Annotated in this window: 51 protein-coding genes and 1 tRNA gene; 20 read left to right on the forward strand and 32 right to left on the reverse strand. The window is 67.5% G+C overall.

The window, feature by feature from the left end; genetic code table 11:
* Both Q0D93_RS07850 and moaB read left to right on the forward strand, forming a co-directional pair.
* On the forward strand, positions 1-1480 hold a 1480-nt coding region (locus tag Q0D93_RS07850), incomplete at its 5' end, for a transglycosylase SLT domain-containing protein (protein WP_294392665.1).
* Between the two features lie 3 nt (positions 1481-1483).
* The gene (gene moaB, locus Q0D93_RS07855) at positions 1484-2011 is read left to right on the forward strand and encodes a molybdenum cofactor biosynthesis protein B (protein WP_294392667.1); all 528 of its coding nucleotides are present in this window, start codon (positions 1484-1486) and stop codon (positions 2009-2011) included.
* A gap of 264 nt (positions 2012-2275) precedes the next feature.
* On the opposite strand, the gene Q0D93_RS07860 is transcribed toward moaB, so the two are convergent.
* On the reverse strand, positions 2276-2866 hold the full coding sequence (locus Q0D93_RS07860) for a hypothetical protein (RefSeq protein WP_294392669.1): 591 nt from the start codon (positions 2864-2866) through the stop codon (positions 2276-2278).
* 107 nt (positions 2867-2973) lie between these two features.
* On the opposite strand from Q0D93_RS07860, the gene Q0D93_RS07865 reads away from it, so the two are divergent.
* Positions 2974-4044, forward strand: coding sequence for a PA0069 family radical SAM protein (locus Q0D93_RS07865; protein WP_294392671.1), 1071 nt, complete (start codon positions 2974-2976; stop codon positions 4042-4044).
* Between the two features lie 43 nt (positions 4045-4087).
* Here the strand turns inward: Q0D93_RS07865 and dnaE are convergent, their stop codons facing one another.
* The 14 genes from dnaE to Q0D93_RS07935 form a co-directional block, all read right to left on the reverse strand.
* Positions 4088-7588, reverse strand: a complete 3501-nt coding sequence (gene dnaE, locus Q0D93_RS07870) for a DNA polymerase III subunit alpha (RefSeq protein ID WP_294392673.1) — start codon at positions 7586-7588, stop codon at positions 4088-4090.
* Positions 7589-7657: 69 nt separating this feature from the next.
* Positions 7658-8092, reverse strand: coding sequence for a TadE/TadG family type IV pilus assembly protein (locus Q0D93_RS07875; RefSeq protein WP_294392674.1), 435 nt, complete (start codon positions 8090-8092; stop codon positions 7658-7660).
* Positions 8089-8595, reverse strand: a complete 507-nt coding sequence (locus Q0D93_RS07880) for a TadE/TadG family type IV pilus assembly protein (protein ID WP_294392676.1) — start codon at positions 8593-8595, stop codon at positions 8089-8091. The genes Q0D93_RS07875 and Q0D93_RS07880 overlap by 4 nt, the downstream gene beginning before the upstream one ends.
* A complete protein-coding gene (locus Q0D93_RS07885) occupies positions 8595-10592 on the reverse strand; it encodes a pilus assembly protein TadG-related protein (protein WP_294392678.1) in 1998 nt (665 codons plus the stop codon). Before Q0D93_RS07885 ends, Q0D93_RS07880 begins: the two co-directional genes overlap by 1 nt.
* Positions 10593-10637: 45 nt before the next feature.
* The gene (locus tag Q0D93_RS07890) at positions 10638-11324 is read right to left on the reverse strand and encodes an ABC transporter ATP-binding protein (RefSeq protein WP_294392680.1); all 687 of its coding nucleotides are present in this window, start codon (positions 11322-11324) and stop codon (positions 10638-10640) included.
* Positions 11317-12594: a lipoprotein-releasing ABC transporter permease subunit gene (locus tag Q0D93_RS07895; protein WP_294392682.1), complete on the reverse strand. Its 1278-nt coding sequence runs from the start codon at positions 12592-12594 to the stop codon at positions 11317-11319. The genes Q0D93_RS07890 and Q0D93_RS07895 overlap by 8 nt, the downstream gene beginning before the upstream one ends.
* A gap of 4 nt (positions 12595-12598) precedes the next feature.
* Complete coding sequence (proS, locus tag Q0D93_RS07900) at positions 12599-13918, reverse strand: proline--tRNA ligase (protein ID WP_294392684.1); 1320 nt, start codon at positions 13916-13918, stop codon at positions 12599-12601.
* A 122-nt stretch (positions 13919-14040) separates the two neighbouring features.
* Entirely contained in the window at positions 14041-16644 is a 2604-nt protein-coding gene (gene topA / locus Q0D93_RS07905; protein WP_294392686.1) for a type I DNA topoisomerase, read from the reverse strand.
* Positions 16645-16736: 92 nt separating this feature from the next.
* Complete coding sequence (gene dprA, locus Q0D93_RS07910; RefSeq protein WP_294392687.1) at positions 16737-17831, reverse strand: DNA-processing protein DprA; 1095 nt, start codon at positions 17829-17831, stop codon at positions 16737-16739.
* Complete coding sequence (gene plsY, locus Q0D93_RS07915; protein ID WP_366510265.1) at positions 17828-18427, reverse strand: glycerol-3-phosphate 1-O-acyltransferase PlsY; 600 nt, start codon at positions 18425-18427, stop codon at positions 17828-17830. The genes dprA and plsY overlap by 4 nt, the downstream gene beginning before the upstream one ends.
* A 649-nt stretch (positions 18428-19076) precedes the next feature.
* Positions 19077-19502: a biopolymer transporter ExbD gene (locus tag Q0D93_RS07920; protein ID WP_294392688.1), complete on the reverse strand. Its 426-nt coding sequence runs from the start codon at positions 19500-19502 to the stop codon at positions 19077-19079.
* A 24-nt stretch (positions 19503-19526) separates the two neighbouring features.
* On the reverse strand, positions 19527-20012 hold the full coding sequence (locus tag Q0D93_RS07925; RefSeq protein ID WP_294392690.1) for a biopolymer transporter ExbD: 486 nt from the start codon (positions 20010-20012) through the stop codon (positions 19527-19529).
* Between the two features lie 95 nt (positions 20013-20107).
* Positions 20108-20875, reverse strand: coding sequence for a MotA/TolQ/ExbB proton channel family protein (locus Q0D93_RS07930; protein ID WP_294392830.1), 768 nt, complete (start codon positions 20873-20875; stop codon positions 20108-20110).
* 69 nt (positions 20876-20944) lie between these two features.
* Positions 20945-21607, reverse strand: coding sequence for an energy transducer TonB (locus Q0D93_RS07935; protein WP_294392693.1), 663 nt, complete (start codon positions 21605-21607; stop codon positions 20945-20947).
* Positions 21608-21953: 346 nt separating this feature from the next.
* Here Q0D93_RS07935 and Q0D93_RS07940 point away from each other — a divergent pair, with 346 nt between their 5' ends.
* Complete coding sequence (locus Q0D93_RS07940; RefSeq protein WP_294392695.1) at positions 21954-22667, forward strand: hypothetical protein; 714 nt, start codon at positions 21954-21956, stop codon at positions 22665-22667.
* A 10-nt stretch (positions 22668-22677) separates the two neighbouring features.
* On the opposite strand, the gene Q0D93_RS07945 is transcribed toward Q0D93_RS07940, so the two are convergent.
* Entirely contained in the window at positions 22678-23415 is a 738-nt protein-coding gene (locus Q0D93_RS07945) for an SDR family oxidoreductase (protein ID WP_294392697.1), read from the reverse strand.
* Complete coding sequence (locus Q0D93_RS07950) at positions 23415-23831, reverse strand: FolB domain-containing protein (protein ID WP_294392700.1); 417 nt, start codon at positions 23829-23831, stop codon at positions 23415-23417. Before Q0D93_RS07950 ends, Q0D93_RS07945 begins: the two co-directional genes overlap by 1 nt.
* A gap of 105 nt (positions 23832-23936) precedes the next feature.
* Here Q0D93_RS07950 and Q0D93_RS07955 point away from each other — a divergent pair, with 105 nt between their 5' ends.
* Genes Q0D93_RS07955 through Q0D93_RS07970 form a run of 4 tightly spaced genes read left to right on the forward strand, consistent with a single transcriptional unit; the run spans position 23937 to position 26801 of the window.
* Complete coding sequence (locus Q0D93_RS07955) at positions 23937-24422, forward strand: N-acetyltransferase (RefSeq protein WP_294392703.1); 486 nt, start codon at positions 23937-23939, stop codon at positions 24420-24422.
* Positions 24423-24463: 41 nt separating this feature from the next.
* Positions 24464-25021, forward strand: a complete 558-nt coding sequence (locus Q0D93_RS07960; RefSeq protein ID WP_294392832.1) for a DUF1285 domain-containing protein — start codon at positions 24464-24466, stop codon at positions 25019-25021.
* On the forward strand, positions 25018-25608 hold the full coding sequence (locus tag Q0D93_RS07965; RefSeq protein WP_294392704.1) for a CoA pyrophosphatase: 591 nt from the start codon (positions 25018-25020) through the stop codon (positions 25606-25608). Before Q0D93_RS07960 ends, Q0D93_RS07965 begins: the two co-directional genes overlap by 4 nt.
* Complete coding sequence (locus Q0D93_RS07970; protein WP_294392706.1) at positions 25605-26801, forward strand: CCA tRNA nucleotidyltransferase; 1197 nt, start codon at positions 25605-25607, stop codon at positions 26799-26801. The genes Q0D93_RS07965 and Q0D93_RS07970 overlap by 4 nt, the downstream gene beginning before the upstream one ends.
* On the opposite strand, the gene Q0D93_RS07975 is transcribed toward Q0D93_RS07970, so the two are convergent.
* The 3 genes from Q0D93_RS07975 to Q0D93_RS07985 form a co-directional block, all read right to left on the reverse strand.
* Complete coding sequence (locus Q0D93_RS07975; RefSeq protein WP_294392708.1) at positions 26786-28510, reverse strand: bifunctional diguanylate cyclase/phosphodiesterase; 1725 nt, start codon at positions 28508-28510, stop codon at positions 26786-26788. The genes Q0D93_RS07970 and Q0D93_RS07975 overlap by 16 nt on opposite strands.
* Positions 28511-28551: 41 nt before the next feature.
* Positions 28552-30810 (reverse strand): DNA topoisomerase IV subunit A, encoded by a 2259-nt coding sequence (gene parC, locus Q0D93_RS07980; RefSeq protein WP_294392834.1) that lies wholly within the window; start codon positions 30808-30810, stop codon positions 28552-28554.
* Positions 30811-30896: 86 nt separating this feature from the next.
* Positions 30897-32561 (reverse strand): M28 family metallopeptidase, encoded by a 1665-nt coding sequence (locus tag Q0D93_RS07985; RefSeq protein WP_294392710.1) that lies wholly within the window; start codon positions 32559-32561, stop codon positions 30897-30899.
* Between the two features lie 162 nt (positions 32562-32723).
* Here Q0D93_RS07985 and purC point away from each other — a divergent pair, with 162 nt between their 5' ends.
* From purC to Q0D93_RS08010, 5 genes are all read left to right on the forward strand, one after another.
* A complete protein-coding gene (gene purC, locus Q0D93_RS07990; RefSeq protein WP_294392712.1) occupies positions 32724-33500 on the forward strand; it encodes a phosphoribosylaminoimidazolesuccinocarboxamide synthase in 777 nt (258 codons plus the stop codon).
* A 21-nt stretch (positions 33501-33521) separates the two neighbouring features.
* On the forward strand, positions 33522-33884 hold the full coding sequence (locus Q0D93_RS07995) for a hypothetical protein (RefSeq protein ID WP_294392714.1): 363 nt from the start codon (positions 33522-33524) through the stop codon (positions 33882-33884).
* A gap of 66 nt (positions 33885-33950) precedes the next feature.
* A complete protein-coding gene (locus tag Q0D93_RS08000; protein WP_294392715.1) occupies positions 33951-34187 on the forward strand; it encodes a DUF6356 family protein in 237 nt (78 codons plus the stop codon).
* A gap of 161 nt (positions 34188-34348) precedes the next feature.
* Positions 34349-37150: a DNA gyrase subunit A gene (gyrA, locus tag Q0D93_RS08005; protein WP_294392717.1), complete on the forward strand. Its 2802-nt coding sequence runs from the start codon at positions 34349-34351 to the stop codon at positions 37148-37150.
* Positions 37151-37261: 111 nt separating this feature from the next.
* Positions 37262-37609, forward strand: a complete 348-nt coding sequence (locus Q0D93_RS08010; RefSeq protein WP_294392719.1) for a DUF952 domain-containing protein — start codon at positions 37262-37264, stop codon at positions 37607-37609.
* Between the two features lie 320 nt (positions 37610-37929).
* Here the strand turns inward: Q0D93_RS08010 and Q0D93_RS08015 are convergent, their stop codons facing one another.
* The 4 genes from Q0D93_RS08015 to Q0D93_RS08030 all read right to left on the reverse strand — a co-directional run bounded on the left by Q0D93_RS08015 (position 37930) and on the right by Q0D93_RS08030 (position 40715).
* Positions 37930-38400, reverse strand: coding sequence for a hypothetical protein (locus Q0D93_RS08015; RefSeq protein ID WP_294392722.1), 471 nt, complete (start codon positions 38398-38400; stop codon positions 37930-37932).
* 105 nt (positions 38401-38505) lie between these two features.
* Entirely contained in the window at positions 38506-38682 is a 177-nt protein-coding gene (locus Q0D93_RS08020; protein ID WP_294392724.1) for a hypothetical protein, read from the reverse strand.
* A 242-nt stretch (positions 38683-38924) separates the two neighbouring features.
* Positions 38925-40256 (reverse strand): MFS transporter, encoded by a 1332-nt coding sequence (locus tag Q0D93_RS08025; protein WP_294392725.1) that lies wholly within the window; start codon positions 40254-40256, stop codon positions 38925-38927.
* Between the two features lie 36 nt (positions 40257-40292).
* Positions 40293-40715 carry a response regulator gene (locus tag Q0D93_RS08030; protein WP_294392727.1) on the reverse strand — a complete coding sequence of 141 codons (423 nt, stop codon included), beginning with the start codon at positions 40713-40715 and terminating at the stop codon, positions 40293-40295.
* 90 nt (positions 40716-40805) lie between these two features.
* On the opposite strand from Q0D93_RS08030, the gene Q0D93_RS08035 reads away from it, so the two are divergent.
* The 3 genes from Q0D93_RS08035 to rsmD are packed head-to-tail and all read left to right on the forward strand — an operon-like array spanning position 40806 to position 43344.
* The gene (locus Q0D93_RS08035) at positions 40806-42068 is read left to right on the forward strand and encodes a dicarboxylate/amino acid:cation symporter (RefSeq protein ID WP_294392729.1); all 1263 of its coding nucleotides are present in this window, start codon (positions 40806-40808) and stop codon (positions 42066-42068) included.
* Positions 41990-42793 (forward strand): pseudouridine synthase, encoded by an 804-nt coding sequence (locus Q0D93_RS08040; RefSeq protein ID WP_294392835.1) that lies wholly within the window; start codon positions 41990-41992, stop codon positions 42791-42793. The genes Q0D93_RS08035 and Q0D93_RS08040 overlap by 79 nt, the downstream gene beginning before the upstream one ends.
* A complete protein-coding gene (gene rsmD, locus Q0D93_RS08045) occupies positions 42790-43344 on the forward strand; it encodes a 16S rRNA (guanine(966)-N(2))-methyltransferase RsmD (RefSeq protein WP_294392731.1) in 555 nt (184 codons plus the stop codon). Before Q0D93_RS08040 ends, rsmD begins: the two co-directional genes overlap by 4 nt.
* Here rsmD and Q0D93_RS08050 read toward each other — a convergent pair.
* Both Q0D93_RS08050 and Q0D93_RS08055 read right to left on the reverse strand, forming a co-directional pair.
* Complete coding sequence (locus Q0D93_RS08050; RefSeq protein ID WP_294392733.1) at positions 43304-44572, reverse strand: MFS transporter; 1269 nt, start codon at positions 44570-44572, stop codon at positions 43304-43306. The genes rsmD and Q0D93_RS08050 overlap by 41 nt on opposite strands.
* Positions 44573-44726: 154 nt before the next feature.
* On the reverse strand, positions 44727-45098 hold the full coding sequence (locus Q0D93_RS08055) for a hypothetical protein (protein WP_294392735.1): 372 nt from the start codon (positions 45096-45098) through the stop codon (positions 44727-44729).
* A gap of 150 nt (positions 45099-45248) precedes the next feature.
* Here Q0D93_RS08055 and Q0D93_RS08060 point away from each other — a divergent pair, with 150 nt between their 5' ends.
* On the forward strand, positions 45249-47537 hold the full coding sequence (locus Q0D93_RS08060) for a UvrD-helicase domain-containing protein (protein WP_294392737.1): 2289 nt from the start codon (positions 45249-45251) through the stop codon (positions 47535-47537).
* Positions 47538-47552: 15 nt separating this feature from the next.
* On the opposite strand, the gene Q0D93_RS08065 is transcribed toward Q0D93_RS08060, so the two are convergent.
* From Q0D93_RS08065 to Q0D93_RS08090, 6 genes are all read right to left on the reverse strand, one after another.
* Positions 47553-49598 (reverse strand): S9 family peptidase, encoded by a 2046-nt coding sequence (locus Q0D93_RS08065; RefSeq protein ID WP_294392739.1) that lies wholly within the window; start codon positions 49596-49598, stop codon positions 47553-47555.
* Between the two features lie 84 nt (positions 49599-49682).
* The gene (locus tag Q0D93_RS08070) at positions 49683-50105 is read right to left on the reverse strand and encodes a DUF2497 domain-containing protein (RefSeq protein WP_294392740.1); all 423 of its coding nucleotides are present in this window, start codon (positions 50103-50105) and stop codon (positions 49683-49685) included.
* Between the two features lie 16 nt (positions 50106-50121).
* Entirely contained in the window at positions 50122-51615 is a 1494-nt protein-coding gene (locus tag Q0D93_RS08075; protein WP_294392742.1) for a TolC family outer membrane protein, read from the reverse strand.
* An 18-nt stretch (positions 51616-51633) separates the two neighbouring features.
* On the reverse strand, positions 51634-52296 hold the full coding sequence (locus Q0D93_RS08080) for a protein-L-isoaspartate O-methyltransferase (protein ID WP_294392744.1): 663 nt from the start codon (positions 52294-52296) through the stop codon (positions 51634-51636).
* A 144-nt stretch (positions 52297-52440) separates the two neighbouring features.
* Positions 52441-52683 carry a hypothetical protein gene (locus tag Q0D93_RS08085; protein WP_294392746.1) on the reverse strand — a complete coding sequence of 81 codons (243 nt, stop codon included), beginning with the start codon at positions 52681-52683 and terminating at the stop codon, positions 52441-52443.
* Between the two features lie 143 nt (positions 52684-52826).
* Positions 52827-52900: transfer RNA gene (locus Q0D93_RS08090), tRNA-Cys, on the reverse strand.
* A gap of 233 nt (positions 52901-53133) precedes the next feature.
* Here Q0D93_RS08090 and ilvD point away from each other — a divergent pair.
* The 3 genes from ilvD to pstS all read left to right on the forward strand — a co-directional run bounded on the left by ilvD (position 53134) and on the right by pstS (position 57324).
* Entirely contained in the window at positions 53134-54978 is a 1845-nt protein-coding gene (gene ilvD, locus Q0D93_RS08095) for a dihydroxy-acid dehydratase (RefSeq protein WP_294392748.1), read from the forward strand.
* Positions 54979-55066: 88 nt separating this feature from the next.
* Positions 55067-56191, forward strand: coding sequence for a GGDEF domain-containing protein (locus tag Q0D93_RS08100; protein ID WP_294392751.1), 1125 nt, complete (start codon positions 55067-55069; stop codon positions 56189-56191).
* Positions 56192-56289: 98 nt separating this feature from the next.
* Complete coding sequence (pstS, locus tag Q0D93_RS08105; protein ID WP_294392753.1) at positions 56290-57324, forward strand: phosphate ABC transporter substrate-binding protein PstS; 1035 nt, start codon at positions 56290-56292, stop codon at positions 57322-57324.
* The last annotated feature ends 11 nt before the right edge of the window (positions 57325-57335 follow it).

Raw genomic sequence — 57335 nt, forward strand, 5'->3', positions numbered from 1 at the left:
CGCGATCGCCGCCTTGCTGGTGGCCCAGCCCGGCCTGCCCGAAGCGCCCCTGCTCGCCCGCCTCGCCAGCGCCAAGGGCATGGTCGGCCTGCCATCGCTGCCGGTCGAGCGGCGGCTGGTGCGCCTGGGCGGCCCAAGCAAGCGTCCGCCGACCCGCGCCACGCCCGCCGATGCCGGCCTCGAACGCACCGCCCGCCCGCTGCTGCGCGACGGCACCCCCGCCGCCGCCGAACCCTTGATCGAGGCCGCCGCCACCGCGCTCTCGCCCGAGGGATTGACCGAGTGGCGTCACCGTCTCGCCTGGGCTTATTACCAGGCCGGTGACGATGCCTCGGCGCGCCGGGTCGCGACCGTGGCGCAGTTCGGCGCGGGCGACTGGTCGGTCGACGCGGCGTGGGTCAACGGCCTCGCCGCCTATCGCTCCGGTGCCTATGCCGATGCGGTGACGGCCTTTACCCGGGTCGCCTCCAACGCCGGCGACAGCGAGACCGCCGCCGCCGGCCGCTTCTGGGCGGGCCGCAGCTACACCGCCTTGGGCGATGCCGCCCACGCCAGCCTCCAGCTGCAGACCGCCGCCGCACGCAGCGAGACCTTCTACGGCCTGCTCGCCTCGGCCGCCCTGGGCCGCCCGTGGGTGCTGGATGCGCCGCAGATGGATCAGATGGCGGTGGCGCTTCGCCGTCCCGGACTGCGTGCCGCCGCCGCGCTGGCGGAAATCGGCGAAAGCGACGCCGCCGATGCGCTGATCCGGCGCCAGGCACGGATCGGCGTGCCGGCCGAACATGGCGCCCTGATTGCCTTGGCCGCCGCGCTGCGCCTGCCCGACACTCAGGTGTGGCTGACCCAGAATGCGCCCGCCGGCACGCGCCTCACCCTGGCGGCGCGTTATCCCCTGCCCGACTGGAGCCCGCGCGGTGGCTGGCGGGTGGATCGGGCGCTGATGCTCGCCCACGCCTTGCAGGAATCGGAGTTCCGCACCGGCGCGATCAGCCCGGCCGGTGCGCGCGGCCTGATGCAGCTGATGCCCGCCACCGCGCAACTGGTCGCGCGCCATCGCGGCGATGCGCCCCAGACCATCCAGCAACTGGCCGATCCCGCGCTCAACTTCGAATATGGCCAATCCTATCTGGAGGAGCTGGCCGGCAGCGGCACCACCGGCGGATTGCTGCCAAAGGTGATCGCCGCCTACAATGCCGGCCCCAATGCCGTGGCCCGCTGGGGCCTGTTCCCCGCCGCCGCCAACGATCCCCTGCTGTTCATCGAGTCCATTCCTTATGCGGAAACACGCGGCTATGTCGCGATCGTGCTGCGCAATTACTGGATCTACCAGCATCGCATCGGCGTGCCGGCGACCAGCCTCGCCGCCATCGTCCAGGGCAAGTGGCCGCTTTTTCCCCGCCAATCTCAGGCAGTGGCGCAGCAGCTGGCGCAACAGGTCGCCCAGCCGGCCGTGCCGGTCGCCGCGCCAGGCCTGAACTGACCCATGGCGATCGATCACAATGCGGTGTTCCTGCCGGTCCGCATCGCCGTCCTGACCGTTTCCGACACCCGCACGCTTGCGGAGGACCGGTCCGGCGACGCACTGGTCGAGCGGCTGGCCACCGCCGGTCACATCCTCGCCGCCCGCCACATACTGCGCGACGACATTGACGGCATCGTCGCCCAGCTTCACCGCTGGATCGACGATCCACAGGTGGATTGCATCATCACCACCGGCGGCACCGGCGTGACCGGCCGCGACATCACACCCGAAGCCTTTGCCCGCGTCCGAGACAAGGAGATTGAGGGCTTCGGCGAACTGTTCCGCTGGCTCAGCTTCCAGACGATCGGCACCTCCACCATCCAGTCCCGCGCCACCGCCGCCGTGGCGCGCGGCACCTACCTGTTCGCGCTCCCCGGCTCCACCGGCGCGGTGAAGGACGGGTGGGACGGCATCCTCTCTACCCAGCTCGACAGCCGCCACCGCCCCTGCAACTTCGTCGAACTGATGCCGCGCCTCCAGGAACGCTGATCGCCCGGCACCCGCCCGAGAGCGACCTTCCTCAGCAACACGGCCCCTCGCTTGAGGGAAAACCTCTCCCTCTCCCCGCAAGGAGAGGGTCGGGGTGATGGGGGAACCCACGCCGCGACTTGCACCCACCGGCAAGCACGCCAGCCCTCAAAATCCCGCCGCCGTATTCCGCCGATCCGTCCCGGCCCCCGCTCCGCCGTATCATCACCACCAAGACGCCGCTCGGGCCACCACATTCGCCACCGCCAGCGCAGCAAACACCCCTCATGCCTCCAGCAGCGCATAGGGAATATCCACCTTGTTCCACCGCGCCCCGTGGCAGCGTTTCGCCTGATCCACGGCGGAGGCGATGAACCCGTCCCATTGCGTCGGATGGATCGTCTGGCATCCCAGGCTTGAGGTCGCATTGGCCGAACCGCGGTGGATGTTGATCCCGAACATGCCCGTATGCGGATAATCCGGGTTGCCGTCGCGCATCACCGTCAGTGGCCCGCCGCGCTGGCAGAGCGCCAGATATTTGCCGTTGTGCAGGTCGAGCCGATGCACCCGGTGCAGCCCGGGCTGCAGCCGCGCCATGCCCCGCCCCTTGACCGCGAAGCCCGTGCCCACCCGCCGTCCAGACGGGTCGGTATTGCCGTTATATGCCCCGAAGAAGCCGTGGCTGACCAGGAATATCGCGTCGTCATAGATCCCCCGGTCATTCGCCCCCGGCGCACCCATGCTGGCCTTGTAGTAACCGCGCATCCCCACCGCGAACAACGGGTCGCTGTCTGCCGACAGGCCCAGCGGCTCCAGCCGTGTCATCAGCGCCGAATAGCTCAGGCGCGGCCGCATGTTCGGCACGATCTTCGACATGGCTGTTCCCCCACCACCGTTCGCGACCCGGTCCGTTTAGCGGAGCGAAGCGGGAATGTCAAGTTTTGTTCCTTGTATGTTCCGATCGTGCTGCTACCCTGCCAGGCATGACTCGGCCTCATCACGGACGCGGCGCGACGCTCAACGCCACTTCGACGCGCTTCAACCTGCGCCCGCGCGAGGCGGACGGCGATTGGCTGGACGATCGCGATGTGGTGGATGGCGCCCCGCCGCCGCTCCGTACTGCGGTAACGGTCGAACGCCCCCGCACCATCCTCACCCGCAACGCCTCGCCCGACGTGCCGTTCGACCGCTCGGTCAATCCCTATCGCGGCTGCGAGCATGGCTGCATCTACTGCTTCGCGCGGCCGACCCACGCCTATCACGATCTCTCGCCCGGCCTGGATTTCGAGACGCGCTTGTTCGCCAAGCCCGATGCGCCCGGGCTGCTGCGCGCGGAACTCGCCGCCCGCGATTATGCGCCCAAACCGATCGCCTTCGGCACCAACACCGATCCCTATCAGCCGATCGAGGGCGAGTGGCGCATCACCCGCGCCTGCCTGGAGCTGCTGGTCGAATGCAGCCACCCCTTCACCATCACCACCAAGTCCGACCGGGTGGTGCGCGACATCGACCTGATCGCCCCGATGGCGGCGCGCGGGCTGGCCGCCGTGGTCCTGTCCGTCCCCACCATCGATCCGGCGACCGCCCGCACGCTGGAGCCGCGCTGTCCCCATCCGCGCAAGCGCCTCGCCGCCGTGCGGGTATTGAGCGACGCCGGCGTGGCGGTGTTCGTCAGCATCGCGCCGGTCGTGCCGCAGATCACCGACCATGAGCTGGAACATATCCTGGAGGCGGCGCGCGATGCCGGTGCGCGCGGTGCCTTTTTCCTTCCCGTCCGCCTGCCGCACGAGGTCGCGCCCCTGTTCCGCGCCTGGCTGGACACGCACCATCCCGATCGCGCGGCCAAGGTGATGGCGACGATCCGGTCCATTCGCGGCGGAAAGGACAATGATCCGGATTTCTTCTCGCGGATGAAGGGGCAAGGGCCCTGGGCCGACCTGCTCCGCACCCGCTTCGCCGTCGCCTGCCGCAAGCTCGGCCTCAACCGCGAGCGCCTGACCCTGCGTACCGACCTGTTCCAGCCGCCGCAGGGCGACCAGCTGCGGCTATTCTGATGCTGATGCGGTCCGTATCGTCAGGCAAGCGCCCGCCGCGGGCTCACCCCACCAGCGCAAGGCGCGGCGGGTCGAGCGGCTCCAGCGCCACCGCCGCCACGCCCGGCACGCGCTCGATCGCCTCCACCATCTCGCCGTCGAGCCGGAAGTCCCGCCCGACCCGCAACGTCGCGGTCGCCAGGCCCGCCGGCACGATCAGGCGCACCTCGCCCCGGCCCGCGCCGCGCGCGCCCTCCAGCGTCGCGGCCAGCGCCGCCAACGCCGCCTCGTCCGCCAGCGTGATCTCCATCCTGAGGCGGGTATTCACCGTCATCCCGTCGAGCGGCTTGGCCGCGCGCACGGTGATGCGCGGCGTTTCCTCGCCCGGGCGCTTGTCCACCTCGACCGACAGCAGCATGCAGTCGCCGGTGCGGGCGGCCTGCTCCATCGCTTCCGACGCTTCGTCGTCGAAGCTCGACGCCATGAACTGCCCCGACGCATCCGAACAGGTGGCGAGCAGGTAGCGATTGCCCCGCGCCGACGTGCGCCAGCGCGCCTCCTCCACCAGAGCCGCCATCCGCATCGTCGCGCGCGGCAGCGGGCGACCGCGTTCGTCCCGCTCGGGTTCGCCGGACGGCGCCGCCATCTGGCTCAGTTGTTCCAACGTGCGCACGCCCTCCCCCTGTGCGAGGTGGCGATAGCGGTCGGTGGGATGCGCCGAGAAGTAGAAGCCGAACGCCTCCTTCTCCTGCGTCATCCGCTCCGCCACCGACCAGCGGGCGTCGCGCGGCAGCCGGATCGGGGCCGCGCCGCCGCCCGTCGCCTCCCCGAACAGCCCGCCCTGCCCGCTGGTGCGTGCGTCATGCGCGCTGGCGGCATGGGCCAGGATCGTCTCCGCCGCCGCGAACACCGCCGCCCGTTCGGGCGAGAGCGTGTCGAACGCCCCGCCCGACGCCAGGCTTTCCAGCTGACGGCGGTTGATCAGGCGCGGGTCGATCCGGTCGGCCAGGTCGTCCAGGCTTTTGAACGCGCCGGCGCGGGTTCGCTCCTCGACCAGCAATTCCATCGCCTTCTCGCCCACGCCCTTCAGCGCGCCGAGGGCGTAGCGCACGCCGCCATCCTCGACCGCGAATTCAGCGACCGATCGGTTGATGTCGGGCGACAGCAGGGTCACACCTGACCGCCGCATGTCATCCGCCCAGATGCACAGCTTGTCCGTCAGGCTGATGTCGTAACACATGGAGGCGGCAAAGAATTCGGGCTTGTGATGCGCCTTCAGCCACGCCGTCTGGTAGGCCAGCAAGGCATAAGCCGCCGCGTGGCTCTTGTTGAAGCCATAGCCCGCGAACTTGTCGATCAAGTCGAACAGTTCGTTCGCCTTCTCGGCAAGAATGTCCTGCTTGGCGCAGCCTTCCACGAAGCGCAGGCGCTGCGCGTCCATCTCCGCCTTGATCTTCTTGCCCATCGCGCGGCGCAACAGGTCGGCCTCGCCCAGCGAATAGCCGGCCAGGATCTGCGCGGCCTGCATCACCTGTTCCTGATAGACGAAGATGCCGCAGGTTTCGGACAGGATCCCTTCCAGCAAAGGATGAGGATATTCGATGCCGACCCGGCCGTTCTTGCGGTCGCCGAACAGCGGGATGTTGTCCATCGGCCCCGGCCGGTAGAGCGACACCAGCGCGATGATGTCCCCGAAATTGGTCGGGCGTACCGCCGACAGGGTGCGCCGCATCCCTTCGGATTCCAGCTGGAACACGCCGACCGTGTCGCCCTTCTGGAGCAACTGGTACACCGCCGGATCGTCGAGGACCAGCGCGCCGAGGTCGACCTCCACGCCGCGCTGCCCCAGGAACTGCGCCGCCTTTTGCAGCACCGACAGGGTCTTGAGGCCGAGGAAGTCGAACTTCACCAGCCCCGCGCCCTCGACATATTTCATGTCGAACTGGGTGACGGGGAAGTCCGAACGCGGATCGCGATACAGCGGGACGAGCTGGTCGAGCGGCCGATCGCCGATCACCACGCCGGCCGCATGGGTGGAGCTGTGGCGCGGCAGGCCCTCCAGCTTCATGGCCAAGTCGAACAGGCGCTTGACCTGCTTGTCGGTCTTCACCTCGCCGGCAAGCTCGCTGACGCCGTTGATCGCGCGATCCAGCGTCCACGGATCGGTCGGGTGGTTGGGCACCAGCTTGGCCAGCCGGTCGACATGGCCATAGCTCATCTGCAGCACGCGGCCCGTATCCTTCAGCACGGCCCGCGCCTTCAGCCGCCCGAAGGTGATGATCTGCGCCACATGGTCCGCGCCATATTTCTGCTGGACGTAGCTGATCACCTCGCCACGCCGGGTTTCGCAGAAATCGATGTCGAAGTCGGGCATCGACACGCGTTCCGGATTGAGGAAGCGTTCAAACAGCAGGCCCAGCTGCAATGGGTCGAGATCGGTGATGGTCAGCGCCCACGCCACCGCCGAACCCGCGCCAGAACCGCGGCCCGGCCCCACCGGAATGTCATGATCCTTGGCCCATTTGATGAAGTCGGCCACGATCAGGAAGTAACCGGGGAAGCCCATCTGGACGATCACGTCCAGCTCGAACGTCAGCCGCTCGCGATAGGGCCCGCGCCCGCTTTCCGGCATCTCCAGCTTGTCGAGCCGCGCCTCCAGCCCCGCCGCCGCGTCGCGCCGCAGCATCGCCGCCTCGCCCTCGCGGTCGCCGGCCAGGCTGGGCAGGATCGGCTTGCGGCTCGGGGCCGCCACCGCACAGCGTTGCGCCACCACCAGGGTGTTGGCCATCGCCTCGGGCAGGTCCGCGAACAGTTCGCCCATCACTTCGGCCGGCTTGATCCACGCCTCGCACGAGGACCGCACCCGCTCCTCCACCTCCAGGTAGGAGGAGCTGGCGATGCACAGCATGACGTCGTGCGCGGGATGGAAATCGGGTTCGGCGAAGCAGGCCGGGTTGGTCGCCACCAGCGGCAGGTCACGCGCATAGGCGAGGTCGATCAGCGCGTCCTCGGCCGCTTCCTCCACCGCCTCGCCCCGCCGCGCGAGTTCAATGTAGAGCCGGCCAGGAAACAGCGCCTCCAGCCGGTCCAGATAGCGTTCGGCCGCTTCCCGCTGCTCCTCCGCCAGCAGCCGGGCGAGCGCGCCCTCGCCCGCCCCGGTCAGTGCGATCAGCCCGTCCGATCGCTTTGCCAGCGCATCGAGCAGCACATGCGCGTCTTCGTGCGCCGGTCGGTCGAGATGCGCCGCCGACACCAGGGCGCAAAGATTGTCATAGCCCCGCTCGTCCTGGGCATAGAGCGGCAGCCAGTCGATCTGCGGCCCGCCGCGCCCGTCGCTGCCCCCCGGGCGCGCCACGCCCAGCAGCGCGCCGATCACCGGCTGCACGCCCGCTTTCTTGGCGGCTTCGCTGAACGCCATCGCCCCGTACAGGCCGTTGCGGTCGGCGATGGCGGCGGCGGGAAAGCCGAGCTTCCGGGCCTGCGCCGCGATCGCCTTGGGATCGATCGCGCCTTCCAGCATGGTGAAGGCCGACAGGATGCGAAGCGGCACGAAAGGCTGGACCATAACCCTATCTATGCGCGCCTACCCCGCCCCGAAAGGGCGGACCGCCAAGCTATCCACAGATATTGCGCCTCAGCCCGCCACCGGGAAGCAGGAGGTGGAGACAAGCGTGCTCGGCATCGCCGATTGCGGCAGCAGGGTCATCGAACCCCGGCCATAGGGCACGGTGATCGTGGCGCGCATCATGCCCGCCAGATTGCCGCACCTCGCTCTGTCGGTGTCGGTCGTCAGCGCCAAGTCGACATTGGCCGTGGTGATCGCGATCTGCGGGCGCGTATTGCCGAGGGCGACGGCATAGCTTTTCGCCGTATCGATACTCGTGCAGCCGCTGGCCTTGATCGCCGCGCAACGGGCGACGTCGGCGGCCAGCCCGTTCACCTCCTGCTTGACGAACATCACCCGCGCGCCGTCGAGGATCAGGAACAGGAACATCAAAAAGACCGGGCAGACGAAGGCGAACTCCGTCACCGTGCTGCCTCGTTCGTCCCGGATCAGCGGCCCGGTCATTGCAGGCGCACCACCACCGTCTGGGTCATGGTGGTCCCGCCCAGCCATTTGTTGGGCACGACCACGGCCGCATAAGGGCGCGTCGCGACGATCCTCAGGTAATAGCCCGCATTGCCTCCGCTCGCGCATGTCGCGCCGTTCTTGTAGGTCGTCGTCAGGATCAAGCCGCTGGTCGCGTCGATGCAGCGGTACGATGTGTCGGTGCGGTCACTGATTCCCTGGCACGTTGCGTTGTTGCAGGTGACGGTCGGGGTGGTGGTCAGTCCGGCGGTTGCCCTCACGAAATTGGCGATGTCGGCCGGCACCGGCGCATTGCGGGTGTTGAACGCAAGGATCGCACCCTGCTCCACCGCCTGGCCGAGCCGCAAGTTCTGCTGCACGTAGACGGCGAAATCCAGCGCGACGATGACGACGCTGAAGAAGAACAGCGACAGCATGGCGAACTCGATTGCCGCCGCGCCGCGTTCGTTGCGCCGGAACCGGCGGATGAACCCGTGCTTCATCATCGCACCAGGGCGATGACCGCACTGCCGCCACCCGCCGCCGCGGAGCCGGACGCGTTGTTGGTCGCCAGATTGGTGCAGGTGGAGGCGGCGGTCGTGCCGCCACTCAGCGTCAACACATTGACGATGAAGCTCAGGCACTGCCCCCCGCCGCCCATCGACGCACCCCCGCCCAGGGTCAGGCTGGCATTCGGCATGTAGAAGGCGCCCGACACGGTTGCCGTGGCCCCGCCCGACAGCGCCGAGGCGGCGCTGCTCTGGCTGGCGAAGACGATGTTGGTCAGGCCACCGCCAGCGTTGCTTGTCGGCGCGGCCACGCTCAACCCCGCACCGCCGCTCAGGTTCAGCGTGTCCTTCAGCACGAACGTGACGTCAGTGCCCCTCATCGTGCCCGACGTCCGGTTCGTCAGCGATCCGTTGATGACGTACAGCCCCGTGCCGAAATTGACCGATCCGGTCGCGACCAGATCACCGTTGATGTAGTGGGTGGCCGCGTCCCCAAGGGTCAACGTGCCGCTGCTGTTGATGCGGATATTGCCGTTGGCGCTGAACGGGCCGTCGCCGAAGGTCAGGGACGTTCCGCCCGCCACGATGGAATTGCAGTTCGCATTGGGCATGCTCCCGCACCCGGCATTGCCGATGCGGATATCGGCATTCCCGATCGACACCTCCGACCCACCATCGGTCTGCAGGGCACCCTGCGAGCTGAAATAGCCGCCACCGGCCGTGATGAAGGTCCCCGATCCGACTTTCAGGCCCAGACCAGTGGCGGGATCGCGACCAAGCAAGACGTTGCCGGGGCCCCACTGGAACGTGGTATATGTGATCGACATGCCCTCGGCGACGACGAGGTTCCCGCCATCCGCTGTCACGTCACCTTGCGTGGTGAGCGACCCGATGACGTACAAGGTAACCACCCCGATATCGATCGACGGGCTGAGCACAATATCGCCACCAAAGGTATACGATCCCCGACGCAGGATGACCGGCGTGCTCCCTGCCGAGAAATCCTGTCTTATCAGGCATGTGCAATTACCGAAATCAACACCGCCCCCAAGTTTGATCGTTCCGCTTATGGTGACTGTTGAGGAACCGTCGAATACGAGCTTGCGGTCATTAGCAATGGTCAGGTTTCGGATCGCATACGGATCAGAACCCTTATTGGGAGCCGCCGTGTAGACATTGCCCCTGAGCGTCACACCCGCCGGCAAGGGCGAGCCGTTTGTAAGATTCCAGTCGTTCCCGGTATCCATGGAGTAATTGACCGGGATCACGTACGGAGCCGTGAACTGCCCCAGCTTGGCGAACGCCGCATCCATATTGGCATTGTCCGCCAGCGGATCGGTCGTCTTGGCGCCCTGGCTGGTCTGGACGTTGCCGGCCTTGGGGCTGGTGGTGATCCAGCTGGACTGGCCCTTCAGGTCCTTGCCGATGACGACCTGCGCCGCAGTGACGGTCGTGCCCCCGGATTCGAGCGACATGCCGGCATTGGTGCCGATCGAACATCCGCCCGACGTGCTCAGCTTCGCGCCGCCTGACAGGATGATCCCATATGGCACATTGTTGGACAAGGTCCCCACGCAGGCCGACCCCACATCCTTGGCCAGCGATGCTGTGGCCTGGTTCTGCAGCGGGATGGCAAGCTGCGTCGTCATCATCTTCGCCATAACCAGCGGCATGGTGGTGTTGATCGTCACCACCACCTGCGACTGGTCGGACGACAAAGCGGCGGTGGTGGATGCGCGCGGCAGTCCGTTGGCGATCGCCACATCCTGCGCGGTGGCGGTAATGACATTGGCGGTGGGGTTGTTCTTGTAGGCCATCGCCGCCGCGAGCGCCGCGATATCCGCCACGCGCTGGTTCTGCACCTTGATGCTGTAGGCGTTACCCGCCTCGACCGCCAAAGCGGACATGCCGAATGCCGACAGCAGGGAGAACGCCCCCATGATGGCGATCGAGCCGTTTTCCGCGGCGAACAGGCGCTTCAGCCATTGCATGACCCTGATTGTCTCCGATCAGGGTAAATAATCCTTCAATTCGGATCAGTAACAATTTGTGTCGTCAAGTTTCCCTTCGTGCAACCGCACGACTCGATCCATCCGTGCCGCCAGACGTTCATTGTGCGTCGCCACCAACGCCGCCGCGCCCTGCCCCCGCACCAAGTCCAGGAAGGCGTCGAGCACGCGTTCGGAGGTCGCCTCGTCCAGATTGCCGGTAGGTTCGTCCGCCAGCACCAGGGCCGGACGGTTCGCCAGTGCGCGCGCGACCGCCACACGCTGCTGCTCGCCGCCCGACAGCTGCGCCGGGCGATGGTCCAACCGATGGTCAAGGCCCAGTGCGGTCAGCAGGGTCCGTGCGCGCTGCTCCGCCTCGGCCGGATCGCGGCCCCGGATCAACTGCGGCAGGGTCACATTCTCCTCCGCCGTGAAGTCGGGCAGCAGGTGGTGGAACTGGTAGACGAAGCCCAGCGCCTCGCGCCGCAACCGGGTGCGGCCATTGTCGTCCAGCCGCGCCGCTTCCTCGCCCGCGATGCGGATGCGCCCCTCGAACCCGCCTTCCAGCAGGCCGACCGCCTGGAGCAAGGTGGACTTGCCCGACCCGGACGGCCCCAGCAGCGCCACGATCTCGCCCGGCTGCACCGCCAGGTCGATGCCGCGCAGGACATGGATGGTGCGCCCGCCCTGCGTGAAGGACCGCGCCAGCCCCGCGACACCCAGCACCTCACTCATAACGCAGCACCTGCACCGGATCGGTCTTCGCCGCCCGCAGCGCGGGATAGAGGGTGAACAGAAAAGCCAGCACCAACGTCATGACGATGATCAGGGTAATCTCGAACGGATCGGTGCGCGACGGCAACTCCGACAGGAAGCGGATGGAGGGATCCCACAAATTCTGTCCCGTGATCCGCTGGATCAGGTTCACGATCGGCTGGCGGAAGAACAGGAAGATCATGCCCAACAGCAGCCCGCCCGCCGTGCCCAGCACCCCGATCGACAGGCCGATCGCCACGAAGATGCGCAGCAGCGCCGATCGGGTCGCGCCCATCGTTCGCAGGATCGCGATGTCGCGGGTCTTGGCGCGGACCAGCATGATCAGCGACGACAGGATGTTGAACGCCGCCACCACCACGATGATCGACAGGATGATGAACATCATCACCCGCTCGATCTCCACCGTCTGGAACAAGGACGCGTTCATCTCGCGCCAGTCGCTCAGGCGACCGACCGAGGTCACCTGTTGGCGCAGCGAGCGGAGGATGCGGTCGACATGGTCGGCATCCACCGTCTGGATCTTGATGGTGCCGACATCGTCGCCCATCATCAGCAGGGTCTGCGCATCCGCCATCGGCATGGCGACCATGGTGTTGTCATAATCGTAGACGCCGGTTTCGAACACGGCCGCGACCCGATAGGCGACGATGCGCGGCACGGTGCCGAACGGGGTGGATTGCCCGGCCGGGTTGAGCAGGCTGATCTCGCCCCCGATGCCGACCCCCAGCGCCTCCGCCAGCCGCGCGCCGATGGCGACATTGCTGGATCCCGGCGTCACCTCCCCGATATTGCCCGCGACGAGATTGCCGGCAATCTCCGGACCACGGATCGACGCCATGGTCATGCCGCGCAGCACCACGCCCTCGACGCGGCCCCGGGTCGATCCCATCAGCGGCTGTTCGATCAAGGGCGTGACCTGGGTCACGCCCGGCGTCGCGCGGGCCAGCGCCTCGATCCGGCGCCAGTCGTGCAGCCGCCCGTCATAGCCCTGCACCACGGCATGGCCGTTCAGGCTGGTGATCTTGTCGAACAGCTCCGCGCGGAAGCCGTTCATCACGCTGGTCACGATCACCAGAGCCGCGACGCCCAGCATCACGCCGAGCAGCGAGAAGCCGGCCACCACGGCGATGATCCCCTCCCCCTTACCGGGCCAGAGGTAGCGCCGCGCCACCGTCCGTTCGTAGCGGGTCAGCATAGCCGATCCCGCACCCCGGCGCGGGGCGCGCATGGGATCACTTGGCGGACACCTTTGCCAGCGCGTCGGCCGGCGCAAGCTCCTCGCGCTCGCCGGTCGCGCGACGCTTCAGCTCGACCACGCCCTTTTCCAGCCCCTTGGGCCCGATCACGATCTGCCACGGCAGGCCGATCAGGTCCATGGTCGCGAACTTGGCGCCGCCGCGTTCGTCGCGATCGTCGTACAGCACCTCGACGCCCGCCGCCTGCAACTCCTTATAAAGCGCGTCCGCCGCCGCCGTGCAGGCCGCGTCGTCGGCGCGCATGTTGATCAGGCCGACCGCATAAGGCGCAACCGCGTCCGGCCAGACGATGCCCTTGTCGTCATGGCTCGCCTCGATGATCGCGCCCATCAGGCGGCTTACCCCGATGCCGTAGCTGCCCATGTGCGGCACCACCTCACCACCATCCTGCCCCTGGATCTTGAGGCCCATGGGTGCCGAATATTTGGTGCCGAAGTAGAAGATGTGCCCCACCTCGACCCCGCGCGACTGGCGCAGCTGGTCTCCGGCATCGGCCTCCCGCGCTTCGTCGCGCTTTTCGTCGGTGGCGGCATAATCGGCGGTGTAACCCGACACGATGCCCTGCAGGCCGGCCACATCGTCGAAATCGACGGTCGACAGCTCGGCCGGCTTCTCCCAACTGGAATGGTAGAAGACGTCGCTCTCGCCGGTAGGGGCGAGCACGATGAATTCATGGCTGAGGTCGCCGCCGATCGGGCCGGTATCCGCCTGCATCGGGATGGCGCGCAGCCCCATCCGCGCGAAGGTGTTGAGATAGGCCACGAACATCCGGTTGTAGCTGTGGCGCGCGCCGGCTTCGTTCAGGTCGAACGAATAGGCATCCTTCATCAGGAACTCGCGCCCCCGCATCACGCCGAAGCGCGGCCGCACCTCGTCCCGGAACTTCCACTGGATGTGGTAGAGCGTGCGCGGCAGATCGCGATAGGAGCGCGCGGCGTCGCGGAAAATGGCGGTGACCATCTCCTCGTTGGTCGGGCCGTACAGCATCTCGCGCTCATGCCGGTCGGTGATGCGCAGCATTTCCGGGCCATAAGCGTCGTAACGACCGGACTGGCGCCACAGGTCGGCCGCCTGCAAGGTCGGCATCAGCAGTTCGACCGCGCCGGACCGGTCCTGCTCCTCGCGCACGATCCGCTCGATCTTGCGCAGCACGCGCAGGCCGAGCGGCAGCCAGGCATAGATGCCGGCCGCCTGCTGGCGGACCAGGCCCGCACGCAGCATCAGCTTGTGGCTGACGATCTGGGCGTCGGCCGGCGATTCCTTCATCACGGGCAGGAAGTAGCGGGAAAGGCGCATATTGCTCCGGGTCTTTCTGTCTGGCGTGCTGCTTAGGCCCTGTCCCGCTCCGGGGCAACGCGGCCACGCAACGGCCGGCATCCCCCCTGTCCAGGCAGGGAGCGGGCCGCGTGCGGGTGGCCTCAATCCTCGGCGGCTTTGGCTTTCGTCGCCTTGGCCTTGGTCGGCTTGGCCGCCGTACTCTTGGCCGCCGCCGGTTTCGCGGCCGCCTTGCGCGCGGGCTTCTTCTTGCCCTTGGCCGGCCCCTTGGCGGCGCGCTCCTCCAGCAGCACCAGCGCCTGCTCCACCGTCAGGCCCGCCGGATCGGTGCCCTTGGGCAGGGTGGCGTTGGTTTCGCCATCGGTGACATAGGGGCCGAACCGCCCCTCCATCACCTTCACCGGCTTGCCCGTGACCGGGCTGTCAGCGAATTGCTGGAGCGGCTCGCGCGACGCGGCGCGGGCGCGGGCACCGCCATTGGCCGCATCCGCCAGCTTGGCGACGGCGGCGTTCATGCCGGTCTCGAACACCTCGGCGGTGGAAGTCAGCCGCGCATATTTGCCGTCATGCGCCAGATAGGGGCCGTAGCGCCCGATCGAGGCCGTGATCGGCTTGCCCGATTCCGGATGTGCGCCGACTTCACGCGGCAAGGACAACAGCTTCACAGCCCAGTCCAGATCCAGTTCGCCCACGTCCTTGGGGATGGAGGCGCGCTTCGCGTCCTTGCCGTCGCCCAGCTGGACATAGGCGCCGAACCGGCCGGAGCGGCGCGTGATCGCCTCGCCGGTCGCGGGATCGGTGCCGAGTTCGGCCGGACCCGCATCGGCCTCGGTCGCCTCACCGCCCTGCGCGAAGCGGCGGGTGAACTTGCATTCGGGATAGTTGGAGCAGGCGACGAATGCGCCGAACCGGCCGCCGCGCAGCGCCAGCTTGCCCTCTCCGCAGTTCGGGCATTGCCGGGGATCGGAGCCGTCGCCCTTGTCCGGGAACAGATAGGGCGCCAGGAATTCATCCAACGCCGCCGTCACCTCCGACGGCTTCTGCTCCATGACCTCGGCCGTCTTGGGCTTGAAGTCGCGCCAGAACGCCTCCAGCACCTTCTGCCAGTCGGCGCGGCCGCCGGACACGTCGTCAAGCTCCTCCTCCAGCCCGGCGGTGAAATCGTAGGAGACATAGCGGTCGAAGAACCGCTCCAGGAAGCTGGTCAGCAGCCGCCCGCTCTCCTGCGGCAGGAAGCGGTTCTTTTCCAGGACCACATAATCGCGGTCCTTCAGCGTCTGCAAGGTCGCGGCATAGGTGGAGGGGCGCCCGATGCCGAGCTCCTCCATCTTCTTGACCAGCGACGCTTCGGAATAACGCGGCGGCGGCTGGGTGAAATGCTGCTCGGCGGCGACGCTCTTCCTGGCGGGGGCATCGCCCTCGCCCATCCGCGGCAGGCGACGTGAATCCTCATCCTCGCCCGCGTCGCCCTGCTTGCCGGAGCCGCCGACGGAGACGTCGTCGCGCCCCTCCTCGTACAAAGCGAGATAGCCGGGGAACAGCACCACCTGACCGGTGGCGCGCAGCACATGCTGGCCGGTGCCGTCGGACAGTTCCACGGTGGTCCGTTCCAGCCGCGCCGACGCCATCTGGCTGGCCAGCGCGCGCTTCCACACCAGTTCGTACAAGCGGGCATGGTCGCCCGATCCGGCGCGATCGCGCGAGAATTCGGTCGGACGGATCGCCTCGTGCGCTTCCTGCGCATTCTTGGCCTTGGCGGTGTACTGACGCGGCTGATCGGGCACGTAGCCGCCGTCATACCGCTCCACCACCGCTGCCCGCGCGGCGGAGATGGCGCTGGGGTCCATCTGCACGCCGTCGGTGCGCATATAGGTGATCGCGCCCTGCTCGTAGAGGTCCTGCGCCACCCGCATCGTATGGCTGGCGGAGAAGCCGAGCTTGCGCGCCGCCTCCTGCTGCAGGGTGGAGGTGGTGAACGGCGGCGGCGGGTTGCGGGTGAGCGGCTTGGTCTCGACGCTCACGACCGAGAAGCGGCCCGCCTCCACGTCCGCCTTGGCGGCGGCGGCATCCGCGCCATTGCCGATCGACAGCCGGTCGAGCTTCTGCCCCTTCCAGCGCACCAGACGGGCGGCGAACGGCACGCCGTCCTGCTCCATCGCGGCCGAAACCGACCAATATTCCTGTGCACGGAACTGCTCGATCTCGCGCTCGCGGTCGACGATCAGGCGCAGCGCCACCGACTGCACGCGCCCGGCCGACTTGGCGCCCGGCAGCTTGCGCCACAACACCGGCGAGAGGGTGAAGCCGACCAGGTAATCCAGCGCGCGGCGCGCCCGATAGGCGTCGATCAGATCCTCGTCCAGCTCACGCGGATTGGCCATCGCGTCCAGCACGGCGGGCTTGGTGATGGCGTTGAAGGTGACGCGGCGCACATCCTTGGGCAGGACCTTGCGCTTCCTCAGCACCTCCTGAACGTGCCAGCTGATCGCCTCACCCTCGCGATCCGGATCGGTCGCCAGGATCAGCGAATCGGCACCCTTCGCCTCGTCGGCGATGGCCTTCAGCTGCTTGGCCTTGTCCGCATAGGGCTCCCACTCCATCGCGAAGCCATCGTCCGGGTTCACCGATCCGTCCTTGGCCGGCAGATCGCGGACGTGACCATAGGACGCCAGGACGCGGTGACCCGGGCCGAGATACTTCTCGATGGTCTTGGCTTTGGCGGGGGATTCGACGACGACGAGCTTCATAAGGCGGAGATAGGATCCCTTGCGTGTGTGTGCGAGGGTGGCGAGCGAGAGGTCCATTCGTCAAGCCGCCTCGTCTTCACCATCCCGATGCGTCAGGTCAGGCTGACCCGTCCGCCGGCATGACGTTCCAGCCGGCCGGCAAGCTCAAGCTCCAGAAATACCAACTGCACGACCGCCGGCACGAGGCCGGAGAGACGAATCACCTCGTCGGCCGGAGCCGGGGATGGGCCGAGCAGCCCGGTCACCAACCGGCGATCGGCATCGCTGGCGTCGGCGGCATCGCCGGCCCGATAGCCGGCGGGCGGCGCCGCGACGTGGGCGTGGCCGAACGGCGCCAGGCTGTCGAGCACGTCGGCGGCGGTCTGCACCAGGGTCGCGCCGTCGCGGATCAGCTGGTTGCAGCCCTGGGCGCGCGGGTCGAGCGGCGACCCCGGAACGGCCATCACCTCCCGCCCGCATTCCACCGCCAGCCGCGCGGTGATCAGCGATCCCGATCTCGGCGCGGCCTCCACCACTACCGTGCCCACGCTCAGGCCGGCGATGATGCGGTTGCGATAGGGGAAATGGCGCGCGCGAGGCTCGGTGCCGGGCGGCTGCTCCGCCACCAGCAGGCCGCGCTCCGCCACCGCCTGTTGCAGCCGGTCATTTTCGGGCGGGTAGACGATGTCGATCCCGCCGGCGATAACCGCGATGGTGCCGCCGTCGAGCGACCCGGCATGGGCGGCGGTGTCGATCCCGCGCGCCAGACCCGACACCACGGTGACACCGGCCTGTGCCAGGTCATGCGCCAATGCGCGGGCGAAGCGGATCGCCGCCGCCGATGCGTTGCGCGCGCCGACGATGGCGATGGCGGGACGCTGCGCCAGGGTGGCATCGCCCATCACCATCAATGCGGGCGGCGCGGTGTCGATCTCGGCCAGCAAAGGCGGATAATCCGGCCGGCCCATGAACAGGTAGCGCGCGCCGAGCCGGGCCACCTCCGCCGCTTCCCGCTCGACGTCCGCCGCCGACGCGATCGGGGGCGCAGCCCCGCCGCCGCGCCGGGCGAGACCGGGCAGCGCGTCCAGCGCCGCCTGCGCCGTGCCGAAGCGGCCCAGTAATTGCCGAAAGGTGACCGGCCCGATCTTGTGGGTGCGCAACAGCCGCAGGCGCGCGATCGCGTCCGCGTCCAAGCTCGCCGACGTCACGGAGCGCTGCGAGCGCCGACGCGCGGCTCGGTTCCCTGCAGCAGCCGCTCGATATTCACGCGGTGGCGCCACAGCACAACCAGGGAGAAGGCGAGAAAGGTCAGCGTCAGGTCCGGCCGGAAGAAATAGGCGGCCGCGACCGGGATCGCGATCGCCGCGCTCATCCCCGCCACCGAGGACACCCGTATCGCCGCCAACGCGCCCAGCCACACCACCAGGGCGACCAACCCGGTCGGCCAGTGCAGCGCCAACGCGATGCCGAGCAACGTCGCCACGCCCTTGCCGCCGCGAAAGCGCAGCCAGATCGGGAAAACATGGCCGAAGAATGCCCCGATAGCGGCCAGCACCCCACCCGATGGCAGGATCGCCGCGCCGATCAGGACAGCGGCCGCGCCCTTGCCGCCATCTAGCAGCAGGGTGAGCGCCGCCAGCCCCTTGCGGCCGGTCCGCAGCACGTTGGTGGCGCCGATATTGCCCGACCCGATCGATCGCGGATCGGCCGCCTGGCCAAAGCGGGTCACGATCACCCCGAACGGTATTGATCCGAGCAAATAGCCGCCGATCATCAGCAGCGCCGGAGTAAGCCATATGTGCAATTCTTATCCCCTCGCCCCCACGGATAAGCGATTGCGACCGGCCTGCCAATTGATCTCGATTGTGCTGCCGATCGCGATCAACTCTGCCCTGACTGCGGACCTCTGAGCTTCGCCGGCATCCCACTCCCTCGCGACCCCGCAGGTTGGTGATGACGCCACGGAGGCAAGGCCGTCTTGCTCGCCCCTCCCCGGAGCCGCGCCGCCAGTGGCATGAGAAAGTCTCGGCCGTATAGCATCAGCCGGCTAGTCCGCGGGTTTGTGACGACGCCGATGGTGCGCGCCATCATCCGCCTCCGCCCCGGATCTGCGCCACCATCGGCTACTGACCCTGCCGCGAGTAGCTCGCCGCCGCCTGCAAGCCAGATGCGGCGCCTATTCGCGGTTCGGTTCCAGCCGGGACGAAGGCCGCACTCCCGTTTCATCAGGCTGCGAGTTGCCGAGGCCATGGGGCAATGGCATGCGGCGCATATGTGCCGGGCCGCACTGTCGCGATATCCCGACAATATGATTGTCGGGGAAAGCGGTCCGGCGGAGGCGCGCTTTTCCTGCGGGGACAGTGCGATGCCGCAGACGATCGCCAATGGTCCATACGAAAAGAGGCGGATCCTTTCGGACCCGCCTCTTTCGATCTCAACGTGGTGCTAGCAGGTCAGAGACCGGCATAGGCCTCGTTGCCGATGAAGCCCATCTTGGTGACGTTGGCGCGCTTGGTCACGGCCAGCACCTCATCCACGCGCTCATAGCGGGCCTGCGCGTTGGGGCGCAGGTGAAGCTCGGGGATCGGGTTCATCGTCTGGGTCTGATCGAGATACTGACGCAGCACGGTCAGGTCGATCGGCGAGCCGTTCCAGAGGATCTGGTTGGTCGGCTCGACCCGCACCTCGTTCTTCACCGGCTGGATCGGCGGAGGCGCATTGTTCTGGTTGTTCTGGGGAAGGTCCAGCTTCACCGCGTGCGTCTGCACGGGAATGGTGATGATGAACATGATGAGCAGCACCAGCATGACGTCGATCAGCGGCGTCGTGTTGATGTCCATCATCGGCTCGCCTTCGGCGGAGCCTGCACTCATGGCCATAAGCGTTACTCCTGTTGCCGGCTATCAGATGCGCGGGGCGTGATACTGACCGGGCTCGGGCTGCGAGATGAAGCCGACGCGGGCAAAGCCGGCACGCGCCACGTTCGTCATCGCACCACCCACACAGCGCCACGGCGTGTCGATGTCGCTGCGGATGTGCACTTCCGGCAGTTCCAGGCCGGCGGCGTTCGGGCCACCCTGCTTGTCGATCTCAAGCTTCAGCTTGGAGACCGATCGCTCGACCAGTTCCTCGGCAGTCACGCGGGTCTGGCCCCAGTAAACCTCGCACTCGCCCGCCGGGCTGGCACGGACGGACAGAACCACATTCTCGGGCTTGCTGGTGGTCGGCTCGAACGCGACCTTCGGCAGGCGGACGGGAACGGTCTGGATCACGACCGGCACGGTGATCAGGAAGATGATGAGGAGCACCAGCATGACGTCGACGAGCGGCGTCGTGTTGATGTCCGACATCGGTGAGTCGTTCTCGGCGGGGCCGGCACTCATCGCCATGGAGCGGATATCCTATGTCTGTTCGCGGCGGGTACCATGCGGCACCTGTCGGTGGAAGCGGCGGGCAGGACCACGGCCCTGCCCGCCTTTCCTATTTACGCCTTCGGGTTAACCGCAGCCGAACCCGTCTTCAGCGGCGGGGTCGGAGCCGACTTCACCGCGGCGATCTGCGGGCGAACGGCGCCGTTCGACACCAGGTAGCCGTGCAGGTCGGTCGCGAAGTTGCCGATCTGCTCGGCCACGACCTTGTTGCGGCGGATCAGCCAGTTGTAGCCGAGCACGGCCGGAACGGCCACGGCCAGGCCGAGCGCGGTCATGATCAGAGCCTCACCGACCGGACCGGCGACCGCGTCGATCGACGCCTGGCCAGCCGCACCGATCTTGATCAGCGCGCGATAGATGCCGATCACGGTACCGAACAGACCGATGAACGGCGCGGTCGAACCGACCGTCGCGAGCACGGCCAGACCGTTGCCGAGCTTGGAGTTCACGGCAGCCTGGCTGCGCGACAGCGAGCCGCCGAGCCATTCGTGCTGGTCGATCGGATCGATCAGGCGGGTGTGCTCGTCCTGGGCGCGCAGGCCGTCATCGACGATCTGGCGATAGGCCGAGTTGCGCTCAAGCTTGTTGGCGCCTTCCTTGATGGTCGGCGTACCCCAGAAGCTGGTGCGGACGCGCTTCGCCTGGTTCAGGATCTTCTGCTGCTCGATCAGCTTCGTGAACATGATGTACCAGGACGCGGCCGACATGATCACCAGGATGATGAACACGGTCCACGCAATGGTGCCGCCCTGCTCGAGCGCGGCCAACAAGCCGTAGGGGTTGGAATTTGCCGCGGCGGCGCCGGGAGCTGGAGTCGTCATGGTCAAATAGGTCCTTCCTAGAAGATGTGCGACGCCGGCGCGCTCACCACACGCCGGCGGAAATGGGCATCACTCGTTCGGCAGGCGCCAGCGGAAGCTCAGCGTCTTGTTGCTCCGAAGAGGCCGGCCCGTTGTATCCAAAGCAGCCGAATAGCGCGCACGGCGGGTAATCAAGCGGCAAGCGGCATCGTCAAGATCGCTCGACCCGCTGGACCCGGTCGTCCGGCAATTCTCCACGCGGCCCTGCTCGTTGATCTCGAACGCGATCGTCGAGGTGCCCTGACGCTCTTCGCGCTGGGCCGAAGGCGGATAGTCCGCGTCCGTGATCCAGTCGCCCGGGTTACCCTTGGCCGTCGCAGCCTTGGACGGCTGAGGCGGAGGCGGGGGCGCCGGAGGAGCCGGCGGAGCGGCCGGGGTGATCTGCACCGGCGGCGGCGTGGTCACCGTCGCGATCGGCGGAGTCACCAACACAGGGGTCTGCACGATGGGCGGCGGAGCCACGATGGGCGGCGGCTCAAACTTCTGCTCCGGTGGCGGGGGCGGCGGCTCCTGCTCCGGGGGCGGTGGTTCTTCCGTCACGTCCACGACCTTGAGGTCCTGAGCGGCCTTCTTGATGACGTTGTACGCCAGGCCGGTGATGAAGGCGTATCCGATAAGCGCGTGGAGCAATACCACGAGCCCGATCGATACGACCTTACGCGTGCTCATCGTCGGTTGATCAGCGTAAGCCATTAAGGAACGTTACTCCCTTGTAATCCGATCGGTACGCCGGACGTCCACAATCCAGACGCCCGAAAATCCCGAGATCGCGAAAGGATATTGCGTCCAATTTCGCGATACCTCCTGTTCCTATCGCGACCAACTGACCGACGCAAACGCTTTGTAGGAATGTGCAATCGCTTTATGGTTACCGTGCAAAGAGAGGCGCGGCGTGCAGTGCTTGTGCGAACGCCCCCCATCATGCCACAGGTCGCCCATGCGCCGATCCTTGATCCTCCTCGTTGCCCTGCCCGCCCTTGTGGCTGCCGCCGCAGCCGATCCGCTCGCAGGACTCGTTACCACCTATAGTTACCCAGAAATGGCCGATATGGCCCTGACCGCCCCGCTGGCGGTGGCGGCGGACATCGACCGGGCGATCGCGCTCAAGGGTGCGCAGGCGGAGGGCGTCGGCAGCAACCGCACGCGTTATTACGTGGAGGCCAACACCACCGCCCTGATCAGCGGCAAGGGGGCGGTGCCGCCGCGCATCTCCTATCTGGTCGATCTGCCCAACCCCGAGACCGGTCGCAAGCTGAAGCTGAAGGGTGCGCCGGTGATGCTGCTCGCTGCGCCCGGGACCAGACCGGGCGAGCTTCGCCTGATCGGCCCGCGCGCGCAGGTGCCGCGCACGCCCGAGAACGAGGCGCGGCTGCGCGCCATCCTGAAGGCCGCCGTCGCGCCCGACGCGCCGCCCGCCATCACGGGCATCACCCGCGCCTTCCACGTCCCCGGATCGCTGCCGGGCGAAAGCGAGACGCAGATCTTCCTGCGCACGGCGGACAATCGCCCGATCTCGCTCAACGTCCTGCGCCGCCCGTCTGAACAGCCGCGGTGGGCAGTGGCGCTGACCGAACTGGTCGATGCCAGCGCCGAACCCCCCGCCCGCGAAACCTTGCTGTGGTATCGCCTTGCCTGCGGCCTGCCCCCGATCCTGCCGGAGCGGGCGTTGATGGGCCTTTCCAACGAGGATGCGGAGGCGGCGCGCGCCGATTACAAGGTAGTGCTGGACGGCTTGGGGCCCTGCACGCGCTGACCGCCGGCGATCAGCGCGAGGCCAGGTGAACGAAATCCCGCTTGTAGCTTTCCAGGGTCGCCCCGCCGTCTACAAACAATGTCTGCCCGGTAACCGCCTGGGCGCCGGCGAGATAGGCCACGGCATCCGCGACCTGATCCGGCGACGGCAGGCGGGCGAGCGGCATCGCCCGGGCAAGCCGGTCGATCTGATCGTCCTGATATTCGTCGCCCGGGATGGTCAGGCCGGGCGCCACCGCATTGATCCGCATCGGCGCAAAGGCGCGGGCGGCGACGCGGGTGATCGCGCCCAACGCCAGCTTGGAGGCGGTATAGGCCGCCTGGTCCACCGGAGGATTGACGATCCGCTGGTCGACGATATTGACCACGGCGCGCCCGCCCGCGGCCGCGAGCGCCCGGGTCAGCAGCAGCGGCGCGGTAAGGTTTACCGCCAGGTGCCGTTCCAGCACGTCCCGCGACAGATCGGTCCAATCGCCTTCCTCGAACAAGGCCGCATTGTTGACCAGCAGGTCCGGCGCGCGCCCGAAATGGTCGGTGACCCGCGGAAGGAGGGACTCGACCGCGGTCCCGTCCGCCAGGTCCGCCGCAAAGCGCGCCCACTTGGTCCCCGCTTGCTCCAGCGCAGGGGCAGGAGCATCGAGCGCGCCGCCGCCCCGCCCGTGCAGCGCCAGATCGTAGCCGTCCTCCGCCAGGCGGGCGGCGATCGCGGCACCCAGCCGCGTCAGGCCGCCCGTGACGAGCGCGAGCATCAACGCCGCTCGCGCGCCAGGGTCATCCCGATCGATTCGCCGTCCTGCGACAAGGCCAGCTTCAGGATCCGCACTTCCACCCGCAGCACGCGCTCATCCTGGCCCATGATGGTGTCGATCACATGCTCGGCCACGCCTTCGACCAGGGTGAAGTGCACGTCCTTGGGCAACCCCTCCTCCACCGCCCGGCGCAGGTCGAGATAGTTCTTGGATTCGGTCAGCGGCGTGTCCACCGCGAAGCGGCGCGGTGCGGCAATGTCGGCCTTGACCGAGATCTTGAGCGGCTGCGGCATGTGGGTTTCTTCGGAATAGATGCCGGTCAGCACATCCACCACCAGATCGCTCACCTCCAGCCGCACCACGTCGGTGGGCGAGGCGATGTCGGGCATGAAGACGAGCGGAGATTGTGCGGTCATGGTCATGCGCCGCCACCTAGCAGCGAGCGCCCCGAGCGGCCAGTCGCTTCCCTTTCACGCATGATCGGATAAGGGGCGCATCCCTTATCGGAATGGCCGCCTCCCTTGATCCTGATTACGCCCCTCGCCCATGTCGATCCGCTTGCGGTCGAGCAATTGCTGGACACGGCCTTTGGCGCGGATCGCCATGGCCGCACCGCCTATCGCATCCGCAGCGGGATGGCGGCGGTGCCGGACCTGTCCTTCGCGGCGATGGATGGTGAAGCGTTCGTCGGCTCGCTGCAAAGCTGGCCGATCGCCCTGCACGGGGCGGAGGGTGCCACTCCGCTGGTGCTGGTCGGGCCGGTGGCGGTCGCGCCGGGGCACCAGGGACGGGGCATCGGGCAGGCGCTGATGCGGCGGATGCTGGAGGCGGCAGCGGGCGGCGACCCGCTCGTCCTGATCGGCGATCCCGAATATTATGGCCGCTTCGGCTTTGACGATTCGCGCACGGCAGGGTGGGAGGCGCCCGGCCCGGTGGAGCGCCGTCGCCTGCTGGCGTCGAGCAACAGTCCGCTGCCGCGCGACGGAATGCTGGGCCCACGCGCCTGAGCGGCTTTCGTAGCGCCGCGCAATGATCTACCGCCGTGAAAATGCCCGAACGCGCCCTTCCCCCGGATACGCTTACCGGCCTTTCGCTGGCGGAGATCGCGGATGCCGCGGCCGCCCGGCGCCTGCCGCCCGTCGACAGCTGGAACCCGGCCCATTGCGGCGACAGCGGCATGCAAATCCTGGCCGACGGCACCTGGCTGCACGACGGATCGGCCATTACCAGGCCGGCAATGGTGCGGCTGTTCTCCACCTTGCTACGGCGTGAGGAGGATGGCTGCTATGTGCTTGTCACCCCTGTCGAAAAGTTGTCCATCACGGTGGAGGACGCCCCGTTCGCGGCGGTGGAGCTGGTGAGCGAGGGAGCGGGACGCGATCGGCGGCTGGCCTTCCGGCTCAACACCGGCGACGTCGTGATCGCCGGGCCCGCGCATCCGGTGAGCATGGAAGAAGGCCGCCCGCTGCTGCATGTCCGCGCGCGGCTGACGGCACGGCTGGCGCGGCCCGTATATTACGAACTGGCCGAACTGGCCCTGGCCGAGGGTAACAGCCCGGGCGGTCTGTGGTCCGATGGCGGCTTTCTGTCCCTGGAGGAGGCATGACACTTGCCGAGCGGCTGTGCGCCGCTTTGTCACAAACCGGCGGCGCGACGCCGATCGAGGGCGACGATTACGATCGGGCGGCCGGCGACTATCGGCCGGCCGCCGTGCTGGTGGCGGTGACCGACCGCTCCGAACCGGGCGTGCTGCTGACGCTGCGCCAGACCAATTTGCGGCGCCATGCCGGGCAGATCGCCTTTCCGGGCGGCCGGGTCGATCCGGAGGATGCTGATGCCGAGGCCGCCGCCCTGCGCGAGGCGGAGGAGGAAATCGGGCTGGATCCGGCGCTGGTGGAGGTGGTCGGCGCGACCGACATCTACCGGGTCGGCACCGGCTTCTCGGTCACGCCGGTGATCGGGGTGGTCCCGCCCGATTTGCCGCTGATGCCCCACGAAGCGGAGGTGGCGGCGATCTTTGAAGTGCCGCTGATGTTCCTGCTACAGGGGTCCAACCATCTCCAGCGGTCGACCGAGTGGGAAGGGCGCACGCGATCGTTCCACGAAATATTGTGGGAGGATCGCCGCATCTGGGGCGCGACAGCGGGCATGATCGTGAATCTGTCGCGGCGGTTGCGGCCGCTGCTCGCATGATCCTGCCAAACATGCCGTGGCGGCAGCGAGCCGGGTTGGACCGGCTGATCGCGGCGTTGGGCGGCGCGGCCGGCGAGGTGCGCTATGTCGGCGGCGCCGTGCGCGATACGGTGCTGGGCCTGCCCGTGTCGGACCTGGACCTGGCCACCATCCACCCGCCGCAGGTGGTGATGCAGCGCGTGCAGGCGGCCGGGCTGACGGCCGTACCGACCGGCATCGCCCACGGCACGGTCACCGTCGTTCTCGGCAACGAGCCGGTGGAGGTCACCACGCTGCGGCGCGACGTGGCCACCGATGGCCGCCATGCCGAGGTCGCCTTCACCGACGACTGGCAGGCGGACGCCGCGCGGCGCGACTTCACCATCAACGCCCTGTTCGCCGATCCGGTGAGCGGCGCCATCGTCGACTATTTCCAGGGGCTGGCCGATCTGGACAGCGGCGTGGTGCGCTTCATCGGCGATCCGCTGGTGCGCATCGCGGAGGATCATCTGCGCATCCTCCGCTTCTTCCGCTTCCATGCGCGTTTCGGGCGCGCGGCACCGGATGCCGCCGGGCTTGCCGCCTGCGCGGCCCGGGCGCGCGACCTGATGGCGCTGTCCCGCGAGCGGATCGCGCAGGAATTGCTGAAGCTGCTGGCGGTGGCCGATCCGGTGCCGACGGCGCGGCTGATGGTGGATCATGGCATCTTTTTGCCCGTTCTGCCCGAAATTACGGGCCATGGCGTCGAACAACTCGCCCGCCTGGTGCGGCGCGAAGGCGAAGGCGACGGCGGGGACGCGGTCCGGCGCCTTGCCGCCCTGCTGCCCCATGACTCCGCCGTGGCGGAGGCGGTCGCCTGTCGGCTCAAGCTTTCCAATGCCCAGCGCAAGCGGATGATGTTGGCGGCGGAGCCGACGATCGACGCCGCCCCGCGCACGCTGGCCCACGCGATCGGCGTGGAGGCGGCGCGCGATCGCCTGCTGCTGCATGCGCCGCCGACGGCGCTGGAGGATGCGCTCGCCCAGCTACGGGGATGGACCCTGCCACGCTTTCCGCTCACCGGCGGTCAGTTGATCGCCTTGGGGCTGTCGCCCGGCCCGATCGTCGCCAGGACGCTGCAAGCCATCGAACGACAATGGGTCGCGGAGGGTTTTCCGGAGGCGGAGCGGACCGGGGAGCTGGCCCGCAATGCCGTGGCTCAGGCGCTGCGCTGACGGAAATAGTTGAGCGCGCAGGATTCGGCCAGCGGCTTGGCGAAGAGGTAGCCCTGCCCCGTCGTGCAGCCGAGTTCGGTCAGCGTCCGTTCGGCCGCCTCTGTTTCGATCCCCTCGGCAGTGGTGGACATGCCAAGGGTGCGCGCCAGGCTGAGGATCGCGCGGATGATCGCCACCGAATCGCCATTCTCGTGCATGTCGGTCACGAAGCTACGGTCGATCTTGAGGATATCGATCGGCAGCCGCTGGAGGTAGGCGAGGCTGGAATAGCCGGTGCCGAAATCGTCCATCGCGACCCGGCAGCCATGGTCGTGCAATGCGCGCAGGACCCGGTTGGCGCGATCGGGATCAGCGACGATGGAGCTTTCGGTCAACTCCAGCGTCAACCGGTCGCCGGTGATACGATGGTGCGCCAGGGTGTCGCGAACGGCGGTGTCGAGCGTGTCGCGGGCCAGCTGCACCGGGGACACGTTGACGCACAGCTTGACCGGCAAAAGCGTGCCCTGTTCGCGGTCCCATTGCGCAAGCGTGCGCATGGTCGCATCCAGCGCCCAGCGGCCGAGCGGCACGATCAGGCCACATTCCTCCGCCACCGAGATAAATTCGGTCGGCGCGATCATGCCCAGGTCCGGATGCTGCCAGCGGGCCAGCGCCTCGAACCCCGAGACGCGGCCGCTTTGCAGGTCGATCAGCGGCTGGAATGCCAGCGTCAGCTCGTCCCGATCGATGGCGCGGCGGAGCTGCGTTTCCAGCATGAAGCGGCGGCGGGCCTGGCTCGCCTCGCCCGAGCGATACAGTTCGATCCGGGCCGACGCCTTGGCCCGCTTCAACGCGACATGGGCGTTGCGCAGCAGGTCGCCCGACGCCTTCACCGTCTCGTCCCTGACCGCGCAGCCGATCGAGCAATCCACGCGGATCTCAAGGTCGGACAAGCGGACCGGCGGCGCCAAGGCGGCGAGCAGGCGCTGGGCGATGACCACGGCTTCGTCGCCGTCCACATCGCGCAGCAGCACGCCGAACTCGTCCCCGCCCATGCGTGCGAGCAGGTCACCCGCGCGGAGAGCCGAGACCAGCCTGCGCGCGGCGGTGATGATCAGTTCGTCGCCGGCCAGCGCACCGACACATTCGTTGATGCGGCTGAAGCGGTTGAGGTCCACGGAGAGGATGGAGAAACGACCATCCGGCGCATGATCGATCGCCTCGTCCACGGCCTCGCCGAAGGCGACGCGATTGGGCAGGCCGGTGAGGCTGTCGTGCAGCATCTCCGCGCGGAGGCTGCGCTCCGTTTCCACCTCCGCCGTTCGGTCGACCAGGGTCACCAGCGCGCGGCGGTCATGCCCGCCCTGCGGCTGCATCCGCGACAGGCACAGCTGGAAGGTGCGGCCACCGATGCCGGGCTCCCGCCATTCCTGGGCCAGCCGCCCCTCCTCGCCGTGCAGGAACGCACGGACGGGATCGATCAGACCGGCCAGCTTCTCCGGGCAGTCCCCGCTCTTGACCAGGCGGCGGAACGGCAGGTTGCTGGCGGCGAGCTTGGCCGTGCCCGCATCCAGCAGCACCAGCGCCGCCGGAATGTGGATGGCATCCAGATAGTCCTGCCGCGCATGAGCCAGCAACGGATCGACATCCGCAATCTCCACCGCAATCAACGGAGCGGTATCGAGCGGCGCCGAATGGATCGTGTCCGGTTTGAGGCTGGCGAACTGCATCAAGGGCCCCGTAGCCGCAGGAGAGTTAAGATTCCGTCAGTCTAAACCGTTGGACGGGCGAAACGATTGTCCCGGGGAAAGCCGGTAGGCGGCATCCGCCCAGCCGCACCCCGCGCCGCGCGCCACGGCCCCAGCTCGCTCTCGGTCCGGACGCGGCCGCTCTCGCCACCCATCGGCCAGGTCATGCCGTCCGCGAACCGGAAGGTGGTGGCGTCGGACAGCCCGCCGTCGCGATAACGCTGCAATTGCGTGCCCTGTCCGCGCGACATTTCGGGCAGTTCGGTCAAGGGAAACACCACCAGCTTGCGATTGTCGCCGATGACAGCAACATAATCGTCGTCCGCGCCGACCGGCTGCGCCACCCGCAGGCTGGCGCCGGTGCGCAGGTTGACGACCTGGCGGCCCTTGCGAGTTTCCCCCACGATGTCGTCCACCTTGGCGAGGAAGCCCTTGCCGTCGCTGGCCGCGAACAGCAGCCTTTGCCCGGGCCGGGCCGGCAGCAGGGTGGCGATGCCTGCCTCCCCGTCCAGGTCGACCATCAGCCGCACCGGCTCGCCAAAGCCGCGCCCACCGGGCAATTTATCGGCGGCAAGGGTGTAGACCCGGCCCGATCCGGCGATCAGCAGCAGCCTGTCCGTGGTCTGGGCGTGGAAGGCGAAAGCGGGGCCATCCCCTTCCTTGAACTTCAATGCCTCGGCCGAGGCGAGGTCGATATGGCCCTTCATCGCCCGGATCCAGCCACGCTGGGACAGGATGACCGAGATCGGCTCGCGCTCGATCATCGCCTCCAGCGGGATTTCGCGGGCAGGCCCCTGCTCCTCGATCAGGGTGCGGCGACGGCCGAGTTCCGTCTCCGGTCCGTAGCGGTCGCGCAGCTTGACGAGGTCGCGCTTCAGCCGCGTGCGCTGGCGGGCGGGATTGTCGACCAGGGCCGTCAGTTCGCCCGCTTCCTTGTCGAGCGTGGCGCGCTCCTTGCGCAGCTCCATCTCCTCCAGCTTGCGGAGCGAGCGCAGGCGCATGTTGAGGATCGCCTCGGCCTGGCGGTCGGTCAGGTCGAATTCGGCCATCAGCAGGGGCTTGGGCTCGTCCTCCTCGCGGATGATCTGGATCACGCGATCAAGGTTGAGATAGGTGACGAGGTAGCCGTCGAGCAGCTCGATCCGGTCGGCGATCTTGGCCAGACGATGCCGCGCGCGGCGCACCATCACCTCGAACTGGTGGTCGACCCAGCCCGCAAGTGCCTGTTTCAGCGACATGACCCTGGGCGTGCGATCGCGATCCAGCACGTTGAGGTTGAGCGGGATGCGCACCTCCAGGTCGGTCAGCCGGAACAGGCTGTCCACCAGCACCTGAGGATCGACGGTACGCGCGCGCGGCTCCAGCACGATGCGGATCTGGGCGTCGCTCTCGTCCCGCACGTCAGCCAGGATCGGCAGCTTCTTGTCATTGATCAGGACAGCGATCTGCTCGATCAGCTTGGCCTTGGGCACCTGATACGGGATTTCGGAGATCACCGCTACCCAGGTGCCACGCCCCTGATCCTCGACCGACCAGCGCGCGCGGACGCGGAAGCCGCCGCGCCCGGTGGCGTAGGATTCGGCAATCGCCGCCTCGCTATCGACCATGATCCCGCCGGTCGGAAAATCCGGCCCCTTGACGAAGCGCATCAGTTCGCGCGGGTCGCCTTCGGGCTGGTCAATCAGGTGGATGGCGGCATCGATCAGCTCGGCCGCATTGTGCGGCGGGATGCTGGTCGCCATGCCGACGGCGATGCCGCTCGCCCCGTTGGCGAGCAGGTTGGGGAACAGGCCGGGCATCAGCTCCGGCTCCTGCTCCTCATTGTTGTAGGTCGGGCGGAAGCCGACGGCGTCCTCGTCCAGCCCCGCCATCAGGTCGATCGCGACCTGGGTCAGCCGCGCCTCGGTATAACGATAGGCGGCGGCATTATCGCCGTCGATGTTGCCGAAATTGCCCTGGCCGTCGACCAACGGGTAACGCAGCGCAAAATCCTGCGCCAGGCGGACCATCGCGTCATAGACGGAGGCGTCGCCATGCGGGTGATATTTGCCGATGACGTCGCCCACGACGCGCGCCGACTTCTTGTAGGCGGCGCCCGGATCCATCCGCAGCAGGCGCATCGCCCACAGCAGCCGGCGATGGACCGGCTTCAACCCGTCACGCACGTCCGGCAGCGAGCGCGCCGTGATCGTGGACAGGGCATAGACCAGATACCGCTCCGACAAGGCGCTGTCGAACGGAGCCTCGACGATCTGGTTGGAGGGGGCAGCGGTGTCGGTCATCACCAGCGGAGGTAGCAGCGGACGGCGCACAAAGCGAGAACCTGAGCGAATCCCGGGCGGTCGCCCGCTGCTCTACCCTTCGGAGGTTAGTTGCGGTCGGCCGCGCTCTGGTCGCGCAGGGTGCGGAACTCGGATGCGGGGCGCCATTGCGGCCAGTCGCGGCTGCCGGCCAGGTCACGACCGATCGTGTAGAGCAGGTCGACGTCCTGCGCCGCGCCGCGCAGATCCCACTTGGGCGACCAGGTGTCGCACGCCTGATGGTAGCACTTCATGTAATCGGTCAGCCAGGCGTCGCCCGCGGCACGCCCGCCCGCGACCAGATCATGCCCCCCGCTCATCCCCATCAGCAGCAGCGACGGCACGCCGCGCCGCGCGACCGAGAAATGGTCGGCGCGGAAATACAGGCCGCGTTCCGGCAAGGCTTCCGGCGTGATCGTCCGGTTCTGCGCCCTGGCGGCGGTCGCCAGCCGGTCCTCCAGGTCGCTCTGCCCGTCGCCGACCAGCACCACGTCGCGCGCCGGCCCGGCCGTCTGCAACACGTCCATGGTCAGGTTCGCGACCATCTTGCCGAGGGGATAGAGCGGATGGGTGGCATAGGCCTCCGAGCCGAGCAGCCCGCGCTCCTCGCCCGTCCACAGCGCGAAGACGATGGTACGATCCGGCTTCTTCGCGGCCTTGAACACGCGTGCAACCTCCAGCACGCCCGCGACGCCGATCGCATCGTCGGCCGCGCCGGCACGCACCGTGCGACCGGTCGCGTCCGGCTTGCCGACGCCATAGGCATCCCAGTGCGCGCCATACATGATGGTTTCGTCCGGCCGGGTGGCGCCGGTGATCTTCGCCATGACGTTGCGGCTTTCCACCCGCTCCTGCTTCACCGCCAGGTCGGCGGAGAAGCCCGCGCCCGGCAGCGGCACCGGGCGGAAGTCGGCCTTGCGCGCGGCGATCCTCAGCGTCGCGAGGTCGAGCCCGGCGCGGGCGAACAGCGCCTTGGCGGCCTCCCCTTCGATCCAGCCCTGCAGCATCACCGGCCGGCGATCGGCGGGGCCGCGCACGATGTCGTAATTCTCGCCGGCGGGCGCCGTCACCGTTGCCCAGCCATAGCCGGCGCCCGGCGTGTCGTGGACGATCAGGGCGGCGATCGCGCCCTGCCGCGCCGCTTCCTCGAACTTGTAGGTCCAGCGGCCGTAATAGGTCATGCGGCGGCCACCGAATTTGCCGGAAACCGGCTCGCTTGTCTCGGCGGAGAAATCGGGATCGTTGACCAGGAACACGGCGACCTTGCCCTTGAGGTCGACGCCCTTGAAGTCGTCCCACTGCCGCTCCGGCGCGGTCACGCCATAGCCGACGAACACCATCGGCGCGTTGGCGATCGCGACCCGATCGATCGGGCGCACCGTGCTGACATAGACTTGCTGCCCCTGCGCGAGCGGGATCGGCTGACCCGCGCCCACCGCCGCCTGCATGGTGCCGGTGCCGATTTGGGTGCGGACGAGCGGCACCGGCTGGATGAAGCTGCCGTTCGGGCCGGCGGGCTCCAGCCCTAGCGCCTTCACCTGCCGCACCAGATAGGCGATGGTCTTGTCCTCGCCCGGCGTGCCCGGCGCGCGGCCCTGATAGGCGTCGGACGCCAGTGCCTCGACGATGGCGGACAGGCGCGACGGATCGATCGGACCGCTGGCGTGCGCCTCCCCCGATGACGCGGCGGCGAGGGCCACGGTGGCGGCGGCGATGGCGGGAACGAGGCGCATGGCAATCTCCTGTGTCGCGCAAGGCCATAGCGGCTGTGCGGAACGAGGCCAGCCCTGCGTTGCGAGCTGGGCCGGTATCCGCTATAGGGATGGCCTTCGCCCCGCTCGCGCCGTTGACGGCCGCGTCGGGGCGCTTCTCTTTTCGGTCCCTTGGGAGAGCCCATGACCCGCCGCCGCCAAATCTACGAAGGCAAGGCCAAGATCCTGTACGAGGGTCCTGAGCCGGGCACGCTGATCCAATATTTCAAGGACGACGCGACCGCCTTCAACGCCCAGAAGAAGGGCACCATCAGCGGCAAGGGCGTGCTGAACAACCGCATCAGCGAGCATGTGTTCACCATGCTCGCGAATATCGGCGTGCCGACCCACTTCATCCGCCGCCTGAACATGCGCGAACAGCTGATCCGGCAGGTCGAGATCGTGCCGATCGAGGTGGTGATCCGCAACGTGGCGGCCGGTTCGCTGACCAAGCGGCTGGGGATCGAGGAAGGCAAGCAATTGCCGCGCACGATCATCGAATATTATTACAAGGACGATGCGCTGGGCGACCCGCTGGTCAGCGAGGAGCATATCGCCTGCTTCGGCTGGGCCAGCCAGGAGGAGATGCACGACATCGCCGACATGGCGATTCGCGTGAACGATTTCATGTCGGGCCTGTTCGCGGGCGTCGGCATCCGCCTGGTCGACTTCAAGCTGGAGTTCGGCCGCATCTGGGACAATGATTACAGCCGCATCATCCTGGCGGACGAAATCAGCCCCGACGGCTGCCGCCTGTGGGACATGGAATCGGGCGAGAAGCTGGACAAGGACCGCTTCCGCCAGGATCTGGGCGGCGAGGTCGAGGCCTATCAGGAAATCGCCCGTCGCCTGGGCCTGCTGCGCGAGGGCGAGAATACCGTCCTCGACATGGCGGAACATCGCAAGAATCGCGGAAAGTAACGGCCGGTGATGCGTTGGGGCGTGATGGATCGCACTCTCGCCATCGCCCTCTGCCTGCTGGCCGTGCCGCAGCTTGCCGCTGCCGCGCCCGCTCCGTCACTGATATCGACCCAGTTCAACTGCGACGCGCTGACCGTGTCGCAGAAGCTGGACAAGACGGTCGCGCAGGAGCTGGAACCCGCCCACTCGCTGGAGGCGGCGCAGGCGGTGTTGACGCGGCATGGCGTGCCGTTCCAGCGCAGCCAGGGTATGATGACCATGAGCGGCGTGCCGGCAAAGGTGCTGGAGCAGATCAACACCCTGCCCCAGGGCGAGCCGATCGTTCTGCCGAATGGCGAGGGCGTGGCGATCTGCGTGCTGCGGCCCTCCGCCGACTCCTATTGACGCCTGCTCCCGCTCCACATTGCCGAGGCGGGCGGGCCGTGCCAGGTTATGCGCCGGAGGTTGCCCGTGATCCGTCGCCTGTTTCTTGACCATCCCGCCAGTGTAGGCGAAAGCTATCGTGCGCATTTCAAGGTGGCGGCGAGGTTTGGCGGATCCATGCTGTTCGGGGCGGCGGCCGCCTTCGTCCACGCCATCATCCCCGCTTTGTGCCAGCGCACCGCCAGCAGCACGGTGAAGCGGCTGCACGGCCGCCTGGCCGCCGATCCGCAGCGCGACGGCAAACGCCCCGACTTCGAAATCTGACACCCACGGCCGGGATGAAGGATCACCGGGCGCTCCAGTAGACTCGCGCGCGTATACGCGTACGCCCGCGCGCGGGGTGGTGTTCCGCACCCTCAACGATTACATGACGACCATGCGTCCACGGGGCGCGATTCTACTCATCACGCACTGGATACAGCCCCTTGGCCACGACCCCGCCGACCATCGACGGCAGCGACATCTCCCCCATCAACATCGTCGACGAGATGAAGTCGAGCTACCTCGACTATGCCATGTCGGTGATCGTCGCGCGTGCGCTGCCCGATGTGCGTGACGGCCTGAAGCCGGTCCACCGCCGCATCCTCTATGCCAGCCAGGAAGGTGGCTTCGTTCCCGGCCGCCCCTATCGCAAGTCGGCCAAGATCGTCGGCGACGTGATGGGCAAATACCACCCGCACGGCGACAGCGCGATCTACATGGCGCTGGCCCGCCTGGCGCAGGATTGGTCGATGCGCCTGATGCTGATCGACGGCCAGGGCAATTTCGGATCGATGGATCCCGACATGCCGGCGTCGATGCGTTATACGGAGGCGCGGCTGGCCAAGCCGGCGATGAGCCTGCTGGAGGACATCGAGAAGGACACGGTCGATTTCGGCCCGAACTATGACGGTTCGCGGCAGGAGCCTTTGGTCCTCCCCGCCCGCTTCCCCAACCTGCTGGTCAACGGCGCGGGCGGCATCGCGGTCGGCATGGCGACCAACATCCCGCCGCACAATCTGGGCGAGGTCATCACCGCCTGCAAAACATTGATCGCAGCCAAGTTTTCGGGCGAACTGGTCAGCGACGAAGAGCTGATGGAGATCGTGCCGGGGCCGGACTTCCCCACCGGCGGCCTGATCCTGGGCCGGGGCGGCGCGCGCAACGCCTACACCAACGGGCGCGGCTCGATCATCATGCGCTCGCGCCATGTGGTCGAGGAAGGGCGCAACGACCGCCGCTCGATCGTGCTAACCGAAATCCCCTACCAGGTCGGCAAGGCCGGGCTGGTGGAGGGCATTGCGGAGGCTGCCAAGGACAAGCGGATCGAGGGCGTCAGCGACATTCGCGACGAATCCAACCGCTTCGGCGTGCGTATCGTGATCGACCTGAAGCGCGATGCCACCCCGGACGTGGTGCTCAACCAATTGTGGCGCCATACCAGCGCGCAGACCAGCTTCCCCGCCAACATGCTGGCGCTACGCGGCGGGCGCCCGGAAATCCTGTCGCTTCGGGATATATTGGAGGCCTTTATCGGCTTCCGCGAAGAGGTCATCACCCGCCGCTCCAAATATGAACTGATGAAGGCGCGCGAGCGGGCCCACATCCTGCTCGGCCTGGTGATCGCCGTCACCAACCTCGACCAAGTGGTGCGGATCATCCGCGGTTCGTCCAGCCCGGCCGAGGCGCGCGGCGCGCTGCTCGCCCGCGAATGGCCGATCGCGGAGATTGCCGGCTACATCCAGCTGGTCGAGGCGGTCGAGACCGAGATCACCGGCGACACCTACCAACTGTCCGAGGCGCAGGTGCGCGCCATCCTCGACCTGCGCCTGCATCGCCTGACCGCGCTTGGCCGAGACGAAATCGGAGACGAACTCAAGCAGTTGGCCGGCTCCATTGGCGAACTGCTCGAAATCCTGCGCAACCGCCGCCGCCTCTACGAGGTGATGGAGGAGGAGCTGGATGCGATCACCTCCGCTTTCGCCACGCCGCGCCGGACCGAGATCGCGCCGGCCGGCGACGATATCGAGGACGAGGACCTGATCGAGCGCGAGGACATGGTCGTGACCGTGACCCTGGGCGGCTATATCAAACGCACCCCGCTCGCCACCTTCCGCACCCAGGCGCGCGGCGGCAAGGGCCGGTCGGGAATGGCGACCAAGGACGAGGACGCGGTCACCAAGCTGTTCGTCACCTCGACCCACACGCCGGTCCTGTTCTTCTCCACCGCCGGCAAGGTCTATCGCCTCAAGGTCTATCGCCTGCCCGAAGGCGCGCCGCAGGCCAAGGGCCGGTCGATGAACAACCTGCTGCCGCTGGGCTCGGGTGAGACCATCTCCACCGTGCTGCCGTTGCCGGAGGATGAGGCGGACTGGGGCAAGCTCCACATCATGTTCGCTACCGCCAAGGGGCTGGTCCGGCGCAACAGCATGGATGCGTTCACCAATATCCGCGCCTCAGGCAAGCTCGCCATGCGCTTCGGCACCGACGACGAGGGCGAGGATGCGTCCGACCGGCTGATCGGCGTCAGCCTGCTCACCGAGGAGGACGATGTTCTGCTCGCCACCAAATGCGGCAAGGCGATCCGCTTCGCCTCCACCGACGTGCGCGAGTTCCAGAGCCGCACCTCCGCCGGCGTGCGCGGCGCGCGGCTGGCGGCAGGCGACGAGGTGATCTCACTGTCGATCCTGAAGGGCGGCAAATGGGACACGGAGACGCGCGAGGCCTATCTTCGCGCCGCGCCGTGGAAGGAAGGCGAGCGCGAAACGACGCTGGACGCCGAGACCATGGCGGCGATGGAGGCGGCGGAGGAGTTCATCCTCACCGTCTGCGCCAACGGCTATGGCAAGAGATCCTCGGCTTACGAATATCGCCGGATCGGGCGCGGCGGCCAGGGCATCACCAATATCGACAATCTCGACCGCAATGGTCCGGTCGTCGCCAGCTTCCCCGCGCATAATGGCGAGCAGTTGATGCTGGTGACCGACCAGGCCAAGCTGATCCGCATGTCGGTGGGCGACACCCGCGTGATCGGCCGGGGATCGGCCGGCGTCCGCCTGTTCCACGTCGCCAAGGACGAGCATGTCGTTTCCGCCGCCCGGATCGAGGAGAGCGAGGAAGAGGCCGAGGCGGACGTCCGCGACGAGGTGGCATTGGTCTCGCCGGAGGTCGACCCGCAGACCGGCGCCGACACGGCCGACGACCTGTCGGACGGTGGCGAAGCGGACGACGCCGAACAGGCGGGCTGACGCGGCCGCCCTGCCCATCCCGAACCGACACCGATCCCCGCCCACCCGTGGCGGGGTCGGAACAAGTCAGGGGGTCACGGCGCTTGGCCGCTGAAGAATGTGGAGACGTGGATGCCCGATGTGATCGCCTACAAGGTTCTGACCGCCGACCAGCTGGAGGCGTTGGAGCGCGAGGGCCGCTTCGCCGGCGCGCCCGTGGATCTGGCCGATGGCTATATCCACCTGTCCACCGCCGACCAGCTGGCCGGCACGATCGACAAGCATTTTGCGGGCCAGGACGACCTGCAACTCGCAGCGGTCGACCTCGAAGCTCTGGGCGAGGCGGTAAAGTGGGACGAATCGCGCGGCGGGCAGCTCTTCCCCCACGTCTATGCGCCGCTGACCCTGGACATCGTGTTGGCCTATAGCCCGCTCGCCTATGAGCCGGACGGGAGCATCCGCCTGCCTGTCGCCGGCTAACACATCGAAGTCAGGAACCCGCAAACTGATACGGCAGCTAACGCTCCGAAGTTGGCCGTCAGGTAGATCGTCGCGGCATCCCAGAGCCGGTCATCAGGGCAAGCCGCAGCAGCCCCTTTCTCCATGTTCGACAAACCGTTTCGGCAAGACCCATCGGGAACGGTTCTCGGGAAAGCGGTCCGGCCAGACGCATCGGGGAGTCCGATCCCGTATCGGCTATCCCGCTGAACTTTCCCGATCGGCAACGTAGGGCATCAGTCACGGTTCGCCTTCGGCGGCCAACCGTGTTCGCTCGAAAGTGGCTTGCCGATGTTGGGCGTTTACCGTTGCGATCGTGTCTGGTGAAGACCGAGGCCGATCAGCACACCAATGGCGAGGACGACCGGTGATCCCGCTGCAAACCAGTCACCGGTGACGATCATCTTACCGACGGGCGTTCGCCATTCTCTTCGGCGGGCGGCGATGAACGGCACAACCAGCAAGCCTCGCACAAAGAAAATGACCGCGAAAAGCCCGAGTGCGCAGCGGAGGACAGTCATCTTGGCCGTTTTGCGGGCCACCAGAATGCAGGATAGTGCCAAGCCGATCAGCAACGCCGCGATAGCGAGCTTGCCGAGGAGAGCGGGCCAGCTTCCGGCCGCAGCGGAAGAGACAATCGGCGGCGGCGCTCCCAACGCCGCCATCCATCGCGGGCCTTTGAACCACGCGGCGAGATGCACCGCGGCGCCGGCGATCAATCCGCCGGGGGCCAGATCAAAAGCCAGTATAGGCGCGACGCGTGTAGTGCTCATGCAATACACCATCAGCCTGCGCTCCCTTGGTGCAAGTCTTTGTCCGCTTTCTCACTCCACCATGGCTTCGGCCCTCCCGCTCGCCCTTCGGCCGTGGGACTTGGCTCAAGGACGAGTGGGACGAGACTTCCTGGAAAAGGAACAAATCGCCAATCCAAGGGCCAGAAGGAGGGGGAAGAGGTAGAGCGCCGCCTTCGACGACGGCGACTCTGTGGCACCGTGCCAGAAGGCCAGTACGGCGATGACGGCACCCAGTGCCATAAACGGGATCAGCTTACGCATCGGTCTTATCCTCAACTCCCTTATCGACAGCATGGCGAGCCTAGCAATTCCCTTGACGGGTGTCAGGCGAGCGCAGCGTCCGCAATCCCGCTTCTCGATCCTTTTTGAAAGGCGGCTATCATCGCCTGCCTCCCTGAAAGCCGCCATCCCGCTCACCACCGATCACAGCCGTTAGCATGTGTGGGCCCACAGCTTGGGTCGAGCGATGACGGGCTTCGCACAAAATGTCCCCGACGCGCCGCCTACCTGCCCTCGCCTTCACTCTCGACCCCGCCCGCGCTGCCGATCGAGCTGTCCACCAGCCCGATCCGCATCATCCACCAGAACAGGGCGATGCCGGGCAGCGCGATCACGGTGGTGAACAGGTAGAATTCGACATAGCCGAACGCCTCGATCAGCGCGCCGGCGGTGGTGCCGGTGACCAGGCGCCCGACCACGCTCGCCGCCGCCGAGATCAGGGCATATTGCGCGGCGGTGAAGCGCAGGTCGCACAGAGCGGAGAAATAGGCGACCACGGTCACCCCGCCGATGCCGCTGGCGAGATTCTCGAACCCGATCGCGCCCGCCATCGCCCAGTTGCTATGGCCCGCCCCCGCCAGCCCCGCAAAGCTCAAGTTAGACAGCGCCATTAACACCAGGCTCAACAGTACCGACCGCTTCAGGCCCAAGCGCGCGTAGAGAATGCCGCCGATGAAGATGCCCGCCAGATAGGCCCAGAAGCCGAAGCCGACATCGTAGATCGCGATTTCGTCGTTGCTGTAGCCGAGGCTGTCGAACAACAGGCGAAAGGTGAGGTTCGCCAGCGTATCGCCGATCTTGTGCAGCAGGATGAAGGCCAGCACGATCAGGGCCCCGCGCCGGCGGAAGAACTCCACGAACGGCCCCGCGACCGAACGCCACACCTCCGCCGCGCCACGCCGCGCGATCGGATCGCGGTGACGCTGCGGCTCGCCCATCACCAGGGCCGTGAGCATCGCCGGCAGCGCGAACAGCGCGCAGGCGAGATAGCCCCCGCTCCACCCGATCCGCGCCGCCAGCACCAGCGCCAGCCCGCCGGCCGCGGTGGAGCCGATCCGCCAGCCATATTGCGACATGCCCGAACCGGTGCCCAGTTGGCGCGGCTCCAGCAACTCTATGCGGTAGGCGTCGATGACGATGTCGAACGTAGCGCCTGCCACCCCCACCAGGATGGCGGCGCGCACCGTGGCCGCGATGCTCGCCTGCGGATCGACCAGGGCCAGGTTGGCCACCGCCAGTATCACCAGCAGGCCCGCCACCAGCATCCACGACACGCGCTTGCCCATCCGCCCGATCAGCGGCAGGCGCACGCCATCCACGACCCACGCCCACAGGAACTTGAGATTGTAGACCAGAAAGGCGAGCGTGAAGGCGGTGACGGTCTTCTTGTCGATTCCCGCCTGTGCCAGGCGCGTGGTCAGCGTCGCGCCGATCATCGCATAGGGAAAGCCGGACGACATGCCCAGGAACAGCGCCGCCACCGGCGCCGCCTCCGTATACGGCTTGATCGCATCCAGCCAGCCGCGCGCGTCGCGCCGTTCGTCCACCCCGTTCATGCACGTCACGTTAGCGCCGGCGCGCGCCGGGGCAACCTATTCGGCGAACAGGGTGAAGCCTTTGGGTACTCGCCGGGGCTGACGCCCGGCCAGGCGCGCGTCCACCGCCTGGATCGCGCCGAGCAGGTCGCGCTGGCTATAGGGCTTGGCGAGCAGGCCCATCGCGGAGTTCCGTGCATCGTCGGGGCAGGATCCCGTCACATAGACCAAAGGCACTCCGCGTTCCTTGGCGATGCGGGCCACGTCCCGCCCGCTGCCGCCCGACGACAGGTTGACGTCGGCCAGGACCAGGTCGACCCCCTCCATGATCGCGGCGATCGCTTCCGGCACGGTATCCACCGTAGCCGCCACTTCGTAGCCGGCGTCGCGGAGGAAATGTTCATTGTCGAACGCGACGAGCGGCTCGTCCTCCACGATCACGATGCGATGGATGATCCGCTCCGTCTTCCCGAACAGCATCGACGCCACACCCCATTGCCATGCCGGCGGGGCTTGACGGCCCGCCGCTTTCACCCGACCACCGTTGCCGCATCCCCCCAGGAGAATGGCGTGGCCAAACGGATTACCTTCTACATCCTTGTCGCGATGATCCTGGGCATCATCGTTGGGTTCATTGTCAACGTCGCCGTTGTCGATGCAACCGCCGTCGCAACGATCACCGATGGCCTTTCGATCCTGACCGGCCTGTTCCTGAAGCTGATAAAGATGGTTATCGCCCCGCTGGTGTTCGCCACCCTGGCCGGCGGCATCGCGCACATGGGGGACAGCAGCGCGCTGGGCCGGATGGGCGCGCGCGCGATCGGCTGGTTCCTGCTCGCCAGCGTCGTCAGCCTGGCGCTGGGCCTGCTGTTCGTGAACATCGTCCAGCCGGGCGTCGGCCTGAACCTGCCGCTGCCGGACAGCCACCTGGCGGGCGTGGTCGACAAGCCGCCTTTCTCGTTCAAGGCCTTCGTGCTGGATCTCGTGCCCAGCTCCATCGTCGATTCCATGGCCAAGAACGCCGTGCTGCAGATCGTGATCGCCGCCGTGTTCGTCGGCGTCGCCGCAACCGCCCTGGGCGAACGGGCCGAACCGGTCGTCAAGCTGCTGGAGGCGATCACCCAATTGATGTTGCAGATCACGGATTACGTGATGCGGCTGGCCCCGCTGGCGGTGTTCGCGGCGGTGGCGTCGGCGGTGGCCAAGGAAGGCCTCGGCATCCTTGTCACGTTCGGTTATTTCATGGGCGGTTTCTACCTCGCCCTGATCGTGCTGTGGCTGGTGCTGTTCGGGGTGGCGGCACTGGCGGTCGGATCGCGCGCCCGAGACCTGTTCCGCTATATCCGCGCGCCGTTCCTGCTCGCATTCTCGACCGCGTCGTCGGAGGCCGCCTTTCCACGCACGCTGGAGGCGCTGGAGCGGTTCGGGGTGCCGCCCCGTGTCGCCGGCTTCGTCCTGCCGCTCGGCTATTCGTTCAATCTCGACGGGTCGATGATGTATTGCAGCTTTGCGGTGATGTTCATCGCCCAGGCTTATGGTATTCCCCTGACCTGGGGGCAGCAGATCGTCATGCTGCTCCTGCTGATGGTCACCTCCAAAGGCATTGCGAGCGTTCCGCGCGCCAGCCTGGTGGTGATCGCCTCCACCCTCCATTTCTTCGACATACCAGAGGCCGGATTGCTGCTTATCATCGCCGTTGATCAATTCCTGGACATGGGCCGTTCGGGCACCAACGTGGTCGGCAACGCCGTCGCATCGGTGCTGGTCGCCAAGTGGGAGGGGCTGCTAGGCCCCCAGCAATCCCCCGTGATCGAGCCGCTACCCACGCCATGAGCCGCGAACCCCAACGCATCGCCAAATTGCTAGCGCGCGCCGGCATCGCCTCCCGCCGCGAGATCGAGCGCATGATCGAGGCGCGGCGCATCTCCATCGACGGCAAGCCGCTGGAAACGCCCGCCACCATCGTCACCTCGCTCCACGGCGTGACGGTGGACGGCAAGCCGGTTCAGGCCCCCTCCCCTACCCGCCTGTTCCTGTTCCACAAGCCCACCGGCCTGCTCACCACCGAGCGGGATCCGCGCGGGCGGCCCACCATCTACGACCGGCTGCCCAACGACATGCCGCGGGTGGTGCCGGTCGGCCGGCTCGACCTCAACACCGAAGGGCTGCTGCTGCTGACCACCGACGGCGGGCTCAAGCGCCAGCTGGAGCTGCCCGCCACCGGCGTCGAACGCACCTATCGCGCGCGCGCCTTCGGCACCGTGTCGCAGGCGCAGCTGGAGGATCTGATCGAAGGGGTGGAGATCGAAGGCGTCCGCTACGGATCGATCGACGCCAATCTGGAACGCCGCACCGGCGCCAATGTCTGGATCGAGATGCGGCTGCGCGAGGGCAAGAATCGTGAAGTGCGCCGCGTGCTGGAATATCTCGGCCTCAAGGTCGGGCGCCTGATCCGCACCGCCTACGGCCCGTTCGTGCTGGACGACATGCCGGTCGGCAGCGTGGGCGAGGTGCGGCAGCACGATCTCGTCGCGTTCCGCAAGACGTTGAAGGCATGAGGATCATCGCAGGCGCATGGCGCGGGCGGACGCTGACCGTGCCGGCGGGCGCGACCACCCGCCCGACCGGCGACAGGACGCGCGAGGCGCTGTTCTCCATCCTCACCAGCCGGATCGACGCGTTTGACGGATTGATGGTGGCGGACATCTTCGCCGGCACCGGCGCGCTGGGGCTGGAAGCTCTGTCGCGCGGCGCGGCGCATTGCACCTTCGTGGATCAGGACCGGGAGGCCCTGAAGGCGATTCGCGCCAATATCGAGAAGCTGGGCGCTGATGCGGACGTGATCCCGTCGGCCGTGTCGGGCCTCGGACCGTCAGGGCGCGCCTATGACCTGCTGATGTTCGACCCGCCTTATGGGTCGGGCGGGGCGGGCGCGCTGATCGAGCGGCTGACCCGGCTGGGCTGGGCCGCGCCGGGCGCATGGGCGACGGTGGAGACGCGCAGCGACGAGCATGTCTCCGCCGCCGGCTGGCTGGTGGAGGCGGAGAAGAGCTACGGCCTGCCCAAGCTCACCGTCTTGCGCCGAGCGCCAGAAGCGCCACCACACTGATCGCCGCCATCCCGCTGCAATAGAGGCCGACCAGCGACAGGCCACCCATGCTCGCCATCGCCTGCGCCGCAAAGGGCGTGAGCCCGCCGCCGAGGATGCCGGCCAGGTTGAAGGCCATCGACACGCCGGTATAGCGCACCAGCGGCGGGTAGAGGCTGGGGAGCCAACCGCCGAGCGGGCCATAGGTGAAGCCCATCACGAACAGGGCGACACACAGGAACAGGAACATCAAGGCGAGCGAGCCCGATCCCATCAGCGGCTGGACCAAGAAGCCCAGCAGGATCGCGGCGACCGATCCACCGATCAGCACCCGCCGCTCGTCCCAGTGGCGATCGGCGGCCCAGGCGGCGAGGATGATGCCCACCCCCATCAGCAGGATCGCGCCCAGCTGCACCGACAGCATCTGCTGCATGGTGAAGCCCAGCGTCTTGACGCCGTAGCCGAGCGCAAAAGCGGTCGCGAGATAATAGAGGACGAAGCAGGCGATCGCCCCCAATGTACCGCCGATCAGCGGCTTGCTGTCCCGCGCGATCAGGGTGGCCAGCGGCACCTTGGGCGGTTCCGCCTCCGCCAGTGCAGCCGCGAATTGCGGCGTTTCGGCCAGCTTCAGGCGGATCCACAGGCCCACCCCCACCAGCAGGGCCGAGGCGGCGAAGGGGATGCGCCAGCCCCAGTCGCGAAACTCCTGTGGGGTCAGGATCAAGCCGAGGATGAGGAAAAAGCCGTTGGCCGCCAGGAAGCCGACGGGAGCGCCCAGTTGCGGAAACATGCCGAAGCGCGCGCGCCAGCCGGGGGGCGCATGCTCCACCGCCAGCAGCGCCGCCCCGCCCCACTCCCCGCCCAGGCCGAAACCCTGGCCGAAGCGCAGCACGCACAGCAGCAGGGCCGCGGTCCACCCGGCGGTGGCATAGGTCGGCAGCACCGCGACCAATGTGGTCGATATGCCCATGGTGAGGAGCGAGGCCACCAGGGTCGACTTGCGCCCGACCCGGTCACCGAAATGCCCGAAGAAGATGGAGCCCAAGGGCCGCGCCACGAAGGCGACGCCCAGCGTGGCGAACGCCGCCAGCTGCTGCGTCTCCTTGACCGCGCTCGGGAAGAACAATTCGCCGAACACCAGGCTGGCGGCGGTGGCATAGACGTAGAAGTCGTAGAACTCGATTGCCGTGCCGATCAGGCTGGCCGCCAGCACGCGCCGCGTCGATGGTCCAGTGCCGCCCTTGCTCATCCGCTCTCCCCTCCCCGCCGTTACAGGCCGCCTCCTATCCAGCGGCGCGGGCGCGCTGTCGAGAGTGGACAGGCCGGTGATGGACATCGGACAGGGGCAAAAAGAAAGGGGCCGCCGTGGCGACCCCTTCCCGTAACGACGATGTCGGTCGCGATCAGCGACGGCGACGGCCGCCGCCCTGCACGCACTTGTCCGTCACCGAACGCGAGCAGCGCGGCAGGTTGGCGCTGTCGACCGGCGTCGGATTGGTCATGTTGGACTGCATGCCCGAGGAGGAGGTCATCGCAGCATCGGGTGCCGGCGGTGCGCTCATGGCCGGATCGGCCGGGGCGGTCGTGGGCGCACCCATGCCCGGATCGGTCGCACCCGGCGTCATCGCGCCGGTGTCGGGAGTGGCGGGATCCATCGGCGCGATGCCCGGCGTGGTTGCGCCCGGTGCGTCCGTCGTCGTGGTAGACGGCATGTCCTGCGCTATCGCAGCGGTGCCAAGGCTCAGGCCGGCGAGGATCAGCAACGTCTTCTTCATGGTACACCTCCTTGCGTTGGTGCGCCGGCGAGTTCGACCCGCTCGGCCGCAATAACAAACATGAACTCAACGGCAGACCCTACCGATCAACGGGGCGTAAAGTTCCATCGACGCTTGCCCCGCCCACTGCCGTTCCCTACCTGTTCGCGGGTGAGTCTTCCTGCTGCATCCCCGTCCGAACCCGCCTATCTGCGCGGGCTGAACATACCCCAGCGCGATGCGGTGCTGAGCAGCGAGGGGCCGGTCCTGGTGCTGGCGGGCGCGGGAACCGGCAAGACGGCCGCCCTCACCGCGCGGCTGGCGCACCTGATCGCCACCCGCCGCGCCTGGCCGAGCGAGATCCTGGCCGTCACCTTCACCAACAAGGCCGCGCGCGAGATGCGCGAGCGGGTCGGACGGATCATGGGCGAACAGGTGGAGGGGATGCCGTGGCTCGGCACCTTTCACTCGGTCGCGGCGAAGATGCTACGCCGCCATGCCGAACTGGTCGGCCTGCAATCCAACTTCACCATCCTCGACACGGACGACCAGCTGCGCCTGTTGAAGCAGTTGATCCAGGCGGCGGAACTGGACGAGAAACGCTGGACCGCGCGCGCGCTGGCCGGGCTGATCGACCGGTGGAAGAACCGGGGCTGGACCCCGGCGGAAATCGACGCGGCGGAGAGCGAGGCGTTCGCCAACGGGCGCGGAGCGGAACTGTACGCCAACTACCAACAAAGGTTGCGGGCGGTGAATGCCTGCGACTTCGGCGACCTGCTGCTGCACATGCTGGTAATCCTGAAGACGCACCGCGACGTGCTGGCGCACTATCAGCAGCGTTTCCACTACATCATGGTGGACGAATATCAGGACACCAATGCCAGCCAGTATCTGTGGCTGCGGCTGCTGGCGCAGGAGCGGAAGAATATCTGCTGCGTGGGTGACGACGATCAGTCCATCTATTCGTGGCGCGGCGCGGAAGTCGCCAACATTCTCCGCTTCGAGCGTGACTTCCCGGGCGCCAAGGTGATCCGGCTGGAACAGAATTACCGCTCCACCCCGCACATCCTCGGCGCGGCCAGCGGGCTGATCGCGCAGAATGGCGGGCGGCTGGGCAAGACGCTGTGGACCGAAATCGACGTGGGCGAGAAGGTTCGCGTCATCGGCGTGTGGGACGGGCCGGAGGAGGCCCGCCGCGTCGGTGAGGAGATCGAAGGAGCACAGCGTGCCGGCCAGACGCTGGACACAATGGCGATCCTGGTGCGCGCGCAGTTCCAGACGCGCGAGTTCGAGGACCGTTTTATCGCGATCGGCCTGCCCTATCGCATTGTCGGCGGCTTCCGCTTCTACGAACGGGCAGAAATCCGCGATGCCTTGGCCTATTTGCGCGTGATCGCGCAGCCGGCTGATGATCTGGCGTTCGAGCGGATCGTGAACGTCCCCAAGCGCGGCTTGGGCGACAAGGCGGTGGCCAAGGTCCACCAACTGGCGCGGGCGGAAGGGCTGCCGCTCACCACTGCGGCCGCGCGCATCCTCGACACGGACGAGCTGACACCGCAGGCACGCCGGGCGATGGGCAATCTGATCGGCGACATTGCGCGCTGGCGTTCGCGCCTGAACGAACTGCCCCATGCCGAGCTTGCCCGGCTGATGCTGGACGAAAGCGGCTATACCGGCATGCTCCAGGCGGAGAAGTCGGCCGAGGCGACGGGACGGCTGGAGAACCTGACCGAGCTGACCCGCGCCATGGAAGAATATGAAACGCTGGGCGCTTTCCTGGAACATGTCAGCCTGGTGATGGACAATGATGCCGACCAGGATCGCGACAAGGTCACGCTGATGACCATCCATGCCGCCAAGGGGCTGGAATTCGACACGGTGTTCCTGGCCGGGTGGGAGGAAGGCGTGTTCCCGTCGCAGCGCGCCCTGGACGAAGGCGGCACCGCGTCGCTGGAGGAGGAGCGCCGGCTGGCCTATGTCGCCATCACCCGCGCGCGCAAGCGGTCCTACATCCTCCATGCCGCCAACCGCCGCATCTATGGCCAGTGGACCAGCTCTATCCCGTCCCGCTTCGTGACCGAATTGCCGCCCGAGCATGTCGACAGCGAGACGACCATGAGCGGCGGCGAGAGCCTGTGGCGGGCGCAATGGAGCGAACAGGCCGATCCCTTCGCCCATGTCGCGCGCGAGCGGCCGGGACAGGCGGCGACGCGCGGCCCCGGCTGGCAGCGGGCGGCGCAGAAGCCGCTCGACATGGCCCCCACCCGCCTGGCCGAGGTGAAGGCAAGCGCCGCCAGCTTCGCCGCGAAGTCGCGCGCTGACCTGACGCTCGGGCAGCGCGTGTTCCATTCCAAGTTCGGCTATGGCGCGATCGCGAAGATCGAAGGCAACAAGCTGGAGATCGATTTCGAACATGCCGAGCGCAAGCGGGTTCTCGACAGTTTCGTGACGCTCGCCTGATCCTCGCGGGCCGGCTTACCCGCCGGTCCGCTTTGTCCAGCGATCCATCCAGCCGAACACCTCCCCGTGCCACTGGAGCGAGTTGCGGGGCTTCACCACCCAGTGGTTCTCGTCCGGAAAGACGACCAGGCGCGAGGGTATGTCACGCCGCTGGAGGGCGGTGAAAGCGGCGATCCCCTGCGTATAGGGGATGCGGAAATCCTTCTCGCTCGTGATCACCAGCTGTGGCGTCTTCCAATCGGCGACATGGTTGACCGGGTTCCACCGCTCATATTCGGCGGCCGCCTCGTAATATGGCCTGCCGCCATGTTCCCATTCGTCGAACCATAGTTCCTCGGTTTCATAGGCCATGGCGCGGGCGTCGAACACGCCGTCATGCTGGACGATGCACTTGAACCGGTCGGGCCAATTGCCTTCGATCCAGTTCATCATATAGCCGCCATAGGAGGCACCGGCGGCGCAGGCATTGTCGCCGTCGACGAAGTCGAACCGCTCCACCGCCGCCTTGAGGCCGAGCTTGAGGTCGGTCAGCGGCTTGCCGCCCCACTGCCGGTTGATCGCATTGGTGAAGGCTTGACCGTAGCCGGTGGAGCCATGGAAATCGACGGACACCACCGCATAGCCATGGCCGGCCCACGCCATCGGGTTCCAGCGATAGGACCAGGTGTCCCCGAACGAACTTTGCGGCCCGCCATGCACCAAAAAGGCGAGCGGCGCTTTGGTACCCGGTGCTAGTTGCGCCGGCTTGACCGCAAAGCCCCACACCGTGTCGCCGTCCGCGCCTTTGTAGGTGAAGCGGGTGACGGTCGGCAGGTCGATGCCCGCGAGCTTGGCGGCATTGACGTTGGTGAGGCGCGTGGTGCGGCCATCGGCATTCCACCGCCAGAGGTCGCCCGGCGCGGTCAGGCTGTCCAGCGCGTAGACGAACCCGCCCGCCGGCAGCGGCGTGAGCGCGGAGACATGGCCCGCGCCGGTCAGCCGGTGGACCTTGCCATCGCCCAGGTCGACGCGGAACGCCGGCTGATCCAGCAGGTCGCCCGCCGTGACATAGAGTCTGCGCGAATCCGCTGCCCAGGCGATGGTGGCGACCGATCGGTCCCACGCCTCGGTCAAGGCGCGCGTCCTGCCGGTCGCAAGCTCGCGCACCCACAGCACCTGGCGGTCGGCCTCGTAACCCGGCCGCTTCATCGCCGCCCAGGCGAGCCAGCGCCCATCCGGTGAGACGGTCGGCAGCGTGTCGGTCGCGCGATTTCCGGCGGTGAGGTTGGTCGGGGCCGCCGATCCGTCAGCGGGCGCGGAAAAGATGTCGAGGTTGGTGGAAAGCGACTCGATTCGTCCAGCCTCACGCAGGGTGAAGAAGATGGTGCGGCCGTCCGCGCTCCAGCTGAACTCCTCGGCGCCGCCATAGGGCTTGGATGGCGTGTCGCCCACCAGGCCGCCGACAATGGCCCTGCCCGGCTCCGCCGCCTTGCCGCCGCTCAACGGGATGACGAACGCCTGCGACCTTTGCCCATCGGCCCAATTGTCCCAATGGCGCACGAACAATTGTTCGTAAGTGCGCGCGCTGCCGGCATTCTTGTCCTTGGGCGCCTGCTCGACCGCGAGCGAGGCGGCGCCCACCGGACGATCCGCCCACACCAGGATGGCATTGCCTTTCGGCGACAGCTTGAAGCCTGACAGGTCGAACGCTCCGGTCACCTGCACCGGCTCGCTGCCGGTCATGCCGACCCGCCAGACGGCGTTGGACTGGCCGCGATCGGACAGGAAATAGAGCTGGCCGTCCGGTGCGAATGCCGGATCCACCTCGTTCGCCTGGGCCAGCGACGCGAACCTGGCCGGCGTCGCGCCCTTGGCCTTGAGGTCGAGCCGCCATAAGTCGTTCATGCCCCGGTTCGCGGCCAGGTCGGTCTCGCGCTGCTGCCAAACCAGCCAGCGACCATCGGGCGAGACCACGGGCGCGCTGACCCGTGAGAGCATGACCAAGTCTTGCGGCGTGAACGGTCGGGCCAAAGCGGAACCGGCGAGCAGAGCGGCAAGTGCCGCAGCGGTGAGGGCTTTCATGCGTGGCTGCATGAACAAGGCCATGCCCGGACACAAGCTGCCGCGCGACGGCGGGGGCCGCCCCGCGCGGAAAGCGTGCGATGCCTAGCGCCCGATCACCCGCGCAACCTCCCGCGCCACCACCCGCTCGACCAGGTCCGGCAGATTGGCATCGAGCCATTCCTTCAACATCGGGCGCAGCATTTCGCGAACCAGCCCGTCCAGCGTATTGTCGGCCGCATTGGGATCGATGGCGAGGCTCGCCAGGGTCGCCAACGCGGCCTTGCTCGCCTCTGCCGTCCGCGCCGAGATCAACGCCCCCGCCCCCGCCGCCGGCGCGGACTGGCCCGGGCCGGGCGTGGGCGCGGCGCCGAGTTCGAGGACGTCATCCTCCCCCGCCAATGCGGGCGTGGGTGCTGGTGCGGGCGGCAATGCACCGCGTCGCACGGCGTCCACGTCCGCGCTGATGATGCGCTTGATGGAAGCCAGCACGTCTTCCATCGACTGTTCAGGGCCGCCGTCGCTCATTGCCCCATGCTATCGCCTAGTTCCGCGGCGGAGTCACGGGGCGGGACTCGCCCGGCGTGTACGGCTGCACGTCCGCATTGTCCGGGGTCTGTCCGGTGGTGCGGGTGCTGCGCGACGTGTAGCGGCGATTATCGCTCCAGTCGCCGAACCGGTTGCGCACGCGATCATAATTCGACAGCGGATCATAGAGCGCGCCGCCGTCCAGACCCAAATCGCGCGCCTCTGCATGGCCCATGGCGTTCAGCAGGGCGAAGCCCGCCACATATTGATCCCGCTGGGCGGACACCAGCGACACCTGCGCGTTCAGCAATTCCTGCTCCGCATTCAACACCTCGATCACCGTGCGCGTGCCGACGCTGTTTTCCGCGCGCACGCCTTCCAACGCCAGCGTGTTGGCGGACACCGCCTGCTGATTGGCGGTGATGGCCGCGCCCGCGGCCTGATAGACCGCAAAGGCGCCGCGCACGCGCGACACGACCAGCCGTTCGATCGAGATGGACTGTTCCAGCGCCTGGTTCTCGATCGCCTGTGCCTGGCGGACACGCGCACCGACCAGCCCGCCCTGGTATAGCGGTACGGACAGGCTGACGCCGAGATTGTTCTGCCCCTGCGTCTGGTCGATACCCGGCGTGTTGTTGGGCAGGCCGACCTGGCGCGCGCGGGTGCCGAGATAATCGTTGTAGCTCGACCCACCGATGGCCGACAGGGTCGGCAGGCGCTGCGCCCGCGTCGCGCGCACGTCATATTGCGCGGCCTGGGTGGTGGCGGTGGCGGTGGCGATAGCAGGGCTGCTCTTGAGCGCGATGTCCACCGCCTGGTCGGATGTGGCCGGCAGGACCGGCAAGGCCGGTGGCTGCTCCAGCCGCTCGGGCCAGCTGCCGATCACGCGGCGATAATTTTCGCGGCTGGAGGTGAGATTGCCTTGCGCGGTCGCCAGCTGGCTGCGTGCCAGGCTGAGCCGCGCTTCGGATTGGGCGACGTCGGTGCGGGTAAGGTCGCCCACCTCGAACCGGTCGCGGCTGGCGCGCACATTCGTGTTCAGCACGTCGACATTCTTCTTGCGCAGATCGACGATCGCCTGATCGCGGATCACGTCCATATAGGTGCCGACCGCCTCGGTGAAGGTGTTGCCCTCGACCGTGCGCAGGTCCGACCGCCCGGCTACCACCCGCGCTTCGGCGGCGTTGATGGCGTTGCGGACGCGACCGCCCTGGAATAGCGGGTAGTTGAGGTTCACCTGCCCCGTCAGCACGCGCGCGCCATTGTCCAGGCGGCTCAGTCCGTTGCTGCTCTGGGTGACGCCCACCACCCCCGTGACACCCAGCCGTGAGGCGGCCTTGGCGATCGGCACGCCTTCGTCCGTCGCCTGAAGCTGCGCGCGGGCCGCGTTCAGATCGGGGCTGTCGGTATAGGTCTGGTTGAAGGCATCACGCAGCGTCGTCGCCGACGCGGGCATTGCCGTCAGCGCCGTGCCTGCCATCATCCCCCAGATCAGCCCCCGCTTGACCATCAGCCCCCCCCCTGGCTCTTAGAACGTGAACTGTTTGGGCTTGACGAACCCGGGCAGGACCGGCGCCTCGGCATCGGCGAAGCTGATCATGGCGAAGCTTCCGCCCGCCTTGCGCCCGATCGCCAGACGGGTGACGCCGCCTTCCAGCACGGGCGCCGCGATCCGGCCCCCGTCGACCAGCTGGTCCAGTATTTCGGCCGGGACATATTCGATCGCGCCGTCGAACAGGATCAGGTCGTACGGGCCGCTGGCCGGCCACCCGGCCGTCAGCGCCCCCTGAACACCGGTCACGTTGTCCGCCGACACGGCCGGGGCCGCGCCCTGCTCCAGCGCCACCACGCTGCCTGCCAGCTTGGCCAGCACGGCGGCGGAATAGCCGGAGGATGCGCCGATCACGAGCGCGCGATCATGCTGCCGCACCCGCGCCTCGGTCAGCAATCGGCCGAGCACCATCGGCGAGGCCAGCGCGCGACCGTCGCCCAGCGGCAGCGAGATGTCGAGATAGGCTTGTCCGACCTGCCCCGCCGGAACGAAGCGCTCGCGCGGAACCTCTCCCATCGCTTCCACCACGCGGGGGTCGTTCACCGCCGTGGTGCGAAGCTGGCTTGCCACCATCGCGCGGCGCATCTGCTCGAAATTATGCTCGGTCACCTGCTGGCCCTTCTGAGGTGTCTTATTCATACAAGACACCGATGCTGTTGGCAATGCATATCGAAGGCGCCCCCTGTCGCCAAGGGCGCGGATGCGGCGGCAAGGGCATAAATCAGCAGGATCACACGGCCGGCGGCAGGGCTGCGCAGGCACGACGGCGACGCCGCAACGGGATCATCCCTGCCGGTCGGGAAAATGCTTGTTGCACCGCGCGCAATAGCGTTCGCGGATGAACTTTTCCGAATAGGTGCGGCTGAAACATTGCGGGCAGGCCCATGACCGCGTCGGGCCGCGCCGTCGCCCGTAATCGGCCAGCGCACGCGCCTCGCGCCTGCGGTGGGACATGAGGGCATAAAGACCGGCCGTCACGCTGAGGCACAGCACGGCGACAATCAGGATAGCTATGGTGAAGTCCATTACACATGCACGATAGGTGGCGCATCGCCGCGACGCAATGCCGCCCTGTCCACTTCGCCGTTCGGCACCCGCCTGCAACAAGGCCCCGCAACGCGCCGCCGCCTTGCGGCGCCACGTCGCACGATCATCGCATCGGAGAAGAGTGGAGGCCCGAGCCGGAATCGAACCGGCGTGCAAGGATTTGCAGTCCTCTGCGTAACCACTCCGCCATCGGGCCGGAGGCGCGCAGATGATCGTTTTTCGCCTTGCTGTCAAACCGTAGCGGTAACACCCCCTGCATCGAGCGCGCCGCCGCAGGTCGCGGCACCATCGAGGTCGCCGCAAAACCATTGTCTCAGCGCAACGATTCCGGCATCAGCGGCGAATATAGCGTTCACTTTGTTGCGTGCGGACGCGACGCTCGGACATGTTCGACATTGTCCTCTCGCTCGCGAATGATATACGCCGTCCATGCCTGCTTATCGTTCCCGCACCACCACCCATGGCCGCAACATGGCCGGCGCACGCGGCCTGTGGCGCGCCACCGGCATGAAGGACAGCGACTTCGGCAAGCCGATCATCGCCATCGCCAACAGCTTCACGCAATTCGTGCCGGGCCACGTCCACCTCAAGGATCTGGGGCAATTGGTCGCGGGCGAGATCGCGGCGGCGGGCGGGGTGGCCAAGGAATTCAATACGATCGCGGTCGATGACGGCATCGCCATGGGGCATGACGGCATGCTCTATTCGCTGCCCAGCCGCGAACTGATCGCGGACGCGGTCGAATATATGGCCAATGCCCATTGCGCCGACGCGCTGGTGTGCATTTCCAATTGCGACAAGATCACGCCCGGCATGCTGATGGCCTCCCTGCGCCTCAACATCCCCACCGTGTTCGTGTCCGGCGGGCCGATGGAGGCCGGCAAGGTGGTGCTGAAGGGTAAGGAGGTCGCGCTCGACCTGGTCGATGCGATGGTCGCCGCCGCCGACGAGAGTTATTCGGACGAAGAGGTCAAGGCGATCGAACGGTCGGCCTGTCCCACCTGCGGCTCCTGCTCCGGCATGTTCACCGCCAATTCGATGAACTGCCTGACCGAGGCGCTGGGCCTTTCCTTGCCGGGCAACGGCTCCACGCTGGCGACCCATGCCGACCGCGAACGGCTGTTCCGCGAGGCCGGGCACTTGATCGTCGACCTGGCCAAACGGTGGTACGAACAGGACGACGCCACTGCCCTGCCCCGCTCGATCGCGACGTTCGCGGCGTTCGAGAATGCAATGAGCCTCGACATCGCCATGGGCGGATCGACCAACACGGTGCTGCACCTGCTGGCCGCCGCGCATGAGGCCGAGGTGGATTTCACCATGGCCGATATCGACCGCCTGTCCCGCCGGGTGCCGTGCCTGTGCAAGGTCGCCCCGGCCAAGTCCGACGTGCATATGGAGGATGTCCATCGCGCCGGCGGCATCATGGGCATATTGGGCGAGCTGGATCGGGCCGGCCTGCTCGACGTGGAGCAGCCGACGGTTCATGCCGGCACGCTGGGCGAGGCGCTCGGCCGCTGGGACGTGGTCCGCACCAACAGCGAAAGCGTGCGCGATTTCTATCGCGCGGCCCCCGGCGGCGTGCCGACCCAGACCGCCTTCAGCCAGTCGCGCCGCTGGGACGATGTGGACCTTGACCGGGAAAAGGGCGTGATCCGCTCCGCCGCTTACGCCTTCAGCCAGGATGGCGGCCTGGCGGTGCTGTTCGGCAATCTCGCGCCCGAAGGCTGCATCGTGAAGACGGCCGGCGTGGACGACAGCATCCTGACCTTCACCGGTCGGGCGGTGGTGTACGAAAGCCAGGACGCGGCGGTGGCCGGGATCCTGGGCAACCAGGTGCAGGCGGGCGACGTGGTCGTGATCCGCTATGAGGGCCCACGCGGCGGGCCGGGGATGCAGGAAATGCTGTACCCCACCAGCTACCTGAAGTCGAAGGGCCTCGGCAAAGCCTGCGCGCTGCTGACCGACGGGCGGTTTTCGGGCGGCACGTCCGGCCTGTCCATCGGCCATGTCTCGCCCGAAGCGGCGGAAGGCGGGCTGATCGCGCTGGTCGAGCATGGCGACGCAATCGCGATCGACATTCCGAACCGTACCATCAACCTGCTGGTCGACGACGCCACTCTGGCCGCCCGGCGCGCGGCGGTGGAGGCACGCGGCGCGCAGGCGTGGAAGCCGTTCGGACGCAAGCGCACCGTGTCCACGGCACTCAGGGCCTATGCCCTCCTTGCCGGCAATGCCGCGCGCGGCGCGGTCCGGGTGCTGCCGGACGATTGATCCCGTCCGGCCGGTCGTATGTTCGGCCAGTCAACACTTTCTTAACCACCCGGTCGCTACGATAGCGCCGGGCGGGGTTCCACATCACATGTTCAACGGCATTGACATACCGACGCTGCATCTCTGCAGCCTGCTGGGAAGCGGAGCCTATGCGCTCGTCTTCCTGTGGCTCTGGCTGCGCCAGAAGCATGAGGCGCACCTGCTGCACTGGACGATGAGCGCCCTGCTCTATGCCATGACCATGATCGGTTTCGAACTGCTGCCGACGGCATCCAGCCGGCTGACCGGCGCCGCCTTGTTCGCGGCTTTGTCCTTTTCCAACGTCCTGATCGTGTCTGGCATCCGGCAGTTCGAGGGCAAGGTGCCGTTTCGCGCCTGGATGCTGGTGCCGATTGCCGCCGCCACGCTGATGTATGCGGTGCCGCGCTGGCTGGCCGATGCCGGCCTGCCGCTTGGCTGGCCGCTGATCCGCTCCTGCGACTCAATGGGCCTCGCCATTTCGACCATCATCCTGGCGCTGGGACTGCTGCGGGCCGAGCCGGCGGAAACGGAGATGCAGGGCAAGCGGATCGCCGGCACGGCGATGCTGGCCTATGTCCCCGGCTGCATCATCGCCCTTGCCGGCACGCTGCTGATCGGGAACGACCTGCTGGTGGTCGTACCGACCCTGCTGGATCAGGTTCTGCTGCCGATGGTGAACCTGGGCCTGCTGGCGATGCTGGGCGAGCGCGCGCAGCAGAAGCTGCGCGAGGCGGCGTTGCGCGATCCCCTGACCGGCAGCTGGAACCGGGCGGGCCTGTCCTTGCTGGAGCCGAAGCTGGCGATCAAAGGCACCGGCGTGGTGGCGATCGACCTGGATCATTTCAAGACGATCAACGATTGTCACGGCCACCCCGCCGGCGACACGGTGTTGCGCACGCTGTCCACCATGGCGGCAAGGCTCGCCGGCGATCAGGGCGGTGAACTTGCCCGGATCGGCGGCGACGAGTTCGTCGCCATCCTGCCGGGCAGCGGCCCGGACGGCGCACGTTGCTATGCGGAGCAGCTGCGCCAGGTGGCGGCGGGCAACGGCCAGGGCAGCCCGCGCTGGACGGTCAGCCTGGGCCTTGCGGTCGTGTCCGCCGGCGAGATCGGGCTGGCCCCGGCCATCGCCCGCGCCGACGTTTTCCTATATCGCGCCAAGGCCGAGGGCCGCGACCGGCTGGCGGCCTGACCACTCCCGTGCGGCCAGCTTGCCGTAACAATAGAGTCACGCAAGGATCATAGGGCAACGGCAACGGTGCATAGCCGCGTCACCCCGGGGGGATCCTCATGTTGAAGATGTTCGTAGCAGGCGCAGGCGGCCTTGCGCTCGCCGGCATGGCGGCTGCCGCAAACATCTCGGGCGCGGGTGCCACCTTTCCCGCCCCGATCTATGCCAAGTGGGCGGAAAGCTACCGCGCGCAGACCGGCATCGGCCTGAACTATCAGCCGATCGGGTCGGGCGGCGGCATCAAGCAGATCACCGCCCAAACGGTGGATTTCGGCGCCAGCGACAAGCCTCTCACCCCGCGCGACCTCAACAAGCATGGGCTGTACCAATTTCCGACCGTGATCGGCGGGGTGGTACCGGTGGTGAACCTGCCCGGCGTCCGCCCCGGCCAGATTCGCCTGTCGGGCGCGCTGCTGGCCGACATCTTCCTGGGCAGGATCCGCCGCTGGAACGCGCCGCAGATCGCGGCGGCCAATCGCGGGCTGGCCCTTCCCAACCTGCCGATCACGGTGGTGCACCGCTCGGACGGGTCGGGCACTACCTTCCTGTTCACCACCTATCTCGAACGCAACAGCTCCACCTGGCAGCAGCAGGTCGGCGCCAGCGACGCGGTGCAGTGGCCGACCGGGATCGGCGGCAAGGGCAATGACGGGGTCGCGGCCTTCGTCAAGCAGACGGCGGGCGCGATCGGCTATGTCGAATATGCCTATGCCAAGCAGAATGGCGGCGCCTTCATCCAGCTGCGCAACAAGGCGGGGCAGTTCGTCTCGCCCAGCGCGCAGACCTTTGCCGCCGCAGCCGCCAGCGCCGACTGGCTGCACAGCCCTGGCAACCGCATCATCCTGGTGGACCAGCCGGGTGCCGGCGCCTGGCCGATCATCGGCGCGACCTTTATTTTGGTCCACCGCAGCCAGGCGAATGGCGCAACCGGCGCACAGGTGCTGAAATTCTTCGACTGGGCCTTCGCCAAGGGCGATGCGCAGGCGGCGGCGCTGGATTATGTGTCGGTCCCGACGCAGATCGAGGGATTGTTGAAGCGGCAATGGGCGCGCTCGATCACCGCGGGCGGCAAGCCGGTCTACGTCGCGAAGTGATGCACTCCGCC

It is taken from the genome of uncultured Sphingomonas sp. (genome assembly GCF_934560975.1).
GTDB lineage: Bacteria > Pseudomonadota > Alphaproteobacteria > Sphingomonadales > Sphingomonadaceae > Sphingomonas_I.

Coding starts and splice junctions, on each gene's coding strand:
- moaB (WP_294392667.1), top strand. CDS start 1,484: ATGGCGATCGATCACAATGCGGTGTTCCTGCCGGTCCGCATCGCCGTC.
- Q0D93_RS07860 (WP_294392669.1), bottom strand. CDS start 2,866: ATGTCGAAGATCGTGCCGAACATGCGGCCGCGCCTGAGCTATTCGGCG.
- Q0D93_RS07865 (WP_294392671.1), top strand. CDS start 2,974: ATGACTCGGCCTCATCACGGACGCGGCGCGACGCTCAACGCCACTTCG.
- dnaE (WP_294392673.1), bottom strand. CDS start 7,588: ATGGTCCAGCCTTTCGTGCCGCTTCGCATCCTGTCGGCCTTCACCATG.
- Q0D93_RS07875 (WP_294392674.1), bottom strand. CDS start 8,092: ATGACCGGGCCGCTGATCCGGGACGAACGAGGCAGCACGGTGACGGAG.
- Q0D93_RS07880 (WP_294392676.1), bottom strand. CDS start 8,595: ATGAAGCACGGGTTCATCCGCCGGTTCCGGCGCAACGAACGCGGCGCG.
- Q0D93_RS07885 (WP_294392678.1), bottom strand. CDS start 10,592: ATGCAATGGCTGAAGCGCCTGTTCGCCGCGGAAAACGGCTCGATCGCC.
- Q0D93_RS07890 (WP_294392680.1), bottom strand. CDS start 11,324: ATGAGTGAGGTGCTGGGTGTCGCGGGGCTGGCGCGGTCCTTCACGCAG.
- Q0D93_RS07895 (WP_294392682.1), bottom strand. CDS start 12,594: ATGCGCGCCCCGCGCCGGGGTGCGGGATCGGCTATGCTGACCCGCTAC.
- proS (WP_294392684.1), bottom strand. CDS start 13,918: ATGCGCCTTTCCCGCTACTTCCTGCCCGTGATGAAGGAATCGCCGGCC.
- topA (WP_294392686.1), bottom strand. CDS start 16,644: ATGAAGCTCGTCGTCGTCGAATCCCCCGCCAAAGCCAAGACCATCGAG.
- Q0D93_RS07920 (WP_294392688.1), bottom strand. CDS start 19,502: ATGGCCATGAGTGCAGGCTCCGCCGAAGGCGAGCCGATGATGGACATC.
- Q0D93_RS07925 (WP_294392690.1), bottom strand. CDS start 20,012: ATGGCGATGAGTGCCGGCCCCGCCGAGAACGACTCACCGATGTCGGAC.
- Q0D93_RS07930 (WP_294392830.1), bottom strand. CDS start 20,875: ATGACGACTCCAGCTCCCGGCGCCGCCGCGGCAAATTCCAACCCCTAC.
- Q0D93_RS07935 (WP_294392693.1), bottom strand. CDS start 21,607: ATGGCTTACGCTGATCAACCGACGATGAGCACGCGTAAGGTCGTATCG.
- Q0D93_RS07940 (WP_294392695.1), top strand. CDS start 21,954: ATGGCCGATATGGCCCTGACCGCCCCGCTGGCGGTGGCGGCGGACATC.
- Q0D93_RS07945 (WP_294392697.1), bottom strand. CDS start 23,415: ATGCTCGCGCTCGTCACGGGCGGCCTGACGCGGCTGGGTGCCGCGATC.
- Q0D93_RS07950 (WP_294392700.1), bottom strand. CDS start 23,831: ATGACCGCACAATCTCCGCTCGTCTTCATGCCCGACATCGCCTCGCCC.
- Q0D93_RS07960 (WP_294392832.1), top strand. CDS start 24,464: ATGCCCGAACGCGCCCTTCCCCCGGATACGCTTACCGGCCTTTCGCTG.
- Q0D93_RS07965 (WP_294392704.1), top strand. CDS start 25,018: ATGACACTTGCCGAGCGGCTGTGCGCCGCTTTGTCACAAACCGGCGGC.
- Q0D93_RS07970 (WP_294392706.1), top strand. CDS start 25,605: ATGATCCTGCCAAACATGCCGTGGCGGCAGCGAGCCGGGTTGGACCGG.
- Q0D93_RS07975 (WP_294392708.1), bottom strand. CDS start 28,510: ATGCAGTTCGCCAGCCTCAAACCGGACACGATCCATTCGGCGCCGCTC.
- parC (WP_294392834.1), bottom strand. CDS start 30,810: ATGACCGACACCGCTGCCCCCTCCAACCAGATCGTCGAGGCTCCGTTC.
- Q0D93_RS07985 (WP_294392710.1), bottom strand. CDS start 32,561: ATGCGCCTCGTTCCCGCCATCGCCGCCGCCACCGTGGCCCTCGCCGCC.
- purC (WP_294392712.1), top strand. CDS start 32,724: ATGACCCGCCGCCGCCAAATCTACGAAGGCAAGGCCAAGATCCTGTAC.
- Q0D93_RS08010 (WP_294392719.1), top strand. CDS start 37,262: ATGCCCGATGTGATCGCCTACAAGGTTCTGACCGCCGACCAGCTGGAG.
- Q0D93_RS08015 (WP_294392722.1), bottom strand. CDS start 38,400: ATGAGCACTACACGCGTCGCGCCTATACTGGCTTTTGATCTGGCCCCC.
- Q0D93_RS08020 (WP_294392724.1), bottom strand. CDS start 38,682: ATGCGTAAGCTGATCCCGTTTATGGCACTGGGTGCCGTCATCGCCGTA.
- Q0D93_RS08025 (WP_294392725.1), bottom strand. CDS start 40,256: ATGAACGGGGTGGACGAACGGCGCGACGCGCGCGGCTGGCTGGATGCG.
- Q0D93_RS08030 (WP_294392727.1), bottom strand. CDS start 40,715: ATGCTGTTCGGGAAGACGGAGCGGATCATCCATCGCATCGTGATCGTG.
- rsmD (WP_294392731.1), top strand. CDS start 42,790: ATGAGGATCATCGCAGGCGCATGGCGCGGGCGGACGCTGACCGTGCCG.
- Q0D93_RS08050 (WP_294392733.1), bottom strand. CDS start 44,572: ATGAGCAAGGGCGGCACTGGACCATCGACGCGGCGCGTGCTGGCGGCC.
- Q0D93_RS08055 (WP_294392735.1), bottom strand. CDS start 45,098: ATGAAGAAGACGTTGCTGATCCTCGCCGGCCTGAGCCTTGGCACCGCT.
- Q0D93_RS08065 (WP_294392739.1), bottom strand. CDS start 49,598: ATGAAAGCCCTCACCGCTGCGGCACTTGCCGCTCTGCTCGCCGGTTCC.
- Q0D93_RS08070 (WP_294392740.1), bottom strand. CDS start 50,105: ATGAGCGACGGCGGCCCTGAACAGTCGATGGAAGACGTGCTGGCTTCC.
- Q0D93_RS08075 (WP_294392742.1), bottom strand. CDS start 51,615: ATGGTCAAGCGGGGGCTGATCTGGGGGATGATGGCAGGCACGGCGCTG.
- Q0D93_RS08080 (WP_294392744.1), bottom strand. CDS start 52,296: ATGAATAAGACACCTCAGAAGGGCCAGCAGGTGACCGAGCATAATTTC.
- Q0D93_RS08085 (WP_294392746.1), bottom strand. CDS start 52,683: ATGGACTTCACCATAGCTATCCTGATTGTCGCCGTGCTGTGCCTCAGC.
- ilvD (WP_294392748.1), top strand. CDS start 53,134: ATGCCTGCTTATCGTTCCCGCACCACCACCCATGGCCGCAACATGGCC.
- Q0D93_RS08100 (WP_294392751.1), top strand. CDS start 55,067: ATGTTCAACGGCATTGACATACCGACGCTGCATCTCTGCAGCCTGCTG.
- pstS (WP_294392753.1), top strand. CDS start 56,290: ATGTTGAAGATGTTCGTAGCAGGCGCAGGCGGCCTTGCGCTCGCCGGC.